Annotated in this window: 53 protein-coding genes, 1 other RNA gene, 1 pseudogene and 1 other annotated feature (1 of these 56 only partly in view); of the genes and pseudogenes, 7 read left to right on the top strand and 48 right to left on the bottom strand. The window is 37.6% G+C overall.

The genetic code is table 11. The features are described from left to right. Nucleotides 1–160 precede the first annotated feature (160 nt). Genes MPH60_RS04195 through MPH60_RS04180 form a run of 4 tightly spaced genes read right to left on the bottom strand, consistent with a single transcriptional unit; the run spans nucleotide 161 to nucleotide 6,213 of the window. Nucleotides 161–874 carry a hypothetical protein gene (locus MPH60_RS04195; RefSeq protein ID WP_241593245.1) on the bottom strand — a complete coding sequence of 238 codons (714 nt, stop codon included), beginning with the start codon at nucleotides 872–874 and terminating at the stop codon, nucleotides 161–163. Continuing rightward, entirely contained in the window at nucleotides 874–2,547 is a 1,674-nt protein-coding gene (locus tag MPH60_RS04190; protein WP_101222702.1) for a hypothetical protein, read from the bottom strand. Before MPH60_RS04190 ends, MPH60_RS04195 begins: the two co-directional genes overlap by 1 nt. After that, the gene (locus MPH60_RS04185) at nucleotides 2,547–4,919 is read right to left on the bottom strand and encodes a hypothetical protein (protein WP_241593250.1); all 2,373 of its coding nucleotides are present in this window, start codon (nucleotides 4,917–4,919) and stop codon (nucleotides 2,547–2,549) included. The genes MPH60_RS04190 and MPH60_RS04185 overlap by 1 nt, the downstream gene beginning before the upstream one ends. A 13-nt stretch (nucleotides 4,920–4,932) precedes the next feature. Beyond that, on the bottom strand, nucleotides 4,933–6,213 hold the full coding sequence (locus MPH60_RS04180) for a hypothetical protein (protein WP_101222704.1): 1,281 nt from the start codon (nucleotides 6,211–6,213) through the stop codon (nucleotides 4,933–4,935). A gap of 919 nt (nucleotides 6,214–7,132) precedes the next feature. Between MPH60_RS04180 and MPH60_RS04175 the strand changes: the two are divergent. Further along, nucleotides 7,133–7,672, top strand: a pseudogene (locus tag MPH60_RS04175) (recombinase RarA); the annotation flags it as partial. Between the two features lie 29 nt (nucleotides 7,673–7,701). On the opposite strand, the gene MPH60_RS04170 reads toward MPH60_RS04175, so the two are convergent. The 5 genes from MPH60_RS04170 to MPH60_RS04150 all read right to left on the bottom strand — a co-directional run bounded on the left by MPH60_RS04170 (nucleotide 7,702) and on the right by MPH60_RS04150 (nucleotide 11,764). After that, on the bottom strand, nucleotides 7,702–8,349 hold the full coding sequence (locus tag MPH60_RS04170; RefSeq protein WP_241593252.1) for a DUF2642 domain-containing protein: 648 nt from the start codon (nucleotides 8,347–8,349) through the stop codon (nucleotides 7,702–7,704). A gap of 212 nt (nucleotides 8,350–8,561) precedes the next feature. Beyond that, nucleotides 8,562–9,524 (bottom strand): hypothetical protein, encoded by a 963-nt coding sequence (locus MPH60_RS04165; RefSeq protein WP_241593254.1) that lies wholly within the window; start codon nucleotides 9,522–9,524, stop codon nucleotides 8,562–8,564. Between the two features lie 384 nt (nucleotides 9,525–9,908). Then, the gene (locus MPH60_RS04160; RefSeq protein WP_241593256.1) at nucleotides 9,909–10,601 is read right to left on the bottom strand and encodes an ABC transporter ATP-binding protein; all 693 of its coding nucleotides are present in this window, start codon (nucleotides 10,599–10,601) and stop codon (nucleotides 9,909–9,911) included. Further along, on the bottom strand, nucleotides 10,598–10,975 hold the full coding sequence (locus MPH60_RS04155) for a GntR family transcriptional regulator (RefSeq protein WP_241593258.1): 378 nt from the start codon (nucleotides 10,973–10,975) through the stop codon (nucleotides 10,598–10,600). The genes MPH60_RS04160 and MPH60_RS04155 overlap by 4 nt, the downstream gene beginning before the upstream one ends. A gap of 3 nt (nucleotides 10,976–10,978) precedes the next feature. Continuing rightward, nucleotides 10,979–11,764: a hypothetical protein gene (locus MPH60_RS04150; RefSeq protein WP_241593259.1), complete on the bottom strand. Its 786-nt coding sequence runs from the start codon at nucleotides 11,762–11,764 to the stop codon at nucleotides 10,979–10,981. A gap of 155 nt (nucleotides 11,765–11,919) precedes the next feature. On the opposite strand from MPH60_RS04150, the gene tagU reads away from it, so the two are divergent. Continuing rightward, nucleotides 11,920–12,849, top strand: coding sequence for a polyisoprenyl-teichoic acid--peptidoglycan teichoic acid transferase TagU (tagU, locus tag MPH60_RS04145; RefSeq protein ID WP_241593261.1), 930 nt, complete (start codon nucleotides 11,920–11,922; stop codon nucleotides 12,847–12,849). On the opposite strand, the gene MPH60_RS04140 is transcribed toward tagU, so the two are convergent. The 21 genes from MPH60_RS04140 to MPH60_RS04040 form a co-directional block, all read right to left on the bottom strand. Further along, nucleotides 12,835–13,017, bottom strand: a complete 183-nt coding sequence (locus MPH60_RS04140; protein ID WP_241593263.1) for a hypothetical protein — start codon at nucleotides 13,015–13,017, stop codon at nucleotides 12,835–12,837. The two genes, tagU and MPH60_RS04140, sit on opposite strands and share 15 nt — an antisense overlap. A gap of 652 nt (nucleotides 13,018–13,669) precedes the next feature. Next, the gene (locus tag MPH60_RS04135; protein ID WP_241593264.1) at nucleotides 13,670–14,158 is read right to left on the bottom strand and encodes a VanZ family protein; all 489 of its coding nucleotides are present in this window, start codon (nucleotides 14,156–14,158) and stop codon (nucleotides 13,670–13,672) included. Continuing rightward, complete coding sequence (locus tag MPH60_RS04130) at nucleotides 14,155–14,304, bottom strand: hypothetical protein (protein ID WP_241593266.1); 150 nt, start codon at nucleotides 14,302–14,304, stop codon at nucleotides 14,155–14,157. The genes MPH60_RS04135 and MPH60_RS04130 overlap by 4 nt, the downstream gene beginning before the upstream one ends. Nucleotides 14,305–14,876: 572 nt before the next feature. Continuing rightward, the gene (locus tag MPH60_RS04125; RefSeq protein WP_241593268.1) at nucleotides 14,877–16,169 is read right to left on the bottom strand and encodes a cellulase family glycosylhydrolase; all 1,293 of its coding nucleotides are present in this window, start codon (nucleotides 16,167–16,169) and stop codon (nucleotides 14,877–14,879) included. 539 nt (nucleotides 16,170–16,708) lie between these two features. Next, nucleotides 16,709–17,560, bottom strand: a complete 852-nt coding sequence (locus MPH60_RS04120) for a glycosyltransferase (protein WP_241593272.1) — start codon at nucleotides 17,558–17,560, stop codon at nucleotides 16,709–16,711. Between the two features lie 98 nt (nucleotides 17,561–17,658). Continuing rightward, nucleotides 17,659–18,687 (bottom strand): dTDP-glucose 4,6-dehydratase, encoded by a 1,029-nt coding sequence (rfbB, locus tag MPH60_RS04115; protein WP_241593273.1) that lies wholly within the window; start codon nucleotides 18,685–18,687, stop codon nucleotides 17,659–17,661. Further along, on the bottom strand, nucleotides 18,688–19,542 hold the full coding sequence (gene rfbD / locus MPH60_RS04110) for a dTDP-4-dehydrorhamnose reductase (protein ID WP_241593275.1): 855 nt from the start codon (nucleotides 19,540–19,542) through the stop codon (nucleotides 18,688–18,690). A 1-nt stretch (nucleotide 19,543) separates the two neighbouring features. After that, on the bottom strand, nucleotides 19,544–20,107 hold the full coding sequence (rfbC, locus tag MPH60_RS04105) for a dTDP-4-dehydrorhamnose 3,5-epimerase (protein WP_241593276.1): 564 nt from the start codon (nucleotides 20,105–20,107) through the stop codon (nucleotides 19,544–19,546). A 15-nt stretch (nucleotides 20,108–20,122) separates the two neighbouring features. Beyond that, nucleotides 20,123–21,001 carry a glucose-1-phosphate thymidylyltransferase RfbA gene (gene rfbA, locus MPH60_RS04100; protein WP_241593278.1) on the bottom strand — a complete coding sequence of 293 codons (879 nt, stop codon included), beginning with the start codon at nucleotides 20,999–21,001 and terminating at the stop codon, nucleotides 20,123–20,125. A 165-nt stretch (nucleotides 21,002–21,166) separates the two neighbouring features. Beyond that, nucleotides 21,167–22,312, bottom strand: coding sequence for a glycosyltransferase (locus tag MPH60_RS04095; protein WP_241593280.1), 1,146 nt, complete (start codon nucleotides 22,310–22,312; stop codon nucleotides 21,167–21,169). Nucleotides 22,313–22,422: 110 nt separating this feature from the next. Beyond that, the gene (locus MPH60_RS04090) at nucleotides 22,423–23,856 is read right to left on the bottom strand and encodes a lipopolysaccharide biosynthesis protein (RefSeq protein WP_241593282.1); all 1,434 of its coding nucleotides are present in this window, start codon (nucleotides 23,854–23,856) and stop codon (nucleotides 22,423–22,425) included. Then, nucleotides 23,849–24,391, bottom strand: a complete 543-nt coding sequence (locus tag MPH60_RS04085; protein WP_241593284.1) for a serine O-acetyltransferase — start codon at nucleotides 24,389–24,391, stop codon at nucleotides 23,849–23,851. The genes MPH60_RS04090 and MPH60_RS04085 overlap by 8 nt, the downstream gene beginning before the upstream one ends. 95 nt (nucleotides 24,392–24,486) lie before the next feature. Next, nucleotides 24,487–25,446, bottom strand: coding sequence for a GDP-mannose 4,6-dehydratase (locus MPH60_RS04080; RefSeq protein ID WP_241593290.1), 960 nt, complete (start codon nucleotides 25,444–25,446; stop codon nucleotides 24,487–24,489). Nucleotides 25,447–25,461: 15 nt separating this feature from the next. Beyond that, complete coding sequence (locus MPH60_RS04075) at nucleotides 25,462–26,403, bottom strand: glycosyltransferase (RefSeq protein ID WP_241593292.1); 942 nt, start codon at nucleotides 26,401–26,403, stop codon at nucleotides 25,462–25,464. Continuing rightward, nucleotides 26,396–27,634, bottom strand: coding sequence for an O-antigen polymerase (locus tag MPH60_RS04070; protein WP_241593294.1), 1,239 nt, complete (start codon nucleotides 27,632–27,634; stop codon nucleotides 26,396–26,398). The genes MPH60_RS04075 and MPH60_RS04070 overlap by 8 nt, the downstream gene beginning before the upstream one ends. 223 nt (nucleotides 27,635–27,857) lie before the next feature. Beyond that, nucleotides 27,858–29,189, bottom strand: a complete 1,332-nt coding sequence (locus MPH60_RS04065; RefSeq protein ID WP_241593296.1) for a UDP-glucose dehydrogenase family protein — start codon at nucleotides 29,187–29,189, stop codon at nucleotides 27,858–27,860. 242 nt (nucleotides 29,190–29,431) lie between these two features. After that, nucleotides 29,432–30,118, bottom strand: a complete 687-nt coding sequence (locus MPH60_RS04060; protein WP_245406397.1) for a sugar transferase — start codon at nucleotides 30,116–30,118, stop codon at nucleotides 29,432–29,434. Then, nucleotides 30,111–30,998: a UTP--glucose-1-phosphate uridylyltransferase GalU gene (gene galU / locus MPH60_RS04055; RefSeq protein ID WP_241593298.1), complete on the bottom strand. Its 888-nt coding sequence runs from the start codon at nucleotides 30,996–30,998 to the stop codon at nucleotides 30,111–30,113. The genes MPH60_RS04060 and galU overlap by 8 nt, the downstream gene beginning before the upstream one ends. Before the next feature lie 214 nt (nucleotides 30,999–31,212). Continuing rightward, nucleotides 31,213–31,980 carry a tyrosine-protein phosphatase gene (locus MPH60_RS04050; RefSeq protein WP_241593300.1) on the bottom strand — a complete coding sequence of 256 codons (768 nt, stop codon included), beginning with the start codon at nucleotides 31,978–31,980 and terminating at the stop codon, nucleotides 31,213–31,215. Between the two features lie 92 nt (nucleotides 31,981–32,072). Next, on the bottom strand, nucleotides 32,073–32,765 hold the full coding sequence (locus MPH60_RS04045) for a CpsD/CapB family tyrosine-protein kinase (protein WP_241593302.1): 693 nt from the start codon (nucleotides 32,763–32,765) through the stop codon (nucleotides 32,073–32,075). Continuing rightward, a complete protein-coding gene (locus tag MPH60_RS04040) occupies nucleotides 32,758–33,498 on the bottom strand; it encodes a YveK family protein (RefSeq protein WP_241593303.1) in 741 nt (246 codons plus the stop codon). The genes MPH60_RS04045 and MPH60_RS04040 overlap by 8 nt, the downstream gene beginning before the upstream one ends. Nucleotides 33,499–33,696: 198 nt before the next feature. Here MPH60_RS04040 and MPH60_RS04035 point away from each other — a divergent pair, with 198 nt between their 5' ends. After that, nucleotides 33,697–34,479: an SGNH/GDSL hydrolase family protein gene (locus MPH60_RS04035; protein WP_241593306.1), complete on the top strand. Its 783-nt coding sequence runs from the start codon at nucleotides 33,697–33,699 to the stop codon at nucleotides 34,477–34,479. 49 nt (nucleotides 34,480–34,528) lie between these two features. Here MPH60_RS04035 and MPH60_RS04030 read toward each other — a convergent pair whose 3' ends face one another. Continuing rightward, a complete protein-coding gene (locus MPH60_RS04030) occupies nucleotides 34,529–35,296 on the bottom strand; it encodes a tyrosine-protein phosphatase (protein ID WP_241593307.1) in 768 nt (255 codons plus the stop codon). 915 nt (nucleotides 35,297–36,211) lie between these two features. On the opposite strand from MPH60_RS04030, the gene MPH60_RS04025 reads away from it, so the two are divergent. The 3 genes from MPH60_RS04025 (at nucleotide 36,212) to MPH60_RS04015 (ending at nucleotide 37,006) form a co-directional block, all read left to right on the top strand. Continuing rightward, nucleotides 36,212–36,403 (top strand): hypothetical protein, encoded by a 192-nt coding sequence (locus tag MPH60_RS04025; RefSeq protein ID WP_048681418.1) that lies wholly within the window; start codon nucleotides 36,212–36,214, stop codon nucleotides 36,401–36,403. 129 nt (nucleotides 36,404–36,532) lie between these two features. Beyond that, complete coding sequence (locus tag MPH60_RS04020) at nucleotides 36,533–36,799, top strand: VOC family protein (RefSeq protein ID WP_241593309.1); 267 nt, start codon at nucleotides 36,533–36,535, stop codon at nucleotides 36,797–36,799. A gap of 42 nt (nucleotides 36,800–36,841) precedes the next feature. Beyond that, nucleotides 36,842–37,006 carry a hypothetical protein gene (locus MPH60_RS04015; protein ID WP_241593311.1) on the top strand — a complete coding sequence of 55 codons (165 nt, stop codon included), beginning with the start codon at nucleotides 36,842–36,844 and terminating at the stop codon, nucleotides 37,004–37,006. Nucleotides 37,007–37,045: 39 nt separating this feature from the next. On the opposite strand, the gene MPH60_RS04010 is transcribed toward MPH60_RS04015, so the two are convergent. The 17 genes from MPH60_RS04010 to MPH60_RS03930 all read right to left on the bottom strand — a co-directional run bounded on the left by MPH60_RS04010 (nucleotide 37,046) and on the right by MPH60_RS03930 (nucleotide 56,028). Next, a complete protein-coding gene (locus tag MPH60_RS04010) occupies nucleotides 37,046–38,929 on the bottom strand; it encodes a S8 family serine peptidase (protein ID WP_241593313.1) in 1,884 nt (627 codons plus the stop codon). A 711-nt stretch (nucleotides 38,930–39,640) separates the two neighbouring features. Then, the gene (locus MPH60_RS04005) at nucleotides 39,641–40,348 is read right to left on the bottom strand and encodes an ABC transporter ATP-binding protein (protein WP_241593315.1); all 708 of its coding nucleotides are present in this window, start codon (nucleotides 40,346–40,348) and stop codon (nucleotides 39,641–39,643) included. Beyond that, nucleotides 40,348–41,130, bottom strand: coding sequence for an ABC transporter ATP-binding protein (locus tag MPH60_RS04000; RefSeq protein ID WP_101222747.1), 783 nt, complete (start codon nucleotides 41,128–41,130; stop codon nucleotides 40,348–40,350). Before MPH60_RS04000 ends, MPH60_RS04005 begins: the two co-directional genes overlap by 1 nt. Then, nucleotides 41,102–42,067 carry a branched-chain amino acid ABC transporter permease gene (locus MPH60_RS03995; RefSeq protein ID WP_101222748.1) on the bottom strand — a complete coding sequence of 322 codons (966 nt, stop codon included), beginning with the start codon at nucleotides 42,065–42,067 and terminating at the stop codon, nucleotides 41,102–41,104. Before MPH60_RS03995 ends, MPH60_RS04000 begins: the two co-directional genes overlap by 29 nt. A gap of 13 nt (nucleotides 42,068–42,080) precedes the next feature. Continuing rightward, nucleotides 42,081–42,959 carry a branched-chain amino acid ABC transporter permease gene (locus MPH60_RS03990; RefSeq protein WP_101222749.1) on the bottom strand — a complete coding sequence of 293 codons (879 nt, stop codon included), beginning with the start codon at nucleotides 42,957–42,959 and terminating at the stop codon, nucleotides 42,081–42,083. Nucleotides 42,960–43,122: 163 nt separating this feature from the next. After that, nucleotides 43,123–44,301 carry an ABC transporter substrate-binding protein gene (locus MPH60_RS03985; protein ID WP_137020394.1) on the bottom strand — a complete coding sequence of 393 codons (1,179 nt, stop codon included), beginning with the start codon at nucleotides 44,299–44,301 and terminating at the stop codon, nucleotides 43,123–43,125. A gap of 660 nt (nucleotides 44,302–44,961) precedes the next feature. After that, complete coding sequence (locus MPH60_RS03980; RefSeq protein WP_241593317.1) at nucleotides 44,962–45,669, bottom strand: ABC transporter ATP-binding protein; 708 nt, start codon at nucleotides 45,667–45,669, stop codon at nucleotides 44,962–44,964. Then, entirely contained in the window at nucleotides 45,669–46,448 is a 780-nt protein-coding gene (locus MPH60_RS03975) for an ABC transporter ATP-binding protein (protein WP_137020396.1), read from the bottom strand. Before MPH60_RS03975 ends, MPH60_RS03980 begins: the two co-directional genes overlap by 1 nt. Next, nucleotides 46,423–47,394, bottom strand: coding sequence for a branched-chain amino acid ABC transporter permease (locus tag MPH60_RS03970; RefSeq protein ID WP_241593319.1), 972 nt, complete (start codon nucleotides 47,392–47,394; stop codon nucleotides 46,423–46,425). Before MPH60_RS03970 ends, MPH60_RS03975 begins: the two co-directional genes overlap by 26 nt. 13 nt (nucleotides 47,395–47,407) lie before the next feature. Continuing rightward, entirely contained in the window at nucleotides 47,408–48,286 is an 879-nt protein-coding gene (locus MPH60_RS03965) for a branched-chain amino acid ABC transporter permease (protein WP_101222754.1), read from the bottom strand. Nucleotides 48,287–48,361: 75 nt separating this feature from the next. Then, nucleotides 48,362–49,552, bottom strand: coding sequence for an ABC transporter substrate-binding protein (locus MPH60_RS03960; protein WP_137020398.1), 1,191 nt, complete (start codon nucleotides 49,550–49,552; stop codon nucleotides 48,362–48,364). 189 nt (nucleotides 49,553–49,741) lie between these two features. Next, entirely contained in the window at nucleotides 49,742–50,503 is a 762-nt protein-coding gene (locus tag MPH60_RS03955) for a tRNA threonylcarbamoyladenosine dehydratase (protein WP_241593321.1), read from the bottom strand. A gap of 111 nt (nucleotides 50,504–50,614) precedes the next feature. Beyond that, a complete protein-coding gene (locus MPH60_RS03950; protein ID WP_241593323.1) occupies nucleotides 50,615–51,721 on the bottom strand; it encodes a M20 family metallopeptidase in 1,107 nt (368 codons plus the stop codon). A 393-nt stretch (nucleotides 51,722–52,114) separates the two neighbouring features. Continuing rightward, nucleotides 52,115–52,300, bottom strand: a non-coding RNA gene (ssrS, locus tag MPH60_RS03945) — 6S RNA. Between the two features lie 86 nt (nucleotides 52,301–52,386). Further along, a complete protein-coding gene (aspS, locus tag MPH60_RS03940) occupies nucleotides 52,387–54,156 on the bottom strand; it encodes an aspartate--tRNA ligase (protein ID WP_241593325.1) in 1,770 nt (589 codons plus the stop codon). A 12-nt stretch (nucleotides 54,157–54,168) separates the two neighbouring features. After that, entirely contained in the window at nucleotides 54,169–55,440 is a 1,272-nt protein-coding gene (gene hisS / locus MPH60_RS03935) for a histidine--tRNA ligase (protein WP_241593327.1), read from the bottom strand. Between the two features lie 99 nt (nucleotides 55,441–55,539). After that, nucleotides 55,540–55,776: a binding site (T-box leader), on the bottom strand. A 78-nt stretch (nucleotides 55,777–55,854) separates the two neighbouring features. Continuing rightward, on the bottom strand, nucleotides 55,855–56,028 hold the full coding sequence (locus MPH60_RS03930; RefSeq protein WP_034308777.1) for a hypothetical protein: 174 nt from the start codon (nucleotides 56,026–56,028) through the stop codon (nucleotides 55,855–55,857). 129 nt (nucleotides 56,029–56,157) lie between these two features. Between MPH60_RS03930 and MPH60_RS03925 the strand changes: the two genes are divergently transcribed. Continuing rightward, nucleotides 56,158–57,671: the 5' portion of an SH3 domain-containing protein gene (locus tag MPH60_RS03925; RefSeq protein ID WP_241593329.1), read on the top strand. The gene runs 256 nt beyond the window's last position; only the first 1,514 of its 1,770 coding nucleotides appear in the window; the start codon lies at nucleotides 56,158–56,160; the stop codon falls past the right edge of the window.

Below are 57,671 nucleotides of genomic sequence, written 5' to 3'. Positions count from 1 at the left end.
AAAAAGCTGCCTTAAAGGCAGCTCCGATCTTCAGCTAACGCACCCGTTAGTTTAAGTACAACCTTTCACAATCTTCCTAACCTGCCCCTTAGTTCAGCTTTTTTTTAAAAGCGTTTTTACTGGGTCTATAATCCCTAGTAAATAAGAATTTTCGGGTTGGTTATTGCTTGGGTTTCTTTTTCTTTAACCCCTTCCAGTGATCTAAAGGTGAATTATTAGGAGAGAATTCTTCTTTCGTGGTCTCACCTTTTTTCAATATTTCTTTTTCAGAATTTAAAAAACCTCTTAAATTATCTAGTTGTTCCATCGATTGTTGATTTACTTTATTAGCATTAGGAGAAATAATATTTTTCAGACCATATTTTTCTTGTAAGGATTCAGATTTACTTAGATGTGCAATTTCTGTAATTAGGTCTTGAAATCCCTTTAAATCTCTTTCAAGCTGTTTTACTTTGTCTTTTAATTTTAGGCGTTCCGTTTCACTCTCAATAAATTTTTCAAGGATATTGTGATGCGATACTTCACATACTGATAACTTCTTAATTAGCATTTCCTTCTGATGATAAAACTTTTCAACAAGACCGGTATAATTAGGTATTTGAATAAATTCATAATCTTTTATATCTGTTTTATAAGTTTTAATATCCCAATTAGCATTAGCTCTGTCTATAAAGACCCTACCATAATCCCCCCAAGTAAACCGATCATAAGTATGTGGGAATTTTTCAGGATTAATTTTATTCATTTTAACAGTAAATTCAACCATATCCTTAATTCTGATTTCTTTATGTGGCGTATCTTGTCTATACAGGTAAACTAATTCTTGCAACCTTTGTTCCGTCTCGGGATTATTCCACTTTCCAGGTCTGCCCATTAAGTCCTCCCCGGTTGAATTTTTAAATTTAATTTACTCAGATCTTCAATAAGGCTATTTATCGTTAATGCTTCCCTTTTAAATTCTTCATTGATTTCAGGGGAATAATTGCCATTACGAGTGAACTCCATTTCGTTAAATAACCGTTCTAAAACAAAAGTACGTTGCTTTATTTTTGATAACATTTCATTACCAATAGATTCGAGATAATCGATATTCTCATCAATTTCTTTTTCTGGAATCCAGTTTTTTGTGCAATACACACAATTATCCGACTCACATTCCATATTTTCATCCGTACAATATCCTAACTCTACTTTTTTACAGAAATCAAAATCATCTGGGTTTCGAAGGGATCTATTCCTAATATCTATCAACAATTGATAGGTGTTATCTCCAAACGTTACATCTTCATTAAAGCTATTTAAAACTGTGAGTTCGTAAACTTTTGATTGAGCATAAGAGTCCAAGTGCTTTTGATAATGGAATTGTGCTTCAACTGTTTTATGACCTGCCAACCTAGCAATTGTTAACCTGTTGAACCCTTGCAACATTAGAGTACATATGGAGTGGTGTCTTGTATCATTTGGATTCATCATTACCATCTCATTAGGATTTAGGGTAAAAACATTGTCTTCTTTTAATTTTTCTTTATATCGTTCCTTTTCTATAATTGTAAGCTTTTCCCTGATACTAAGCTCTTGATAAAACTCTTTTAATAAAGTATTAAATGAATCTTTATTGAATCTTTTAGGATTTATAGTTTTTGCAAATACATCCTTATGGTTTTTAGATTTCCGATAGGCAGGGTAAGAGAGAAGTGTGTGTGATTCCCCGTAGTCATTAGTCAGTTCAATATAGCTTGAAATTAAAGAATAGAGTTCTTCGTTTATTTCAATTTCATCTATTACTTGAAGTGCCTCGTGACCTTCATTCTTACTTCTAGGGAGCTTAATCTTAAATTTACCGTGTACTAAACAATTTCTACTTAGTGATAAGAATTCCCCAATTCTTAGAGGAATGACACTCGTTATCTTCCACCAGAGTAATATAGGAAAGAATTTGAATTGCTCCTCAGCACTCCATATTTTCCAATAATAGTTAAGGTAATGTGAAAATAGCAAGATGTCTTTGTATGGTGGTAGGGTTCTTATTTTAGTAAATCTGCCGAACTTTTTCGAAATACTTTCCAGTTCATTATAAAATAATTCACTATTCTCCGCAGAAGAGTAATCTAAAAAATTCATTGTTGCGTTTATCGCTTTGTATTTAAGTGATTCCGCAAATCCATTAATAATATCCTCAAGATTATCTAAATATTTCTCGTTAAGTGTCTCTGTTTTTTCTAAAAAAGACTGAACCAAAAATATTTTGTCCTTAACCGTATTGTTTTCCAACTTCGGGGCTAAACCTAATATCCAGCATTTAACCATTAATAAGACATTTCTATCAATAACATCTAAAAATCTAAGGTTTATATAACCTGTGCTAAAAGACTTTTCCATCTTCCAAACATTTTCTTCAAAGTCTCCTGATACTATACGATTTTGTTCTACGAACATTTGATAAGTAAATATTGCATTATCTAATGTATCTTGAAGATTGTATGTGTCTTCAGATTCTATATCAAGTATGTCTTCTTCCAAAAAAGCAAAAGACTGGCTAATTTTCATCACCCACTTATGGCTATTAATTTTTGTTCGAAAGCTTCTTCCCCACCAGGATAAAAGGACCAAACATATTCTTCTCCGTATGAGTTTATAGCTTCTGATAATACATCAAGCAATCGTGTAATAAATTTCAATTCCCTTTTCTTTGGTATTTCCAATGTTAAACCATTATATTTATCAAGACGCTTCAATAAGTCAGTGAATATCTCTGTAATTGCATAGATATTAGGGATAGAAAAACCGCATCCATTACACGGATAATTTTGAGAATTTTTATTCTTTGGACAATTATTATACATACCACATTGTATATGTTCAGCCCGGGATGGCATTTCTCTCAGATACAACTTTTTAGCAAACTCCATTGCCTCTTCTTGAGATAATTGAAGCATATGCCATGCAAGTGAATGTTGTTCAGTTATTCTTTCATTTAAAAAACCAATAGTTGCTTCAATTTCGACTGGTGGCAGTAATCTTTGAAGTTTCGCTATACTACTTGTTCTTTCTTCAAGCGTTTGTTTATTAGAAGATAATACATCATGCAATTGGTCATATAAAAAACCAAAATCCCCCCTATCAAATAGCTGCCTTGTAATTCCCCTATCTTCAACAGCAATGTATTCTTTAGTTATTTCAGATAGATGATCTCTAATGGCTTGTGCTACTTCAAATGCTGAATTTCCTTTGCCTTCTCGACTCTGTATTGAATAAAATAAGTGTGTCATTAATGTTGAGTTAGCCTTTCTATTTTTAAACTCTAATTTGACTAAATCATCATTACTTCTAAAAAATTTTTTCAGAAGGTATATACTGACATCATTATCTTTTGTACCAAAAAATATAAGACTTGCTCGATTAGTTTTTCTTCTATGGAACTCGCAAATACATAACGCTGAAGCCATTGTTGGAACTAAGCTAGGATTACACACAAAAGTTCGATCTGCTCTTGATTTATTATGAATCATATTTTTATAAAGAGTTATTTGATTTATTATTAATTGACCTTGAGGTAATGTAAGGTGATATGAATAAAACCAATTTATATCAAATACACCAATGGCTTCTGGAGATATTGCAGGAACATTTGAAACATCACTTGCCCTCCAGCTGTTTGTTAAATGTATTAAAATATACAGCCAGATGGAAGCATATTTTTCATCCCTGATAGCTAAAAGTTGGTGTTTTTCAAAGTCCTTAGCGTGTAAGTAAATTGTTTTCCAGTCCTCAAAGTTATAATTTTCTTTTTTGGTTTTTGGAGTTAAGTACTCGTTTCTTGGATTTGGGATATCTTTTATTCTATATTTAGTTACCCTTACAGATTTAACAAACTTTAGAAATCGGTATAGAAACTGTTTCGCATTAAGCAACTCACAAGATGCCAATAACTTAAAGGCCTCTCCGTTGTGATAATAAAAAACTTCCTTATGAACTTCAAAATATACTATATGTCTTAAAGTATTAATTAAAGCAGGAACTGAACCTTTACTTATGGATTTAAAAGAGGCATTACTTCTTGATAGAAGATCTTGTGCGTAACGTTTGAATAATATATAAGTCTGTGTTAAATGAGAAGGTATGTTAATATCCTCTTTTTCTAAAATAAATATAAAATATTCATGGGGGTCAGATGGTGCAGAGGTGATAGTATTTGTGCTTCTTAGATTATTCTCTTTGTACCTTTGTACTTCTTCTCTTTGATAAAAATATTTGATAATTCGTTTACCGTTCCCTAATATATCCAAGAAGTAATAACACCAACGAGGGACATCTATTTTTGTTAGAGTGATAGGAGGTGCAGCAAGGTCAAGATACGTACATACTTCTTCCCTGGTTATATACTTCTCACTATATTCTTTAGCGAGAAGTATATAATATTTAACCTCTCTCTTGTTAAACAACCATACAGGACCAGAAGGGTTATTATTTGGTTCTACATAATCATCAAAAAGTTGAGTAAACGTTCCGCGTTTACACCCATCCCGTATATGTGCAGCATTTGCCGGAATTATTTTAGTCAATTGAGGAATGGTGTAGTAATTCGTATAAGTATGTATCAATTTTTCGATGTGTTTTCTGTTGATGTAAGTTTTCCTTTTATACCTAAACTGAAACGGTGGAGTAGTCAGGGAATTTATTTTATTTCTAATTGACTGTCTATCACTGAGGCCTGTGATATTTTTAAGTTCATCGTGTGTTATGTAGTTTTCATTCAAATTTTGAAAGAAATTATCGACGGAATACTTTGAGTAGCGTTCTTCTCCAATTTTCCAAATAAGTTTAATTTCAACCAAAAGATCAAAGGTATAAACGTTTTCAGGGGAAAGCCCAATTTTATTACACACTTGTTCTTTTGAGTAACTTGTTGTTTCTGACATTCTATCACGCCCTCTAATCATTAAATTCAAAGGTATATAATGCTTCTAATCCTTCTTCTTTCTCTTGAAGAATTTTAAATTTACTTAAATATCTTAATGCAACACCAGTACTTTTATCCCTTCTCCATAGCGCAAGTTGTTCCGGACTTTTTGCTTTCCTTGCCATCAGATTCGTATAAATTCCTCGTCCAATGTGTGTGTCCCATTCATGTAAGTTTAAAAAAGTGTAATGGGGATTCTTCTCATCTTCTAATCTCTTTAAAAAAAGGTTTTTAAGTCGCATAAACCGTTTTTCAAATACATCGCCTGACATAGGATTATTATTTTGGTCTAAAAATAAGGCATTAAATTTGTTTTTATCACCAACTTCATTTAGGAGTGAAAAATGATTCTTTACTAGTAAAGGAAACAATGATGTGAGTTGTATTTCTTGCGTGGGATATTCTGATGTATCACCTTTTGGATATGTTTTTTCAGTATTTCTTAATCTAAGCCAAAAGTGCTGTTTACGACTCAATGAAAGGCTACATCCTCTTGCTCCATACTCCCCTTTTAGTATTAAATCGGACCTTGAGACATTGGTAACCTCTCCAGCTCTGAGGCCTCCAAAAAATTCAAAATAAACTGCTAAAGCAATCATTTGGATCTCTTTATTACTACTTTCTAATGCAGTTTTAAGAAACAACATTATTAACTTGTCATTAGGAAATGCCGTTATTTTTATTGGTTTATTTTTAGAATTATCATCGCCAGGTAGTGAAAAGCCATTTTCGGAGAAAATTGAAATATTGGCTAAATCACTTTTTTGATACCCGAGAAATTCGTTTGCTACAAAGGAGGGTAATATTTTTCTTTTGGCAAGATAAATATAAAAGCTAAATATATAATCTGCATCTTTTTTGAGGGTCTGAGATGAACGATAACGACCAGCATTTTCAATTTCTGATTCTTTCCGTTTCCGTCTTTCATATTTTGTTGTTTTCTTATAGTTAAGATAATCTACTACATGATTGATTCTGAACTGTTTAAACTCTGATAATCTATACGTTTCATAGTTATCAATTAATAACCAGTTTAAAAATCTCTTAATAGATTCTGCTGCTGCCTTTTGAGTATTATAATTATTATCTCTTTTTGCATATATAGTGCGGATAAAATCAGTAACTGGGTGTGGCTTAAAGAAGTGACTGCTTTTTTCCTTCACAACAATTGTTGCATATTCAACAATATACCCATTTCCTATATCTGTATTTGCTTTTACAACTGCAAATGTTAATCCCGCATTAGGATTCATTCTTCACTTCCTCTCACCCCTAGGGTAGTAAATGTTAAAGATTGTTAAATTAAAAAAATGCTAAAAGGTCTGGAGTTAGTTGGGGTATATATTCTTGTGTTCCTCGATAAATTCGGAGAACTGGTCATAAAAGCTTCATGCTATAGCCCTCTCCATAGACTTTCTACCCATAGGAATTACGCTTGGATCGACAGCATGATTTTCGCACTCGGAGATCTACGCCTGTAGATGTGACACCGCAAAACGTTACTGAGCCGTTATTGATCTTTGTCTGTAGATTACTTTAATCGCTGCTTATCTACAGTGTTTTGCCACGTCTGGCGGGCTTCTAAAGCTTCGAAAGCAGCTAGTATGAGTATCTTTGCTTTCTTTCTTCGTTTTACCCGCTCACTCCCCCCTTAGAGGATTTAAATCTTCATTAAGATCTTAGCTCACAATATATAAGACAGTGACACATACCCAAAGTCATCATATTAAACAATCATTTTTAGCCAGAAAGGTTGCCCTTATGTCAATGCTTGTATTGAAAAGCTAAATTAGCTATTTCAATTTATTGAAGGTTGGTATAACCGAAAAATAATTCATAGCAGCTTAGGACATAAAATTCCACGCCATTTAAGATCAAATTAGAAATACAGCTTAGAGATTTATATTTTCGTATCCAAAATATTGACTCAAATCCAGTCCTCGAACTTCGTTCTGCGGAGTGCTGCTCGCACCGAGACTTTGTCCTCTTAAAACACAAAAAATAATATTAGATTAACCTCCAGAATGTGTTTCTTATTTTTATATGTACTAACTATTTTATTTAATAAATCTCATAATTTAAAAATATGTGATAAATCAATTATAGTATTTAACCGTTTATTTATCAATATTTAAATTCTGAATATTAAAATTAATCGAATAAATCTCATAGGTGTCTATATATCAAAAATCAATTCGCGGCAGTGATGTGGATGCAGCCCTTCATTATTTGGGGCGCTTGGTCGAAGCCGGCGATCTTGTCAGCATTGCCCGCCGCATGGTGGTCATTGCCTACGAAGACATAGGTCTTGCCAATCCGCAGGCTGGTCCCAGGGCCCTCGCTGCTGTTGAAGCCGCTGAACGGCTCGGTTTTCCTGAAGCCCGGATCCCACTTGCCAACTCCGTGATCGAGTTATGCCTATCACCTAAATCGAATACGGCCATTACCGCAATTGATGCGGCTCTTTCCGACATTCGCAGCGGCCATAGTGGAGATGTACCGGATCATCTTAAGGATGCCCATTACAAAGGGGCCGCTGAACTCGGACGCGGCATCGGCTACCTTTATCCGCATGACTACGAGAATGGCTGGGTGAAGCAGCAATACTTACCGGACAAACTGCGCAGAAAAAAATACTACAAACCGAAAAAGAGCGGGAAATTTGAACAAGCCCTTGCCTCGGTCTATGAAAATATCGAGAGAAAGAAATAACTCCGGGTCACTTTAGACCCGGAGTTTCTTTATTGTGGGAAATGAAAACTTTTTACATGCCTCATGTTGACAAAAATCGCCTCCCCTTGAGCATTCACCATCTCAATGATGCCATCTTTCACCGCACTGATCATCCCGATATTCTGCGGATGCATTCCCAAGTCGAGCACCACCAGTTTATTGGTTAACTTTTTCACTTGTTCCTCCAATGTCCTGGCCCAGCTTAAAGATGAAACCTGTGCCAGCTGGTCCCCTTTATTCAAACCAAAAGGACCCTTTTCATCATCACAAACCGAAAGCCACTTCAAATGATCCATCGAGATGAACATCGTTTTGAATACTGGCGAATAAAAGACGAAATAGTTATTCATGATGCCCACGATATAACCATGAACCGAGTTTTTTTTCGTGAGCAGGATTTCAACAAACATCCCCTTCGCATTCATCAGTAATTTTCGGAACGATGTCTCATCGATCTCCGGCTCTCCTCCCGAACCAATCTCCTCATCGATCATAGGAAAAGAAAAATTCTTAATGTGCCGGAATGGAACGTAACGGTACACTTTACCAGTATATAAAACGATGATGTCCGAGTTTGCTTCAATTAAAGTCCCCGTTTCATGTATATTCCCTAAGAGCTCCAGTTCCATATACTGGCCTATATGTTTTGCTAACAAGCTTCGCTTCCCCCTTTCTATTAAAATCAACCAAACAGAATGGTTGCTTGGCCATTTTAAAAGCATTTGAACAAAAACTTTTGAAAATGAAAAAACAAATTAAAATGGTGTAACGGATCCCAATGGATACATCTTGGGCAATAACGGCATGTCCACCTTCCATAAGAAGGCACAACAACTCGATTTTGGTTGCTGTACCTGTTTGGTTTTCTTTACCGGATATTTTGATTTGAAGCTTTGATTAAGTTCTCAATCCAAATTTGCTTGAATGCATTTGCACGAGGACTTCTCCGCCTTCCAGATTTTTCATCTGAGCTTGAGCTTGAAGAGCTTTCATATGAAGAACTGCTTTCGTCTGATGAAGAGCTTTCGTCTGATGAAGAGCTTTCTTCTGATGAACTGCTTTCATCTTTTTTACTTCCGTTTGCTGAATTTGCGTTTGATTCACCTCCGTCTGACGAACCACCATCTTCGGATTTTTCACCTGATTCCTCTTCAGCTTCTTCCTCTACCTGCACAGTTAAGGCCACGAATTGGACATGATCAGTTGTCACATAAAATAATTCTTGATTATGCACAACGATAAGGTACGTATCAGCCACTTCCATCAGGATACCCTCAACCCTCTCAGGTCCACCAGCAAAAACGGATACCCAATTGTGGACTAAGCGATTTAGTATGCCATTGAGCGTAGCAGTTCCGTTATAGACAAATTCAGGAAATAACTGATCGTCTGAGAGTTCAATCACTGTTACACTTTTAATATGGGAAATCGGGTATAAAACAAGCCCATCTTTCTCCGTGGATAAAACTAAAAATTCATCTTTCACATCTACAACCCGGCCAACTTTAGATGCCGGACCGCCGCCATTCACTTGAATGCAGCTAGTTTGAAGAGATTCCAGCATTCCTAAAAAACTGGTCGGAAATACTATTTCTTCTTCCTCAGCCAATAAATCAACTTGTGAATTTTTCGCATTCGCAACAACTATTTTCAAATGATCCCTTGCGTAATAAACAAGTTGAGTTTGTTCATCTTTCCCTGTTTGTAAAACGATATAATCGCTTAATACTCCTATAAGCCTGCCTTCTCTAGAATCAGGCCCGCCTTTAAACACCCTCACCGATTTTCCTGTTAAAGCATCAAGGTACGGTAAACCAACAGTCTCTGCCATTTTTCCTTTAGCCTCCAATAGTTATTTATACTTTAATGATATCCGTACTGCATATATATGCGCCTGCTTTCCAATACGGACTCTGCTTATCACCCATTTTGTAGGAAATCGTCGTACGCCTAGAAATCCCCTTTTGAAAAATCACTTTTTCCATTCTATTCAACTTTTAAAAAAGGGCCTTACTTTTCAATAAAAAAACTCCGGAATTTTTTCCGGAGTTACATCAACAAATCTCTATATAGAATGAAATAGCCACACAGGAGCTTTGCCTGGAATTTGTCACGGTCATATACTGCTTGCCTGCGTTTAGTCAAGTTAGGATGGACAATTCCTTCATTCCCCCTTAACTGAAAAAAACTCCAAATGAAATTTTTAGCATGACATTTACCTATGTTTTTCCTTTAGCCACCCGATTACCGATTTCCCCCCGTTTTCGCGGAGATCTTCGGCTTCTTCCTTTCCAATGGCCTTTCCATCCTTGATTACGATCACCTCATCGAGGATGTTTTCGACTTCCTCAATTTCATGAGTCGCCATGATAACCATTTGCTTTTCAAAATCGATAGCAGATAGCAAGCTCCGTACAATCGAATCCCTGACCATAACGTCTAACCCTGAGAATGGTTCATCCAATAATACGACCGGTGCCTCCCGAGAAAGGGCTAGCACTAATTTAAGCCTTCCCCGATTACCTTTCGACATCGTACGGACCTTCTTCCGGACATCCAATTTCATGGTTGCCAGCATTTCAATTGCCTTATCCCGATTAAAATCACGAAACTGCGAAGCATGAAAATCAATATACTGACCTGCCGTAAAATTGGGATAGAAAAAATCAAGCTCTGTCAGATAAGAAACAACAGAAGCTGTCCTCCTGCATACCGGCATCCCAGCGACCGTCACCTCACCATGATCCGGTTTCGCGAGACCCACAATCAGTTTGAGCAATGTTGACTTACCGCTTCCATTGGCTCCTAACACCCCATAAATCTTCCCCACTTCAAATGTGAGTGATACACCATCAAGGGCAGCAATGCTTCCATACTTTTTCGATACATCATGCAGCTCAACCTTCATTCCGCATCCCCCTGCTTCTTCAAAAACTGCTGTACCGCTGTCAGCATTTCTTCTCTCGACAAGCCAATTTCTTTCATGTTCTCAACGAATGTCTCAATAACTTCCGTCCGGATCCGGGTACGCAGTGAAGCAATCAGCGCCGGATCATTTTTCACGAATGTACCTTGCCCCCTTCTCGTCTCCACAATTCCATCCCTCTCCATTTCGGTATAAGTACGCTGTATCGTATTCGGATTGACACCCATTTCGACAGCCATATCGCGGACCGATGGCAACTTATCCCCACTCTTTATCTCACCCCGTACAATTGAATAACAAATTCGATCGGCAACCTGTAAATAAATCGGTTTTGAAGCATGAAAATCCTCTGGCATCCTTTACACCTCAATCTTTCGATCCAGCAGCCAACATGAAGCAAGGAACAATATCACTAATCCAATAACATCCAACCCGCTTGTCAAAAGCGAAATATTTCCCCCGCTTTCTAAATAAAACTCCAACTTGGATTGAGACAAGCGAAACGACGAACCGCTAAAAGCTGGTACAGCCCATATATCATCCAGTTTCGAATATAGCATTGTATGGCCAACCCAATTTTTCAATATAACCGTTCCTATAAACAGAAGAAAAACTAACAGCCAACGAATATTTTTAATAAGTTGAATCCTTGCGAGTGCATGATACACTACCCATAAAAACATCATAAGCACAGCTATGACAATACTAACCGCCGTCATAACCCCACCAACCTGTAACAGGCCTAGCAACTCCATATGTTCCAGCTGAAAGTCTTGCTGGAAATAACTAGTTGGTACCCTAAAAGCCACAAAAACTAAACAGCACGCAAATAAGATGGAAATACCCTGAAACAGAACACTTGACAATAATTTACTTCCAAGCAACATCGCTGCAGACTGGGGATTGTAAATCCACAATTGTGTCTTCCCTTCATAATTCAAACATCCAAGAATCAAAGAGAACATTATAAATGGTTGCAAGATCATGATTACCCATGTAGACATATAAAAAACACCAGCAACTTCCCAATACCTGGATATTAAAAAAGAAATAAACACAAATCCAACTTGCGAAACCAACAACCACAAAAGTGTGAATTTCCCAATCAACCACTCCTTTAGCACTAAACCTTTAAATGAATTCAATTTTTCCAACCCCTTAAGAATTGTTCTAGTTACATAGTACACAGTTACACCAAAATATGTCAAAGGTATTATAAAATAGCAAAATATACTATTATTTTATGATGAAATTAAATATAATAGATTAAGTGGTTACAAAAAGAGGAAGGAAGTAAACTATGAGACATGAAAAGAAGAAGAAAAAGAAACGGACATGGCTGAAGGTAGTCGGGATAATTGTCCTACTTTTTATATTAGCAGGGGGAGCTTTTGCCTACTCGGTATGGAATTCACTGACAAAAACCGTTGATACGATGCATACACCAATAGACCGTACCACCGATAAACGAACGAAGGACCTTGCACTATCAGATCAGGAGCCATTCTCGATGCTCATGCTCGGTGTCGATGAACGTGATGGCGACAAAGGCCGTTCAGATACTATGATCGTCTTGACAGTCAATCCACAAAATAAATCAGTCAAAATGCTAAGCATTCCGCGTGATACACGGACCGAGATCGTCGGTCATGGGACACAGGATAAAATCAACCATGCATTTGCCTTCGGCGGCGCGAAAATGTCCATGGATACCGTTGAAAACTTCCTAGATATCCCTATCGACTATTATATGAAAATCAATATGGAAGGCTTTAAGGATATCGTTGACGCAGTCGGCGGTGTGACCGTACAAAATGATCTGGATTTCACTTATGAAGGCGTCCATTTCGCAAAGGGAAGCATTAATCTTAATGGAGAAGATGCGCTTAAATATTCGCGAATGAGGTATGATGATCCGAATGGTGATTATGGCCGTCAATCCAGACAACGTTCCATCATCGAGGCTGTCATCAAGGAAGGCGCTAGCCTTTCATCTCTAACGAAATACGATGATGTCTTCGATGCTTTAAGTAAAAATATCCAGACGAATTTGACGTTTGATGACATGATGGACATCCAAAAGAACTACAGGGATGCAAGCAAAAGCATAACACAAGCAACCATTCCAGGAAATGGAACGAAAATCGACGGAGTCTACTATAATATCGTGTCGGATGAAGAAAAAGAAAAGGTTCAATCCGAATTAAAAGAACAATTATCCATCAAATAAGAAAAAATGGAAGAGCTGTCCGGACCCGCATCCCGACAGCTTTTTCATTTTCCCCGTCCAATAATCTGACAAAAAACGAACACCAATTGTAGAGATTTGTTGGAATTTTTGTTGTTTATTAGGCACTAAAAGACGGTATAATCTAATATGAGCTGACAGTTCCATCATCCCCTTGCCCCTATAATCACTTGACACTATCATTCACTGGACCCGGAATTCCATCAACCGTCTTTCATCAACTATAATAAATAATCCTAAACCAAAGGAGTGGATTTGTATGAAAATCAAAGCAGGCAGCTGGGCTATGCTAAGCAAACAGGACAAAATGTTTATTCTGAAAGCCATCAGTGATCGATCAAGAATGAAATATGTTTCATGAGAAGTGGGTCTTTTCGGCAATACATGAGAGCATCGCCTCTCCCTTTTCAATAAAACGAACTCGAGCCCGAAAAAGGAGAGGAATCTATTTAAAACGATAATCCCATAACAAACTGCATTCGCCTTTTTCCTTTACGACATAGCAATTTTGTTCCAAAATAAACACCCTATAGCGAGATTTGAAGACCTGTGTAGCTCTGGTATTTCATAGGCCGATTTATGCTGCCCTCCAACCCTATCCAGAATCCAGTTCTTCACTTTCTTAAGTATCGGCCTGCAAATCTTACTGAATGGTCTCTACTTAACGATATTGCACATATTCTGCTGGATTAATCGCAGGTTCCAAACGTTTCAACCACTCGGACAATGAAAAATCATACAAACAACAAAAAAAGCATGTTGTAAACATGCTCCTTAATTAAATGTATTGAAAATGAGTGCTTCAGATCCGATGACGCCTTCTCCTTCGATAAATGAAAAGAAAACAGAAGATTCCAAGCAAACCGCCAAACGTGTCCAGCATGACATCCTGCCATAAAGGGGTACGGCCACCGGTTAGTTTTTGATGCAGTTCATCTGCACTCGCATAAAAAAGGACACATATAAGAGCCACCGAAAACGAAAGAATAGGATTTCTTACATAACTTTGCCAAACCCCCAACGTCAATAAACCAAACACAAAAAAGATAAAAAGATGGGCACCCTTCCGAATGAAAAACTCCACAAAACCACTCACTCCAGCTGTATGGGCACTAACCTCAACCCCTCCATACATGAATGAAATGCCACTTAGCTTATCATACCAATACGGCGTATTGAACTGCTCCAAAAAAGGGGTAACGCTTTGCTCCTCATATGTCTGCGAGGAAAAAAAGAAGATCAGCATCGCCCATAAAATGAGCAGAATGGGGAATATGTATTTACGGATCATACTCTATCAGGCTCCTCCATGATCCCGCTTATTTTCTCCTTAAGCTCCTCCACAAGCTCATTTACAGTAACATCCTGCCCAGACTCTCCTTTTACAAAAGAGTCTTTTAAAATATCAAAAAAATCCATTTGAAATTTCCACTCCAATATAATAGAGCCACCACATCAGACTTTTATCATATTCCTTCTTTTCAAAAATAAGGAATTTAGCTCTTTTATTTGATAATTACATATAGAGTGGGGATTGGCAAGTGGGAAACACCTGATGAGTTACAATATCCAACACTATTTTTGTTAAAGAGATGGAACGATTAATAAACAGTTTTTGTATATAGATAAACACTACAAAGAAATCAAAAATGGACTGATTCCTCAGCCTCTACGATAATATGTTAAAATTGGCACGATAAATAAGTCATTAATAAAAGCCAATCTAAAATATAATCTGAGTATCATAATTTTTTTCTTTAGACCTTACATTAAATATAAGAATGAAGTCAAGAAAGCTATTTTAGATCTTTATCACTCGGGAATTCATTAAGATTTTAGTCACTAAAATGACATTTCAGAAGGAACGTTTTTTTATGGGTTAATAATTTGCCCTTAATGATTTAAAGCCAGAGTCTATGACTCTGGTAATAATCTTAATCGATGATATCCTGCGAAGTGAATCTCATGTTTTCATTAATTTTAAATTTATTTATTAGATTCTTTTCGGTTTATTCAATAATAAGGTAACACGGACTACCCGAAAGCTTCAAACTTAGCTGATCTTGATTCCATTCTATTTCCTGCTTTTCTCCTAATATTGATATTAATTTTCCTTTCCCCGAAGGATAATTAAGAGATAAATAGTGATTAGGACCAGTAGTCCAAAAAACAATTACTTGTTTACCTTCACTATTGCTAAATTTTAATATATAATCGTCTCGCTGTCCGACTTCTATTTTTTCTTTAAAACTATATCCACTCAATATACTAGAAAAAGCTTTCAGAGCATAATAACTACTCTTTGGTTTATTTTCATCCCACATTAACCCATAATTATCATGCATATTATTTGAATCATCTCCGCTATTTTTCCATTCATACAAGATGCTAATTGGTATCCCCTTTGAGTGATTCACAAGCAACATACGAATGATATCCTTTGCTTGATTTAATTCTCCATTTTCAAGATTGTTAGAATTTTTAACATGATAACCCCATTCTCCAGATAAAATTGGAACGGGTTTATTTGTATACTTCGATATTATATTTTTTAAATTGTTATAATCCACAACTACTGTCTCTGGATTAGTAACTCTATAAGGATGAACAGATACTGCATCAATATCCTCTAATATTCCTTGACTAAATACTTCCTTAAACCATTCAAGAGACTTCCCACTTATTCCTGAAACAGCAGGAGCAACAATAATACCAGTATGATCACTTTCTTTTATAACTGATGCTACACGTTTAACTAAAAGGACATAATCACTATAACTAGGTTGATCCTGCCAATAATAAGGAAGATTTGGTTCGTTCCATATTTCCCAAATAGCTCCCTGATCTTTATATCTCTTTGTTGCAGCCATAACGAAATTTGAATAAGCTGTTCTTCCTTCATCAGTTACTATTGATCTTTTTTTTTCATATAAACTATTTGAATAAGCAAGTATAAAGTAAGGTTTAATTCCATATTTCTTTAGCTTTGCCACTATATTATCAAAGCCAGGACTACTAAAATCGTAAATTCCTTTTTCATTTTCAATAAGTGTCCATGCAAGATCAAATCTAGCCCACTTAACTCCCGCATCTTTCATTAATTGAAACTCATGGTCTGTTGGTTGTCCATAGATATGGACTCCGATACCTTCTGGAATAGTTTTCGAATCCTCAAAAACTCCTTCTTCTTTAATGTCTTCTTTAGGATTTTCCTTGGCAAAAAAGATATAGAAGACCATAGATAAAAAGAATAAAACTACAATTATTAATGCTAACTTTCTACTTGAATCTATATTTTTCAAATTCCTTCCCCTTCCCTCTCATATTTTCACTATAATAGTAAAAGCTATTCTGGTTCCGCTCAAATAATCTTTACAAACCCATATTAAAAAAGTTTATATAGCTGTTTACTCAAAGCTTTCTATAAAAGAGGTAACTTGAATTACTAAAATATGTCTGTTTCAACTGTATCTTTTGAAAATAATTCACTACTTAAAATAATAAATAATTGAAACTGTATCAGAATAACCCGAATAATGGTCTCTTTTAAAAAAAGTCCAAATATTCGGGTTATAATTTAATAATCTTACATAAAATAATTCCTGACTCTTAATGCAAGCTTGAAGAATTCGTTTTCCATTTCTTTAATATGAAAGATAAAGATATTTGTTAAATACACCACTCATTTATCATGTCTATTTAGGTTGCTAAGTAGTAAGTACCACTTGGATAAGTCCGTACTTATTTTTCTATTTATTTACTGTAAAATAAAAAGCTCATATTATCATATTTCTCATAATATAATTATAAGGGATAATTGATTGGTTCTTCTAGAGGCTATTTATTTGTTATAGCCCTTTTTATAAGCAACAAACCTTGTAGTTAAATCTATAAATAATAGAGTTAAATCTTTAATTTTAAATTGTTTAAGTAACTTTGAAACTAGATATTTTAATAGCTTTCTCCCTTCATTCAAAGAAGAGTATTCCTTTAATCTCCCTTGGTACCTTTTTTCAAAGGATCCAATTAATTTATATCTATTAAAAGCACTTCTTATTTCAAAATCATGACTATGGTATACAATACTTTTAGAGTTGTAAAGAATACTTTTTCCACTTTCTATTACATTTAGGGCATAAATAACATCTTCATTTGTGCCTACTTCAAAATCATATCCACCCAATTCGATAAATATTTCTCTTAAGGTTGCAGATGAAGAATCAGAATAAAAAATTGTTTTTCTTCCCCACTCTTCTTTAGTATCTTTATTACAAATTCTATCATAATCTGGATAGTTAAATTCTCTAATCAATCTTTCTGTTTCCGAAGCGGTCGTATATGCAACTTGACGAGAGTAAGTTGCAACTATTTCATTTTTCTCCAGTAATGGCATAACTAGATTTGAAAGCCAAAATTCATTATAAGGAATAATATCCTGAGTAATAAAAACTAAAACATTTCCCGTACCTCTTAAAGCAGCCTCATGCCTAGTCTTTGCATGATTAAAATTTTCAACTAAAAAAGCAACATCACATAGACTTAAAGCTTTTTCCAAACTTTTATCATTAGATTTACTAACAGCACCAATGATTTCCACATCATAGTTTATTTCTTGTTTTCTAATTTCTCCAATAAGTTTGTCTAAATATTTTTCTCCATTATAAATTGGTAAAATGATAGATACTTTATTCATAATATCTCCTCTGTAACCACCGTAATAACTCATTGCCATTCATCTAACAAAAATCAAGCTTAATAGCAAAATTGTCTTAAAGGATTGGATTCATATATTTATTTCTTATTTAATGTATATTGCTTTTCAAAATAGCTTTGGTATTCACCACTAATAATCTGTTCCCACCACTCTTTATTATCAATATACCATTGAATGGTTTGAGCTATACCTGTTTCAAAGGTGTAAGTCGGTTTCCAACCAAGTTTCTCTAGTTTAGTAGGATCAATTGCATACCGTTTATCATGTCCTAGTCGATCTTTAACAAACTTAATCAGATCCTCTGATTTACCTAATGTATTTATAATTGTTTTAACTACTTGTAGATTAGTTCTTTCATTATGCCCACCTACATTATAGACTTCTCCATTAACTCCTTTGTGTAATACTAGATCAATCGCCGAACAGTGATCTAATACATGCAACCAATCACGAATATTATTTCCATCACCATATACTGGTACTTTTAAATCATTTAAAACTCGAGAAATTGTCAAAGGTATAAGTTTTTCTGGGAAATGAAATGGACCATAGTTGTTTGAACAGCGAGTTATAATTACAGACAAACCAAATGTCTCATGATATGATCGAACCAATAGGTCAGATGAGGCTTTACTTGCACTATATGGACTATTAGGTTGTAAAGGTGTTTCTTCTGTAAAGAATGTTGTTGGATTAAAATCTAATTCACCATACACCTCATCTGTTGAAACATGAACAAATTTTTTAATATTATTAAGTCTAGCAGCATCTAATAGCACTTGTGTTCCGAGGACATTCGTTTGAACAAATATTTCTGGTTCAGTTATGGAACGATCAACATGGCTTTCCGCTGCAAAATGAACGACAAAATGAAACTTTTCTTTTTCAAATAGAGCTAGAACCGCTTCTCGGTTAGTAATATCTTCTTTTATAAAATGGTAATTGTTTTCTGTTAGTATATCTTTGTGTTTTGAAAGATCACCTGCATAAGTTAATAAATCTAAATTATATATTTCATATTGTGGATATTTAGTTACCATATACTGAACAAAGTTCCCACCAATAAACCCTGCTCCACCTGTTACGAGTATCTTTTTTCTAGTCATTTATTTCACCTCTTGTACTAGTTCATTTAAGTAGTGACGCAAAGCATCCTGCCATTTACGTAATTGTTTAAAATCATTCTCAACTAGCTTTTGCTTTGACATACGCGAATTCTTTGGCCGTTTAGCACGTGTCAAAAATTGTTCTGTTGTAATCGAATTGACTTTAACATTTATGTTTACTTGTTTAAAGATCTCAGTAGCAAAATCAGCCCAACTACAAAACCCTTCATTAGTAGCATGATATGTTCCATACTTATTTCCTTGAATCATATTGATTAACAAGCTAGCTAAATCAAAGGTGTAAGTAGGAGAGCCAAATTGATCACCGACAACATTTATTTCGTTACGATTTTCTGATAAACGAAGCATAGTTTTAATAAAGTTACTTCCATTAACACCAAACACCCATGAAACTCTAATAATAAACACTTCATTTAATATGTCTTGTACAACATATTCTCCTTCTAGTTTGGTTAAACCATAATATCCAATTGGATTAGGTCTATCGGTCTCTGAAAAAGGTATTTCTCCTTCTCCATCAAATACATAGTCTGTACTAATATACATAAATTTAGCGCCAATCTCATTAGCAGCAGTTGCTAAATATCTTGTTCCTTCCACATTAACATTCCAACAATTTTCTTTATCATCTTCAGCATTATCTACTCCAGTATATGCTCCACAATGTATGATGGCATCAGGGTTTAATCCTTTAATATAACGGTATACTTCTTGTTCGTTAGTAATATCTAAATCTTTAGATCCTACTCCTATCATATCTAATTTATGATTTAATCCTTCAAGAACAACATCATATCCAAGTTGTCCAGTATAACCTGTTACTAAAATTTTCATCTTATGTCTCTCCATAGAAAAAATTATTTTCCGCTTCTTTAAATAGAGGTGCATTTTTATCCTTTTTTGATAATATCGGGGTAATACCCATAGGCCACTTAATTCCTATAGCTTTATCATCCCAGATAATACCGCGGTCACATTGTGGGTGATAAAGCTCATCCACTTTATATTGGACTTCAACTTCATCAGTTAAGGTCATAAAGCCATGTGCAAACCCCTTAGGAATTAATAGCTGTTTTTTATTCTCAGAGGTTAATTCTATACCCAACCACTTGCCATAGGTAGGGCTTTCTTTACGAATATCAACAGCAACATCATAAATAGCCCCTCTTGTACAACGAACTAACTTTGTTTGTGCTTTGGGATTTAATTGATAATGTAAACCTCGTAATGTACCTTTTTGGGATGAAAATGATTGATTATCTTGTACAAAATCTATATTAATCCCAGCTTCTAAAAATTTAGCAGAGCTAAATGTCTCCATAAACCACCCACGATGGTCTCCATACACATCTGGTTCGATCACCTTTACACCCTGTAAATAAGTTTCAATGACTTTCATAATCCACCTCTTTAATTAATATTTAATATCACCATTTGCAACTTTTAATAGATATTGTCCATATCCTGTTTTTGATGATTTTTCTCCTGACTCTATTAATTGTTCTTTTTCAATCCATTGATTGATATATGCAATTTCTTCAGGTGCAGCAATTTTTATTCCTTGATGTTCTTCTACAGTTCGAACAAAATTCGTAGCATCTACCAAGCTTTGATGGGTACCTGTATCTAACCAGGTAAACCCACGCCCAAGAAGCCCTACTTCTAGGTTTCCTGTTTTTAGATACTCTTCATTAACTGATGTTATTTCTATTTCACCACGCGTAGAAGGGATTACATTTTTTGCAATTTCAATTACACTATTATCATAAAAATACAATCCTGTGATAGCATAATTGGATTTTGGTATTTCTGGTTTTTCTTCAACGCTTATCACTTTGTTATTTTCGTCAAATTCCACAACACCAAATCGTTCAGGGTCTGACACGTGATACCCGAATACTGTTGCACCAATTTCCTTTTTTGCAGCACGTTGTAATATATTTCTCATGCCACTACCGTAAAAAATATTGTCCCCTAAGATCATTGCAACTGAATCATCGCCAATAAACTCCTCACCAATAATAAACGCTTGTGCTAATCCTTCAGGTTTTGGTTGAATTTTATAACTTAGGTTTATACCAAATTGTGCTCCATCTCCTAATAAAGCTTCAAATCGTGGGGTATCCTCTGGTGTTGATATTATTAGAATCTCTCGAATTCCTGCTAACATCAAAGTAGACAAAGGGTAATAAATCATAGGTTTGTCATAAATTGGTAATAGTTGTTTACTTGTAACCATGGTTAATGGGTATAACCTCGTCCCACTGCCGCCTGCTAAGATAATACCTTTCATTTATAAATTTCCTCCAAATAAATAATTTTAATAATAGTTATAAGATATTGACCTTGATTACTAAAAAATATGATTAACTAATGAATTAATATAAATCTCTTAGAACTTATATAATTCTAAAATAATTATGTATTATCCACGGACTCTAAGATACAAAAGTTTTAATCACATTTCTTCGTTTTTACTTTTTAAAACTTCTTTATAGCCAATATAAGAATTGTCAATTACATTTTCCCATTTATAACTTTTCATTTTATTAAACAATTCTATATCATTTTTTTGGTTCTTAAAGGCTAGAGCGACATTTTCTTTAATGGATTCGGAGTTTGATGGATCACAATAAAAGGCATTATCTCCCAGATACTCTTTAATATAGCTGTTTTTAGATGTAACAATTTCACAGCCAGAAAGCGCAGCCTCAATATCAACAAGTGGAACTACTTCAAACCAAGACGGTAACACGTGTACCCTTGCGTTTTTATAAAGATTCATTATTTTATCATGATCTACTTTGCCTAAATAAAAATAATTTTTATTGTCTATTAACTTTATAAATTCTTGAAAATATTTTTTCTGTTTTGGATTCTTTGCTCCCACAAATATTATTTTATAATTAGTATTTTTCAATGCATTTATTAGACCTATTTGATTTTTCCGATTTTCAATACGTGCAACACATAATATATAGTTGGTAATTTGTTGACCATGAACGTCAATTTCTTTTTTATTCAAATCATTATTTTCAATATAATCAACACCATTTGGTACAACTAAATAACGATCGTGAGAAATATTTAATTCTTCTTTAAAACAGTTATATTCTTCTTTAGCTATTGGAAAAAGAATATCAGCTTCTTCTAGAACTAACCTTTGTTGTTCAACGTACCCAATTTCTAGTTGCTTTAAAGTTGGTTGAAATTGCTTAGGATCTTTAATTGTCCTAATTAAATTTTTTAATCCCTCTACAAAGGTTTTATTAGGAATTAGGGTATTTAAAAGTTTTAATAAACCTACGCGTCCATTTTTCTCATAATTTCCGAGCGCTACCAAACTATGATAAATAGGTGTAACAACTACTGGCTTATTTTGTCTTTTTGCATTTTGTAATTGTGTATATGTTTCATGAACCCGTGTTACGTTAAACAAATGAACTAAATCATAACTATCTAAATTTGGCTTTAACTCTGTTGATATGTCTATAGAAACATCTTCATATTTTTTTTCTAGAGCTTCTTTTGTTTTCATCATTTGAATTGTATCCCCACCAGGTACTGAAAACACATCTCTTCTATTTTGCATTAATATTTTCAAAAATTGCCACCCCTACTTCACTAAATTATGACATCTTGTGTCTGAATATATATTCTTAATTATCTTTAATAAAAAATATTGAAAAAGTTTCTAGCTCATTTTATAAAAGATTATCTTGCAGTCCTTTTGTTACTAATTGAAATCTTAATCGACAATAAAATTTCTTTAATGATATTCCGATCATAAATTATAAGTAAAAAAAGGAAAATGATGTTAATAATATAGATTATATTGCTTGTTATTAATAAATTTAGTGTAGAAGCTATTATTAAAATAATTGTGTGGATTGCATAAAATTTTAATTTAAACTTGTACCACACTCTCCTGGATACAAGAGTCCTGATCCAAAAGTACAATATATAAGTAATTCCTATCGCAATTGATGCACCAACTGCATCGTATTGTTTAACTAGTACAATATTTATAATAAAATTTACTATTGCTAAAATAATAGAAATCCAAATATTATAATGAGTCTTTCTAGCAAATGCTATTCCAAGTCCTGTTGTTTCTCCCATAGTAAACATAATTGGGAAGAAAATCAAAAAAGGGACAATATAAATGACATCACTGTATTGTGTTGATAATATGAGAACAAATACTTTTTTCACAAATAAAATCAGTAAAAATATTATACTCATTGAACAGGTAAGATAGTGACTTATTTTAGTGAATTCTTTTGTATCTACTTTCTCATTTTCCCATTTATATGCTATTGGGATCCAAAAAGTAGAAAAGATAGTTTGGAATATTGTAAAAACCCCAACTACCTTTAACGCTGCAAAATATACGCCTAATTCACTAGGTGAAGAATACCTCTGTAAAATTATTCTATCTGTTGAGTTAATAAACCACATCAAAAAGGCCGTTGGAATAAAAGGGGTGCCGAACCTAAACATTTTATTAATTAGTTTTTTATTTAAATATTTATAACTAATACTAATGCTTTTTCTACAGTAAAATATTAGTATAAGATCAGTGATTATCTGTCCTGCAACATTTGCTGCGATGACAACAGTATAGTTTTTTGCCCAAAATAGAAGTAATAATAAAGTAAATAAAAATATTAACAATTTGCTTAGAATATTAAAGTACGAATAAATTAGACCCTTTTCTTGCATTCTTATATTAAGAAGGAGAAACCTCTCCAGAGTGATAAAGGGTATCCACAGAGCAAAAAGCTGTATTACAACTACATTGTTTTCATTAAATAATAATCCTGCTAATTCTTCATCAAAGAATAATATAAATATCGCTGTAACAAATGAAAATAATAAAGGGATTAAAAAACTAATAAATAATAATTCACGTTTATTTTCTCTTTCATTGTATTCACGAACAAATGATTGATCCATCCCTAAAAATATTAATGCTGTTGTTAAGGTTTGCATTAAAATAAAAATAGCTGTCTTTCCATATTCTTCTGGAGTAACCATCCATGTTATAACTGGAATAGTTAAGAAGTTTATTAAAGCTGCGCCAATGGGACCAATTGCAAAACTCATAAATAATTTAATTAGCCCTTGTTTACCTTTTTTACTCATATATAACACTTCTTTTGTGCTCTATAACCTTAGCGGGTATGCCTGCAACTACAGCTCCAGTTGCAATATCTTTGTTAACTACTGAATTAGTTCCAATTATCACGTTGTTTCCAACCTTTATATCACCGATTACTTTTACACCAGGATATATTTTCACATTATCCCCTATAATAGGGTACTTTATATCTTTTTTACCTATAGTTACTTGCTGAAATATATTAAAGTTTTCTCCTATACAGACTTCTTCTCCTATTACTATCCCATTTATGTGGTGTATATTAAATCCACCTTTAATTTTTGTATTAATTCCTATTTCTACACCGTATTTACTCATATTTCCATTTCTCAACAAGACGGCAAGTATGAAACATAGCTTGTTTTTAGTTGAGAGGTACGTCTGAATCCTATACCTAGTAACAACTCTAAAATTCAAATCTAATAGATATGCTTTTGTAAAATTTACTATAGAGAAGTCTTTCTTATATCTACTATAATAATCCTCTATAATTAACTTTTTTAAGGAACCTAAATTCATATTCTCTTCCCTCTCCCTGGAGGTAATTGCACCCTGATAGTTTACTTGATTTAATCTTTTTAATATTTATTGGATTTAAACTTACTTTCAATTTATTAATAGTTATTATTAAACCATTTGATAAATTTATTTATTCCTTGCTCAAAATCAGTTTTTGGATCATAGCCTATCATGGTTTGAGCTTTATAGATATTAGCAAAAGTACTATTAACATCTCCTGGTTGCATCGGAAGACTATTTAATTTCGCTCTAATACTTAATTCATTTTCCAATACATTTACCATTTCCTTTAAAGATATAGTTCTAGATTCACCTAAGTTTAATATCTCATATACATTAGTATTACTAACTAGATACTCTAATGACTTAACTATTCCATCTATAATATCATCAATATATGTATAATCCCTTTTTGTTGAGCCGTCACCATAAAACGGAATTTCTTTCCCCTCTTTAATCAGCTTGGTAAACTTGTGAATAGCTAAATCTGGCCTTTGTCTTGGTCCATATACAGTAAAAAAGCGTAGCGAAATTATATCTAAATTATACAAATCATGATAAACATGACAAAGGACCTCACCTGATTTTTTAGTTGCAGCATATGGTGATATTGAAAAGTCTACTACATCAGTTTCTGTAAAAGGAACTGTTTTATTATTACCATAAACTGATGATGAGGATGCAAAGATAAACTTTTTCACTCCATAATTTTTGCACATTTCAAGAAGGTGCATTGTTCCTCTAATATTTACATCCTGATATAACAATGGATCCTCGATCGATGGTCTAACTCCAGCCATCGCTGCTAAATGTATAACAGCATTAATCTTTTCCGTACTAAACAGTTTATCTAATAAAGTTAGATCTCTTATATCACCTTTAACCAATTTATAATTTTCATTTTCCATATTATTTTTTGTGTTTTCAAACTTTAATTTCGGATCATAATAATCATTAAAGTTATCTAAATTTATAACTTTTTCACCTTTTGCTAATAATAAATCACATAAATTTGAGCCTATAAAACCTGCTCCTCCTGTAACTAATATGGCCATTTGAATTAACCCCTTTTATAATTTTGATGAAAGTTTGAAAAATAATACATTTAATAATAGTTTTCTACTATAACTTGAATAAAATAAACACGATAACATCTTTGAAAATTTAACAAATATTTTTTTACTTCTTTTCAATTCTTCTATTTTCAATTGAGAATTCAAAAATTCTTCAGACTTTTTGGGACTATTATTCTCATTTAAATAACTTTCCAGTTTTTTAATACTAAAGCTATCCTGCTTATTTTTTTTTCTTTCTAAATATAACATTTTAATATATTCTGCGATTAAATGTTGTTTGAATGCCTTTGATATAGTTATACTATTTGCTCTAACTCTATACTGTATTAATTTTTCATCTATTAATAATATTTTATAGTCACTGGTTATCATTCGTAATAGAAAATCGTAATCCTGACTACATTCAAAGTTCCTGTATCCCTTAAGCTTTTCAAAAACTGATCTTCTCATTAGCCAAGATGGATGAACTAAAAAATTTATATATTTTAAACCTTTTTTTATTTGTCTATCTGTTTTATAACCTACTTTTTGAACATCAATTTCTTGTCCACTTTCATTAATTTTCACACAAGTGGATGCGACTAATCCAACTTCAGGATTCGCCATAAGTACCTCTACTTGTTTTTCTATTCTTTTGATATTTGAGATATCGTCAGCATCCATTCTAGCAATAAATATTCCTTTCGAATATGTGTATGCTTTATTTAAACTTAAAGCAAGTCCAATATTATCATCATTAATAATTACCTTCATATTTTTAAATTTACGATTATATTCTTCTAGAAAGTTTATAACTTCATAATTATTAGGATTATCAACAACTATAATAAGTTCAATCTTTTTATAAGACTGGAGTAGAATTGAATCAATTGATTCTTTTATCCAAGAAATATCTTCATTATATGTTGTCATTAAAACAGATACCAAACTATTCATAATTCGCCCCTCTCCTTTTATGCTTAAACATTTTAAATAAATATACAAAACCTAAAATTGGATAAAGACAAATAGCAAAAAAACTACTATAAAAAACGAAATTTAAAACTTGTAAAAGTAACAAACAATAACAAAGCCTACTAAAATCATTATCACTTGATTTCCTATATACCATGAATAGTAATGTGTAAAATAAAAAGTCGAAAATTAAAACGCCTGGTACTCCAAAATCTATTAAATAATAATAGTATGTTGTTGGAACAACTGCTGCACCGTTTATACTAATAATTCTAGAATTAAACTCTTGTAATGTGGGGTAATTTTCAAAAAAGTAGGTTAACATTCCGTTCAGATTCGCAAGCCCTAAAAAGTAAACATCATCATTAAGCCAATTTACTAATGATGTATTAAAATTATAAAAAGAAAGTGCATAGTATCCATAATACCAAGAAAAAATTTCTCCAAAAAACGTATGGTTAAGCAATTCACTTGTTATTCCTATTTCATATCCGTAACTTTGAGTCGTATAGCTTTCTATCCTAGTATTACCTATAGAAACAGCAGAATATATAAAAATTAATAATATGATACCTATTAAAAATGTTTTTTTAATATTAATTTTTCTATAATTAAATGCTAATATCATTAATAATGAGTTTAGGATAGCACTCCTAGAGCCTCTAGAAAGAGGAATAAATAAAACTATTAAGCACATCACTAAATATCTTTTTTGGGATGTTTTTTTGAACATATAAAAATTTAATAAAGGTAATAAAAACCGCGATACCGTATTTATCTCACGTAAGATTGGAACGTTTTCTAAGTGTACGTCCCCAGTTTCCGCAATACCAGTTATAGGAATTAAAAGACCTGTAATGATTATATTTTCATATAAATAACTTGTTGCATAGATTATATTTAATAATAATATAAATATTAAATTATTCTTTTTTAACTCTAAATTAAAAATTTGTTTTTTTGGAGTTAATACAAAAGAATAATACAGTATTAAAGTGGAAGAGAATAACATTATTAAATATACATAAGGATGATAATCAACTGTTTGATAAACTGAGAGCTTTATATTTGATAAGCAAAAGGGAATAAAAATAAATATACTTGTGAATAATACTGGATTAAAGTAGTCTTTATATTTTTTCAATAATAAACTATATGAGATGCCTTGTTGAAATAAAATTAACAATATTATCAGTACTTTTATTAAATACATTTAATACCTCTTTTGTATAGGTTATACCTCATTGATAATAAACTTATAGGTTTGACACACTTTGTGATCCTTAACGCCTTGCAAATTGAAAGACAAAGCAATTAATATCCAACCCAAAATTTATTGTAGGGTTGGATATATTGGGGATATACTAAAAAACTCACTGTTTAAATAATGAGGCTATATCCAGTGAAAACTATGCTTTCAAAGTTTTTTAACCATCCTAGTTATTAATACTAAGTAACTTAATATTTCTCACTGAGGGCCTTCCCATAGAATGATATTCTACGTTATAACTTTCTATTTTTTTAAGATCAAAACAATTTCGACCATCAAATATAACCGGAAACTTCATATGTTCTACAAATAAACCTAAATCTATATCTTTAAATTCATTCCATTCGGTTAAAATTAACACAGCATCCGCGCCCTTCAAAGCCTCTATTGTATTCGATACATAATTTACTTTTAAATCGAGTATCCTTTTAGCATTCTCCATAGAAACTGGATCATATGCAACAACATTTGCCCCATTATCAATCAAATGTTTCGTTATAATTATTGATGCTGATTCTCTCATATCATCTGTATTGGGTTTAAAAGACAAACCTAATATAGCAACTTTTAAACCTTCTAAATTTCCAAATCGTTCTTCCAATTTACTAAGTATTATTTCTTGTTGTTTTTGATTAACTCGAATAACACCTTTTAACAATTCAAAATCATATTCTACGTTACCTGCGATATTTACAAGTGCTTTAGTATCTTTTGGGAAACACGAACCACCATAACCTATCCCTGCATTTAAGAATTGTGAGCCAATTCTATTATCCTGACCCATACCATTTGCAACATCTTCTACATTTGCTCCAATTTTTTCACATAAGTTTGAAATCTCATTAATAAAACTAATCTTTGTTGCCAGGAACGCATTAGCTGCATATTTAATCATTTCAGCACTCCGAATATCTGTTTTAAAAACTGGGATACCAAAAGGTTTATTTATTTCTTCTATTATTTTAGCAGCATTTCCATTATCTGATCCAACTACTATTCTATCCCCGTTAAAAGAATCAAAGATTGCAGCACCTTCACGTAAAAACTCAGGATTGGATACAATTTCAAAGTTAACGTTATTAACTAGATTGTTTTGTATTACTTCTTTAACCCAGTCATTTGTTCCTACAGGTACTGTACTTTTAGTAACAACTATTACATCACTTTTAATATGAGTTGCAATATCCCGTGCAACCTGCTCAATATAAGATAGGTTAGCGGAACCATCTTCTTTTTCTGGGGTACCAACAGCAATGTAGATTACATCTGCACCTTCAAACCCTTCTTCATGATTAGTTGTGAAGAATAGTCGGTTTTCACCAAGATTTTTTATCATTAGCTCATCCAACCCTGGTTCAAAAATCGGAGATATACCCGCACGCATTTTATTCACTTTATTTTGATCAATATCTATGCATGTTACTGTATGTCCAATCTCAGATAAACAAGTACCAGTTACAAGTCCAACATAACCAGTACCAACAACTGTAATTTTCATGATACCACCTCTTCTAATCTATATAAGTCAAAATAAAATAACTAATGAAAAAATTCACTAGTAAATACTCTTCCTTAAAAAATTTTATAATTTTTTCACTTTATACATTTACAGATTTCCATTACAAAGACCTAGCCTTAATATTGATATTTAAAAGGTAGACCCTATAATTTAAATGATCTTTCTGAACTTAGTAATGCATTCACTAAAAAACTTATAATTAGCTTGGTTATAATGTGAATTTAATATGCACCCTTTTTAATAAATACAACAATAATAGTTTTAAATAAAATTTTGATATCAAATATAAATGATTTATTATAAACATAAAATAATTCTAAATCTACTCGCTCAGGATAGCCAACATTACTTCTTCCACTAACCTGCCAATACCCAGTAACACCTGGTTTAACAGATAAAAAAACTGATCGCTTAGAATCGTATTCTTCCAGTTCCTTTTCTACTACTGGCCTCGGTCCAACTAAACTCATCTCACCTTTTAGGACATTGATTAATTGTGGAATCTCATCTAGACTTGTTGCTCTAAGAAAACGACCAAACCTAGTTATTCTTGGATCCTCGTATGGTTCTAATTTATAGCTGTTAGCTATATATTTTTTATAAAGTTTCTTGTCTGCTTTTAGTTTTTCTTCTGCATTAACTAACATAGATCTAAATTTATAAATATAAAACTTTTGACCATTTTCACCTATACGTATTTGTTTAAAAAATACAGGTCCTTTTGACTCTCCAAACATATAAAAAATACTTATTAGTAGAAAGAGAGGGATGTTTAGAATTAGTCCAATTATTGCTCCAGTTAAATCCATTAACCTTTTAGTGAAATAATATAGCTTTGAGTTTTCAGCATTATTGTTAATTGTTGGCTCTGTCACTACTGTTCGTATTGAAGCATTAGATTTACCCAATTTTATCACTTCCCACTACCTCTAAGAGATTATCTAGATATTTAAATAAGTCATCTTTTATTTCTTCATTTTGAAGAGCAAACTCAATAGTAGTCTGAATGAATCCTAATTTCTCTCCAACGTCGAATCGTTTTCCTTCGAAGTCATAAGCAAAAACTCGTTGGATTTCGTTTAATTTTTGGATCGCATCTGTCAGCTGAATCTCTCCGCCTGCTCCCAGTTCTTGTTTTTCTAAGAACATAAATATTTCAGGCGTGAAAATGTACCGGCCCATGATTGCCAAATCGGATGGTGCTGTTCCTTGTGCAGGCTTTTCAACAAAGTTATTTACTTCGTAGCGTCGACCGTTTTGGTTACTTGGATCGACAATTCCATAACGATGGGTTTCTTCTTTAGGTACTGTTTGTACACCAATGACTGAAGATAAGGTTTTATCATATTCATTCATTAACTGTTTTAAGCAAGGAGTTTCCGCTTGGACGATATCATCACCTAGTAAAACAGCGAATGGTTCATTTCCAATGAATTTTCTGGCACACCAAACTGCGTGACCTAAACCCTTTGGTTCTTTTTGTCTAATGTAATGTATATCAACCTTGGAAGGAGCTTGGACCTTTTCCAGTAATTCGAATTTGTTTTTTTCCATTAAATTATTTTCCAGTTCGAATGCATTATCGAAATGATCCTCAATTGCACGCTTACCTTTTCCGGTTACAATAATGATATCTTCAATACCTGAAGCCACCGCTTCTTCGATGATATATTGAATGGTTGGTTTATCCACGATAGGAAGCATTTCCTTTGGCATAGCCTTAGTTGCTGGCAGGAACCTTGTCCCCAACCCTGCTGCTGGTATTATTGCTTTTTTTACTTTTTTCATTTTTTTTCCCCCTCTTGTTATTCGTGAGCATTTATTAAATAGTAATCTCGGATGCTGATAAATTATATGTATTTTCCTAATTATCGAAAAAAAGATTAAAAACTTGAAGATTTATTCCGATATATACTATGCCATACTGTTTGTTCTTCATTGAAAATTAGCAACATTCACAAAAAACAAAACAAATCTACCCATTAAAATGGGGCTTCGGAGATTAAAAAATCCCCAATATTTTTTTCTTTTTAATCTTTTCTGGAACCTCTTTATAAATCGTTTTACCTTCTACTAGCAATTCCGCATTATCTAGAAAAAGGTCAATATATTCTACACTGAATTTCTTTTCAATCACATCAAATGCTTCGTTCATTTTGAAGCTTCTACTTGTGATATTATGAGCATCTGATGCAATGAAATGTGTAAGATTAGATTCAATTAATTGCAGCGAAAACTTTTGAACGTTCTTTCCGAAGGCACCTGAAACACTGGCAGCAGTTACCTGGGTAAGTGTTCCGTTGTTCACAAACTTGTATAAAAGATCCGGATTTTCGATTAATTCCTGGTTTCGTTCTGGGTGGACGATAATCGGAGTCAAACGCTCGAATTGTATATCTGTAAGCAATTGTTCCGTATAACGCGGGACATGTGCAGATGGCAGTTCAATGAAAAGATACTTTTTTCCATCATTCAGTGTGATGATCTCTTCCAGTTCATAGTCTTTCAAAATCTCTCCATATATCCTTGTTTCTTGACCTGGCAATAATTCCAACGGTATAGCTTCCGCTGTTAAAACAGCATTAAGTTCTGCTACTCTGTGGATGATATCTTGTTTCCGATTTTCGTATTTCCCATTCATATGATGCGGCGTTGCAATGATCTTATGTATACCTTCTAAAACCGCCATTCTCGCCATCTCTAAACTGTCCTCAATCGATTTAGCTCCATCATCTATCCCGGGTAATATGTGGGAATGGATGTCTATCATATCTCCACCTCTTCCCTAATTCTTTTAACCTATTTAACTTACATTCATTACCTTATCAATATGATACAAAAACCAGGAAATAAGTAGTGATCTTACTTATTTCCGTAATAATAGTAGTATTGGCTGTTTTTTTGCATTTTTTTATTATTTAACACAACACCCAATAGGTTACATGAAGCTGCATTCAATAGTTCTTTTGCTTTCAACGCTTGTTCAGTTCCTGTTTTCCCGCTCGAGATTACAAGAATCGTTCCGTCACATTTGTTCGATAGAATTTGTGCATCCGTAACTGCCAAGACTGGTGGTGTATCCATGATAATGACGTCAAATTCTTCGTAGAAACGTTCGAATAATTCATTCATCGAGTTAGAGCCTAGTAATTCAGCCGGATTAGGCGGAATTGGACCGCTGGATAACACAAATAGATTTTTTTCATCCGTTTCAACGACAGCATCCTTCAAATCCATGCGTTTCGTTAAAACATTCGTCATTCCGAAGGTATTAGGTAAATTGAAGGTATAATGAACTGTTGGTTTTCTTAAGTCCGCATCCACAAGCAGAACCGTTTTTCCTTGCTGTGCAAATACGACAGCAAGATTGGCTGCTGTGGTGGATTTCCCTTCACCTGGTCCTGTAGAAGTGACCATGATCGAACGCACCTCTTCATCAACAGCAGAAAATTGAATGTTCGTCCGAATGGTACGGAATTGTTCCGATATCGGGGATTTCGGATTGAATTTCGCAATTAATTTTCTTTTAGTATCCAACTTTTTCTTTTTAGCCAATTTTTTCACCTCTTCCACGTGTTGCTGGCCTTTCCGAACGTAAGCTATTATCTCCTTGGCCATCAATTGTCCCAATTACTCCAAGGATAGGCAACCCTAGTTGCTTCTCAATATCTTGCTCTGTTTTTATTGAGTTATCCAAATATTCTAAAAGGAAAGCTAGTCCTACTCCTGCCATTAATCCGACAACCAAAGCAATAGCAATGTTAAGTAGTGGCTGAGGCTTGATTGGTGATGGATTTTCTTTATACTCTGCCTTTGCCAATAAAGTCACATTATCTACATTCATGATCTCGACGATTTGCTTTTGGAACACTTCTGCCGTTTTATTCGCAATATCCACTGCTGTTTTTGGATTTTCATCCTCGACAACGATATTGACAACCTGTGAATTTTGTTCACTCGCTACCGAAATTTTTTCGTTTAGCTCTGCTGCTGTCATGTCAAGATTAAGATCTTCTTTAACTAATTCCAATATCGCCGAACTTTTAATGATGACATTATATGTATTAATTAATTGAAGATTCGTTTGAACTTCGTTGTAATTATAAAGTGCTTCTTCATTCTTGGATTGATTGACTAGTAATTGTGTGGACGCCTGATAGATTGGCGTTAATAGAAAATAGCTGACAATACCGCTTACTAAAACAGCAAGTGCCGTAATGACGATGATTAGACTTAAACGTTTTCGCAAAGTTAAAACTAGGTCTTTTATACTTATTGTTTCTTCCATGATTCCCTCCAACTTTTAAATAACAGCATTGGTATTATAACACAAAACCTTGCCATTCATTGTTTTTTTTGTCATAATTTTAGGTAATTTGATATTTATATTAAATCTCATTTCCCTATATATTGGTATGGTTATTTGAAAATTGGTATAAATTACAAAAAAATAGTGTCTAAATGCGGCATATTATGGAGGAATCACATGAAGGCCTTTTTACCTACTTTTATTATTTTAGCATGCGTCGTATCTCTTGTTATGGGTAATATTCATTGGAACAATAAAATCTCTGATGCTAGTATCGGCCAGCCTAGTACAAAACAGTTGAAGGAGGAATCTAGTAAGATAAGTCCCAATAATGAAGAATCAGTAAAATTCATAGGAAATTGGCCGAAAGAAAGCAAAGAATTATATAAAAAAAGATTGGCAGAAGGGAAACCTTTTAAGATTTTGATGGTTGGTTCGAATTCCCTTGGCAATGAGGCGTATAACTTGCCTGATGATTTAGCTGACCAACTTAAAGATGTTTATGGAGACACCGTTCAAGTGGACGGTTTACTTTACGATTTAATGTCTTCACAATTTGTTAGCCAAAACAAACAAAAAGATTTAATAGAGGCCGAGGCCGATCTCATTTTATTCGAACCTTTCACACTAAAGGATAATGGGAATGTCGCCATTGAAGATTCTCTCGGAAATATCACGACGATTATTAATGATGTCACAGCAGCAAACAAAGAAACACAATTCATTCTGCAGCCCCCGAACCCTTTATATAATGCAACCTACTATCCTAACCAGGTGAAGGAATTGGAAAAGTATGCAAAAGACAAGGACATTCCTTATCTCAATCATTGGAGTAATTGGCCTGATCAAACATCAGATAAAATGATAGATGTCTTGAACGAAGAGCGGGAATTACCTAATGATAAGGGCTATAAAATATGGAGTTTTTATCTGGAAGAATTCTTTATTAAACAGTTTTAAAACAAAAAAAGCCACATCTACCATCACGGAGATGTGGCTTTTTTTGCATTTAAAATATACCTAAGAACTTTCTTGATTCTATTTTTTGGGGCATTTCCTTATAAACCAATTTCCCTTGAACAAGAAGCTCGGCATTGTCCATGAATAAATACCTCATATCCACACCAAACTTAGTTTCTATTTCAGAATAAGCCTCGGCCATATGGAAAGCACGGCTTTTCGTATTATGGGCATCAGATGCTAGATAGTGAGTCAAGTTTTTCTCAATGAGTTGAAAGGCAAACTTCTTAGTTTTCTTGCCAAAACCACCAACGATACTTTTTGCTGTTATCTGAGTCAAAGCTCCATGTTTAACCAACTTGTAAAGCTGATTTGGAGACTCCATAAACTCCAGATTCCTTTCTGGATGAACAATGATAGGCACTAGCCCTTTCATTTGCAATTCATATAATAAGGGCTCTGTATATGCAGGAACATGGTCTGACGGCAATTCGATGAACACATATCTTCCGCCATCGTTCAGTGTTAAGATTCTTTCGGCCTGATAATCTGCTAAAAGTTCTCCATAAATTCGGGTTTCCTGGCCTGCCAACACTTCCAAATCAATTGATTCAGCTTTCAATGCTTCGTTTAGTTCAGCCACTTTTTCTATAATATCAAATTTCTCATTTTCAAAAGAACCATTTTTATGATGAGGAGTGGCAAGGATGGTCCGTATACCCTCCGATACAGCAAGCTTAGCCATGGCTATACTCTCTGTAATGTGCTTAGCTCCGTCATCAACACCTGGTAATATATGGGAGTGTATATCAATCATCTATAAAACCTCTTTCCGCTCTATCGGACAAACTTCGTATTTATTTACACATAAATCTAACATTTTAATGAATTTTATACAAATAAATTTAATTGGTAATTTACTATTAAAGTTAGAGAGTAATAAAACGCATTATTCTAGTCATGATTATCATTGAACTACTGAATTATCTTTATTTAATTGATTAGATAGAGATTACTTTACATCTTACAGATGTTCTTTATAATGAACAATAGGAAAGAAGGCATGACTTTTATTTAATACCCAACCTAGAGACCTAGTTCACTAGATTTATCCTATCGTCTTTATGTTTTCATCTGAAATAAATTTCATGAACTTTTAAAGATATAAACGCAAGGACATGATTTCCCATCTTGTGTATTACAAAAGGGCAATTACTTATATTGTTTTAGCTGCTTATTAGCTCGTTACGGATCCAGGCTTTGTCTCAAACAACAAAATAAAAAGAGCCCTAGGGCTCTAAAATAAACTATTAATGATCAATTTTATCCATCCAATAAAAGAAATCCATAACGGTATGCTCAAAGATGTACCAAACAAAAGTCCTTTTAAGAAATTCCCTTCATTTTTACCTACCATATTGAACACACCTCTCGGCTTGGTTTTCTTGTGATAATTATAATTGAAAGCGCTTTCTATGTATATGAGGCATTTGAAGTAATTAGTTTGCAATTTTGAACCTAAGAATGATCAGGCGGATAACTGAGGAATTAAAACAATTCTCTAGGATTCATCATGAAACTCTACCCCTTACTACATATGATTCCCTATGTGCACATTTTTTAACCCCATGTAAACTATGTTATGGTTTTATTTGTTTTAAGTAATGTTATTGTATTTCCAGTTTCCTTCTCTCTTTTTCGTTGTATGATAGAAAAAAAAGGAGTTTTGGGAATGATTATTCTGCAGTATATTGGAAAAGTTTTTTCATTCATGCATAAGGATATACCGGAAACTCATGTTAAATGCCATGTTTGTGCAGGTACAGGTGCCTACGATATTTATACAGATTGTCTTACCTGTAATGCAAAAGGGTTAATAAGTAAAGTTGAGTATAATAGGAGGCTTGAAGAGGGTGAGATTTAATGAATTTCATGAGTCGATATATGTAATCAAAGAAGCAGTATTGGCTATTGCTTCTTTTTTTATGTTCAAAAATAGTACCGTTTGTCCCTCACCTTAAAAGGGTATTTTAATGATCAGGGGGGGATACATATGACAGCAATTACTCATGTTGGATTGGCTGTACCTGATTTGGATGCGGCGATTAAGTGGTATGAGCAGGTGTTGGGATTTAAATTATTGGCGGGTCCCTATTCGTTTGATGCAAGTGAGGAGAATGAACATAATATGACGAATGATCTTCTTGGTGATGAAGTTAAAAGGATGCGTAATGCTCATATGATGGCGGATAATGGAGTGGGGATTGAGCTTTTTGAGTTTGGGGAGCCGAGGATGCCTAAAGGTGAAGGTCGCGGTTAAGAGGGCTTTTTTCATATTTGTTTAATAGCGGATGATATCGAAATGCTGGCTGCTGATATTGCTGCTTCTGGCGGTAAAAGGCGAAGTGATATATGGAATACTTGGGAGAACAAGCCCTATTATTTAATCTATTGTGAGGATCCTTTCGGCAATATCATTGAGCTTTACAGCCGAAGCACGGAATGGATGTATGGAAATAGAGATTAAGAAAAGCCCCCAATTAAATTATTGGGGGCTTTTCTTGTATCACTTTTTAACCGTTACTTTTCTTGACTCGCTTACGTTTTTCGCTTTATCTTTGGCATGAATATATAGGTTCCTTCCCTCTTTTTGCTTGGGAATTCTAACCGAGAAGGTACCTTTGGTCGTTGCTGTGGCAGAGCCGATCACTTTTTTTGATGCTTTGATGTACACTGTGGAGTTAGCCTCTGCTTTACCCGTTACTATTGTTGTTTTTGTCGTTACCGTGTTGACCGTAGGTTTACTTGGTGCAGTTTTGTCTGCGACGGTCACGGTTTTGATCGAGCTTATATTTCCTGCTTTATCGGTTGCTGTCACGGATAGGACTTTTCCGGCTTTTTGTTTTTTTGCCATCGTTACGGTGAAATTCCCTGCACTGTTCGAATTTGCTTTGCCTAAAACCGTACTGCCAGTTTTGACAGTGACGGAAGAACTCGCTTCCGCTTTGCCGGTTACTTTGACGGTATTGTCACCTACCGTATTTACCGAAGGTCTTGCAGGAGCCGTTTTATCTGCCACTTTAAATGAAACGGGTATACTTTTATTTCCCGATTTATCGATGACCCTAGTAGAGATGGTCGTTCCGGCTGTTTGTTTTGCGATAGTTGCTGTAAACGTTTTTTCGCCGTTGATCTTCACTGTGGCGAGTTGTTTATTACCGGTATAAATGGAGACGGTCCCCGTTTTGAAGTCAGTCGGGATTTTCCCATTGATCTTGGTGTCCTTATCGGATATTGCGGTCACGGCCGGTTTGGTCAGCGTCTTCATTTCCAGTGCTTTTTTGGCATTGACCCGCCCGTTTCCATAGTAGATGTCTTTCCCTTTTGCACCTAGGTCCACGGCTGAATCATAGAGGCGGTATTCGACCTCCGTTTTGTTAAGCTTCGGCTCATAGGACCAAATCAATGCCGCTACACCGGCCACCATCGGCGTGGCCATCGATGTTCCGCTCATCCAGCCGTATTTACCATAAGGCAGGGTCGAAAGGATATCATCACCAGGGGCCGCAATATCGACTGTTGAATGGTAGTTGGAATAACTGGGACGCTTGTCACTTGAGTCAGTGGCAGCAACGGAAATGACGTGGCTGAAGGCCGCTGGGTACACACGCTGGACATTTTCCCCCATATCCCCTTCATTCCCGGCAGCCGCGACGATCAATACACCTTTTTTATAGGCTTCCTGGACGGCCTTGTTCAAGGCCTCCGAATAACTAGTGTCTCCTAAACTCATATTGATGATGTTTGCCTTTTGCTGAACGGCATAATGTATCGCCTCAATGATATCAGCCGTATTGGCATACTCTCCATCAAAAACGTTGATCGGCATTAGTTTAACGTTCGGGGCAACACCCGTTCCGCCTATGCCGTTGTTCGCAGAACCGGCAATGATGCCTGCGATATGCGTTCCATGCGCCCCTTTTGGGACGATATGCTTCCGATTGCGTATCGTATCATAGGCATTGACGATCCTCCCTTTTAAATCTTCGTGGTTACGATCGATGCCGTCGTCAATGATGGCCACGATCAATTCCTTCGAGCCCATTGTTTTTGTCCACGCTGCATTCGTACCAAGCTTTTTATGGTGCCACTGGTCTATGTAGGCTGGATCGTTCGGACTTTCCATCTTCTTGAAAAGATAGTTTGGTTCTGCATATTCCACATTCTTCTGTCCTTCAAGTTCCTCGATCACGTTGTCGGTCGTTTCCCCTTTAGGAACCTCCACCTTTTCTATCAACTCGTTGATCGGCTCATCGTTTTCCTCTTTATACTTGACGATGACGCCATCAGATTGCGGCGTTTCTTCTGCAGAAGCAGAATGTGGCTGGTAGATTGGCAAAATCATAAACAGTAATAATACCGGCAAAATGGCTTGAATAAGTCTGTGCATACAATCACTCCAAAAAATATGATTAAGAATAGCTATCTATGAGGTTTAATCATGAACCAATTCTACTATTATTCCTAACTAGATTGTATACCGTCTGATTTGGATTTACTAACCTTTTTATCTAGTTAAAATAACTTATTTTCACAACAAAAAAACCGCTATAAAAAGGTCTTCAGTTTGTCGACAAAATGGGGTCTACCTAAATTTAAAAACAAAGTGGGTGATTGTATGTATTTCACCGTAAAATTTGCACTTTGATTTCCACTCCAGGCACTCGCTTTCCGCGGGCGGTCCGGGTGCCTCCTCGGCGCTTTCTGTGCCTGTGGGGTCTCCCCTGGACTCGCTTTTCCCGCAGGAGTCTCGTACCTTCCGTTCCAATCAACTTCGTTTGAAAAATTTAGACAGAAGCCCTTTTGTCTAATAAAGGAAGTTCCGATTGGTCTAATCCTAAACTATGATTTTAAAACAAGACTAAATTATTCTTCATGTTTTTTTACTGTAATCCTTATTGGATTGAAGAAATTTGCGACACTCCAGCCGAATTACTGGCTAGCCAAGACACCGCAGCCGCTAGGCGAGGAGGCTTGGCAGGCAGTCGGCGGAAAGGGAGCGGGTTTCTGAAATCAACTGGAACTTTTTTCAATAAAAAAACTGTAGGGAAACCCGATTTTTCATCGAGCTTCCCTACAGTCTGAAACCGCTATAAAGGGTTTAATGTCCGCCTAGATAGGCATTCTTGATTTCTTCACTTGCGGTCAGTTCCTCAGATTTGCCTGATAGGACAATTCGGCCGGTTTCGACAACATAGGCTCTGTCCGCGATGGATAGTGCTAAGTTGGCATTTTGTTCGACCAGCAGAATCGTTGTACCTGTTTTGTTGATTTCTTCAATGATATGAAAGATTTGCTTCACCAATAATGGCGCAAGTCCCATGGATGGCTCGTCCAATAACAGAAGCCGGGGTTTGGCCATGAGTGCCCTGCCCATTGCAAGCATTTGCTGTTCCCCGCCGGAAAGTGTTCCGGATTGCTGTTTCAGGCGCTCTAGCAACCGCGGGAATAATTCATAGACTTTCTCCATATCCTGCTTGATGCCTGCCTTATCCTTACGTAAATAAGCACCAAGCTGAAGGTTTTCTTCGACGGTCATGTTAGCAAAGACCCGCCGGCCTTCGGGGACATGCGAGATGCCCATTTTCACGATGGATTGTGCTGCCTTTCCGCCGATGGATTGCCCTTCGAATACGATCTTCCCTTGTTTTGGTTTTAATAGGCCGGAAATGCTTTTCAGCAGCGTGCTTTTTCCGGCTCCGTTCGCCCCGATCAGGGTTACGATTTCGCCTTCGTTAATAGAAAGCGAGATTCCTTTCAAGGCTTGAATGTTTCCGTAATAGACGTTGATGTCCTCGATTTTTAACATTATGAAACCTCCTCGCCCAGATAGGCCTCGATGACTTTTGGATTGTTACGGATTTCCTCTGGCTTTCCTTGAGCGATCAGTTGTCCGTGATCGAGTACATATATGCGTTCGCAAACACCCATGACGAGCGGCATATCATGTTCTATCAATAATACGGTCAAATCGAATTTCTCACGGATGAGGGCAATCAGGTTCATGAGCTCATGGGTTTCCTGAGGATTCATCCCCGCAGCCGGTTCATCCAGCAAAAGCAGTTTCGGGTTGGCTGCAAGTGCACGGGCGATTTCCAAACGTCTTTGTTTACCATATGGCAGGTTCTTCGCCTTTTCATCCTTATATTGATCAAGGTTAAAAATCTTCAGGAACTCAATCGCTTTTTCATCCATTTCCTTTTCGCCTTTAAAATGGATCGGCATGCGGAAGATTGAACTTAAGATGTTATGTTTCGAAAGCGAATGATAGGCTACTTTTACATTATCGATCACGGATAGTTCACTGAATAAGCGAATGTTCTGGAATGTCCGGCTGATCCCTTTTTGCGTGATTTTATATGGAGGCAGTTTTCTTAAGTTCTCACCTTCCAAAGAAATCGTGCCCTCGGTCGGGACGTAAACTCCTGTCAGCAAGTTAAAGAAAGTCGTTTTTCCAGCGCCGTTCGGCCCGATCAGGCCAATCAGTTCTCCTGGATATAACTCGACGTTAACATCAGAAACGGCTTTAAGCCCCCCGAACTGGATGCCGACTGAATCGACTTTAAGCAGCGGTGTTTTTATTTTTTTCATGGCTGCTTCCTCCTTTACGTTTGAACATGGATGTTATTTCTTTTGTCCCCATTAAGCCTTGTGGGCGATAGAGCATCATCACGATCAGCACAAGGCTGTAGATGATCATTCGTGTTTCCGGATAATCCTGCAGGAAAGTCGTGACAACCGTCAATAATATCGCGGCCAATACGGCACCGGAAAGACTTCCAAGACCGCCAAGTACGACTAGGATTAAAATATCGAATGATTTCAGGAATCCGAAGTTCGATGGCTGGATGATATAGAAGTTATGAGCGTAAAGCCCTCCGGCAATACCGGCAAAAAAAGCACCGATCGCAAACGCGACAACTTTATAATACGTCGTGTTGATTCCCATCGAATCGGCTGCCGTTTCGTCCTCGCGGATCGATATGCAGGCTCTTCCGTGGGTCGAGCTAGTAAAGTTTCGGATGACGATGATTGTTACGATAACGGAAGCGAATACCCACGGCCAAGTGGTTAAATGGGAAACCTGCATGCCGCTCGCCCCGCCGACATAATCGATATTCAACAGCATGATCCGGACGATTTCACCAAAACCGAGGGTCGCAATCGCCAGGTAGTCACCTTTTAAGCGTAAGCTTGGAATTCCGATGATCAAGCCTGCCAGCGCTGACGCCAAACCGCCGACTATTAATGCCGCATAAAATGGCATTTCCAGCTTCATCGTCATAACGGCTGAAGCATAGGCACCGACTGCCAGGAATCCGGCATGCCCGATGGAGAACTGCCCGGTTATCCCGATGATCAAGTGCAGGCTCGCTGCCAGAATGATATTGATCCCGATGAACATGAGCGTATTTTGATAAAAAGGATTTAGCGATCCGCCGCCGATTAACACTTGAACTGCGGCGAAAAAGATCAATGATAGTGAAATCGAGAGCCAAAAACCTTTTGCTCGCTTAATTGTAGTCATTGCTTTGTCTCCCCTATACTTTTTCTTTTTTGTTTTTACCGAATAAGCCTTGTGGCATGAAAATCAAGATAAGAATCAGTACGACGAAGGCTACAGCATCACGCCATAATGAGTAACCGGCGGCACTTACCAAAGCTTCGATGACACCTAGCAATAGGCCACCGACCATCGCGCCCGGAATAATCCCGATCCCTCCGAGAACGGCGGCAACGAATGCCTTCAATCCCGGAAGCACGCCCATTAGCGGCTCGATCTTGATATAGTAAATACCGAAAATGACGCCCGCTGCCCCAGCCAATGCGGAACCGATTGCAAAGGTGGCAGAAATCGTGTTATCGACATTTATCCCCATCAGTTTGGCTGCATCCGCGTCAAATGAAACGGCACGCATCGCTTTTCCTATTTTTGATTTATGAACGATGATTTGAAGGATGATCATTAGAACTACGGCCACTCCAAAAATCAATACCGATTGGCTATTGATGGAAACTCCAAAAATATTGAACTTGTCCGCCGGCAATACATCATTCGGATAAGCTTCCGGCTGTGCACCGCGGACGTAGATGAATCCGTATTCGATCAAAAGGGAAACACCGATGGCAGTGATAAGTGCCGCAATACGTGTTGCGTTACGCAATGGCTTGTACGCAATACGCTCGATCAATACACCAAACAGCGCACAGACCGTCATCGAGATTAATAGGGCGGGCACGAATGACAGATCCAGGACCGTTATCGAGTAAAACCCAACGAATGAGCCGACCATGAATACATCGCCATGTGCGAAGTTTATCAATTTAACAATCCCGTAAACCATCGTATATCCGAGAGCGATAAGGGCATAAATACTTCCTAGTGAAACCCCGTTTATTAACTGTTGTATCAATTCCATGTTCGACTCTCCTTGAAAATCTAATTTTATGAGTGATTAGTCCAGACTCTTTTCATTCCGCTAAGGGGAAGTTCAGCGACCTGGCATGCTTGAAAAATGAGAATTCGCCAGCACCTTCATATTGACGAAGGGCCGGCGAAAGGATTGGAGTTGTTCTCCGAAATTAAGGATTGATTTTTGTGTTGAATACTTGCTCTCCCTCTTTAAACTCAAGGATGGTAGCAGATTTGATTGGATTATGCTTTTCATCCAATGTGAATGTACCCGTTACAAGCTCAAGATCAGCCGTTTTTTCCAGCGCTTCTTTGATTTTTTCCGAATCCGCTGATCCAGCACGTTTAATCGCGTCTGCAAGGAAGTATCCTGTGTCATATCCTAGAGCGTTAAATGCATCCGGGGATTTATCTTTATACTTCGCTTTAAATGCAGACACAAAATTCTGAATTTTCTCATCAGGGTCACCTGAAGAATAATGGTTCGTGATGAACGTATTATTTAGAGCTTTTGCACCGGCAATTTCAACTAGCTTAGGAGAATCCCAGCCGTCGCCGCCCATGAATGGAACGTCAAGTCCAGTTTCACGTGCCTGCTTCACGATCAGACCAGCTTCCTCATAGTAACCAGGAAGGAAAATGAAATCAGGTTTTGCCGATTTCAAACGAGTCAATGTGGAACGGAAATCAGTATCCTTCGCGATGTAAGCTTCCTCAGCAACGATTTTTCCGCCATTTTTTTCGAATTGTTCTTTAAAGGCCGCCGCTAATCCTTTTGAATAATCACTTGCGCTGTCAATATAGATCGCTGCACTTTTCGCTTTGATTTCTTTAGTGGCAAAGTTCGCAGCTACCGTTCCTTGGAACGGATCGATGAAGCTTGTCCTGAAAACGTAATCGTTCAATTTATCCTTGCTGAAAGTGATTTCAGGGCTTGTACCGGAAGGTGAGATGACCGGCACTTTATTATCTTGGGCAATCTGTACTTGTGCAATCGAGTTCGTGCTTGTCGCTGCACCTACGATCGCTGCAACCTGATCTTGTGATGTCAGCTTGATCGCTCCGCTTGTCGCTTCTGACGCTTCTGATTTATTATCGACTTTTATAAGTTTGATTTTTTTACCGTCAATGCCTTCTTTATTTATTTCTGCAGTCGCAAGCTCCAGACCTTCTGCAATCGATTGTCCATATGAAGCAACACCGCCTGATAATTCAAGGTTGACACCGATTTTTATCGTATCTCCATCTCCGCCTGATTTTTCTGATGAACCAGAGCTGGAACAACCGGCTAGCACTCCTGCAGCAAGTGTTAGAGAAAGGAATGCACCTGCTAGTTTTTTCTTTTTCATAAATAATCCCCCCGTTTTGTAATCATCGCTCTGATGCATGAATATTTATTCAAGATGCCTCAGAAAAATTTGATTAGATTAAATTTTTGAAATTAAATTAATATTTCGAAAAATAGTTTACCGCATAATTTTCATTCCGTCTATACAATAATTGTGAGAAGATTTCGCCAAATAGGATATTTTTCACAGGAAGTGCTATATCATTTTTATCTTTATATATTTTAAATATTGCGAAAATAGGCGATATAATCAGAAAAAACTGATAATTTAATTATATTAATATTATAAATTCCTTATTTACTGCTCAAAAAATTTTATTCATCCCCTTATTTTTTTCATCCTTTTAATTACATTTTTACCAAAATAGAAGTATATTGATAGGGAATTAAACCCAGTTTTTCGGTTCTTTTTTAGTCTTAATTCCTATATCAAAATTGAATAATACTATACTGGATGTATAAAATCATGCATGAAGCTCGTCTGCTTTTTTATCTTCCTGTATATTTTGCATAACCCGAACACCAAACAAAAAAACCGCCAAACGGCGGTTCATGACTGCAGAGAAACACGATAATAATTGATGTTTGTATAATTCGGCCGTTGATTACCACTGCAGGCACTCGCTTTTCCCGCAGGAATCTCGCACAGCCAAACGGAGGTTCAATGTCCTCCTAAATAGGCCATTTTTATTTCTTCACTTGAAGTGAGTTCCTCGGCATTGCCCGAGAGGACGATTCGGCCCGTTTCAACGACATAAGCCCGATCTGCAATCGATAGAGCAAGGTTGGCGTTTTGCTCGACCAAAAGGATCGTTGTTCCGGTCTCACTGATTTCCTGGATGATGTTGAATATTTGCTTCACCAAAAGCGGTGCAAGGCCCATCGAAGGTTCATCGAGAAGTAATAACCGTGGTTTGGCCATTAAGGCCCGGCCCATTGCAAGCATCTGCTGTTCACCGCCTGATAACGTGCCTGCCTGCTGTTTGATTCTCTCCAGCAGCCTCGGAAATAGTTCATACACCTTTTCGATATCTTTTTTGATGCCATCTTTGTCTTTCCGTAAATAAGCCCCAAGCTCCAGGTTTTCGGCAACCGTCATGTTGGCAAAGACACGCCGTCCTTCAGGAACATGGGATATGCCCATTTTCACGATGGACTGTGCAGCTTTTCCTCCAATCGGCTCGCCTTCGAACAAAACCTTTCCTTGCTTTGGTTTTAACAGTCCGGATATCGTTTTGAGCAACGTGCTTTTTCCCGCTCCGTTCGCCCCGATCAAGGTTACGATCTCGCCCTCGTTAATCTCCATGGAAACCCCTTTTAACGCTTGGATATTACCATAATAAACATTGATGTCCTCTATTTTCAGCATCAGGAAACCTCCTCCCCTAGATATGCCTCAATTACCTTTGGATCGTTGCGGATTTGTTCCGGCTTTCCGTGAGCGATAAGCTGTCCATGATCAAGAACGTAAATCCGTTCGCATACCCCCATGACAAGTGACATATCATGCTCGATTAGCAACACGGTAAGGTTGAATTCCTTCCGGATAAATGCAATGAGGTTCATTAATTCCTTCGTTTCATGCGGGTTCATTCCAGCTGCGGGTTCGTCCAGTAAAAGAAGTTTCGGGTTGGCGGCAAGAGCACGCGCGATTTCCAGCCGCCTTTGCTGTCCGTATGGAAGATTCTTTGCTTTTTCATCCTTAAAATGGTCAAGTTTAAAAATCCTCAAAAATTCCAGCGCCTTTTCATCCATTTCCTTTTCCCCGGAAAAATGTCCAGGCAGCCGGAATATCGAGCTTGGAATTCCATGCTTGGCAAGCGAGTGGTAAGCAACCTTCACGTTATCGATCACGGATAACTCACTGAAGAGGCGAATGTTTTGAAAGGTCCTCGAAATCCCTTTTCGGGTAATTTTATAAGGCGGCTGCTTATTCAGGTTTTCCCCGTTCAAGGCAATTGTTCCTTCTGTAGGGACATACACACCCGTCAATAAATTGAAGAAGGTCGTTTTCCCAGCTCCATTCGGGCCGATCAGGCCTACAAGTTCCCCCGGAAATAATTCCACATTCACATCGGACACAGCTTTCAAACCGCCAAAACGGATACCCACCGAATCTACTTTAAGCAACGGTATTGTGGCCTCCATCCTTTGGGCCCCCTTTCGTTTTTTTATGTGTGAACAATGAGGTGATTTCTCTTGTTCCCATTAAACCCTGCGGGCGGAAGATCATCATCAGGATCAGGACAAGGCTGTAGATGATCATCCTCGTTTCCGGATAATCCTGAAGGAATGTCGTCACGATCGTCAGTAAAATTGCGGCCAAAACCGAACCTGATAGACTTCCAAGACCGCCAAGTACGACGAAAATCAGAATGTCGAAGGATTTTAGGAAACCGAAGTTCGATGGCTGGATAATATAGAAATTATGGGCATAAAGCGATCCGGCGATCCCGGCAAAAAAAGCTCCGATGACGAAAGCCGCCACTTTATAATAGGTCGTATTGATTCCCATCGCATCAGCCGCCGTTTCATCTTCCCTTACGGATATGCATGCCCGTCCGTGAGTCGAATTGGTGAAATTCCGGATGACTAAGACGGTGATCATCACACAGGCAAAAACCCACGGCCAAGTAGTCAGGTGGGATACCTGCATCCCGCTTGCCCCGCCTACATAATCAATATTCAAAAGGACGATCCGGACAATTTCCCCAAATCCAAGCGTAGCTATCGCCAGGTAATCCCCCTTCAGACGCAAGCTCGGTACCCCGATTACCATGCCCGCAACAGCGGCTATTACGCCCCCAGCCAATACAGCTATGATGAAAGGAAGTTCCAGCTTCATTGTCATGACTGCCGAAGCATAGGCCCCTACCGCTAAAAAACCTGCATGACCAATCGAGAACTGCCCGGTTATTCCAATGATTAAATGCAGGCTCGTCGCCAGCATGATATTGATGCCGATGAACATGAGCGTGTTGATATAAAACGGGTTAAGCATACCGTTTGAAATGGTGTACTGCATGATTCCGAAAAAAATAAGTGCGAGCACGATCGAGAGCCAAAAACCCTTTGAATTATTTAAAGTAGTCATCGCCATGTCTCCCTTATACTTTTTCTCTTTTATTTTTACCGAACAGACCCTGCGGCAAGAAAATCAAAATCAAGATAAGTACGACGAAAGCCACACCATCGCGCCATAACGAATAACCGGCCGCACTGACCAAAGCCTCGATCACTCCAAGCAGCAGACCGCCGACCATCGCCCCCGGAATGATGCCGATGCCGCCCAAGACTGCTGCAACAAATGCTTTAAGGCCAGGAAGGACACCCATCAACGGCTCGATTTTAATATAGTAGATTCCAAAAATGACACCAGCCGCCCCTGCAAGCGCAGAACCTATGGCGAACGTAGCTGAAATCGTATTATTCACATTGATTCCCATCAGCTTAGCCGCTTCGGAATCGAATGAAACGGCACGCATCGCTTTGCCGATTTTGGTTTTATGGACAACGAATTGTAGGATGATCATTAATATGATGGAAACAGATAAGATCAATATCGATTGACTGCTGATGGAAACTCCCAATATATCGAGTTTATCCATCGGAAGGACGTTATTTGGATAGGCTTCCGGCTGGGCGCCCCGGATGTAAATCAGCCCGTTTTCTATCAGAAGGGAAACACCGATGGCCGTTATCAAGGCCGCAATCCGTGTTGCATTACGAAGGGGTTTATAAGCAATGCGTTCAATTAGAACGCCAAAGATGGCACATGAGACCATCGAAATCAATAAAGCTGGAATGAAGGATAAGTCCATTACGGTAATGGCGTAAAACCCTACAAATGAACCGACCATGAATACGTCGCCATGGGCGAAGTTTATGAGCTTGACGATTCCATATACCATCGTATAACCAAGCGCGATCAAAGCATAAATGCTTCCGAGTGAAATGCCATTTACCAATTGCTGAATCAGTTCCATATTGCACTCTCCCCGTAAAGGTGTTTTTTAAGTGAATATAGAATAGGGGGACTTGCCCCCTATCCACGTAAGCTATTATGGATTGATTTTTGTTTTGAATGTTTGTTTGCCATCCACATATTCCAAGATGGTCGCCGATTTGATCGGATCATGGTTTTCATCGAGGTTCAGCGTTCCGGAAACTAATTGAAGATCTTTGACATCTTCCAATGCTTGTCTGATTTTTTCTGGAGAAGCATCACCAGATCTCTTGATGGCATCAGCCAGGTAGTAGCCAGTATCATAACCAAGTGCGGCAAAGGCATCCGGTGTTTTATTGTATTCCTTTTTGAAGGCTGCAACGAAATCCTGGATTTTTGCATCTTCATCTTCCGGAGAATAGTGATTCGTGATATAGGTATTTTTCAAAGCCTCAGCTCCGGCAATTTCAACGACCTTCGGGGAATCCCAGCCGTCTCCGCCCATGAATGGAAGGTCTATGCCATCTTCACGAGCCTGTTTTAAGATCAATCCGACTTCCTCATAATAACCAGGAAGGAAAACGAACTCCGGTTTTGCGGATTTGATACGTGTTAATGTAGAGCGGAAATCAGTATCTTTCGTTACATATGCTTCTTCCGCCACGATTTTACCGCCCTTGGCAGTGAACGCTTCTTTAAAGGCTGCGGCCAGTCCTTTTGAATAATCACTTGCGCTATCCACATAGATCGCAGCGGTCTTTGCCCCAATTTCGTCAGTTGCGAAATTGGCTGCCACCGTCCCTTGGAATGGATCGATAAAGCAAGTTCTGAACACATAATCATTTAATTTTCCAGCTTTGTTGGTGATGTCGGGATTTGTTGCAGTTGGTGTGAGTAGAGGAACTTGATTATCCTGTGCGACCTGAACCTGTGCCAATGTATTAGTGCTTGTCGCAGATCCGACTACAGCCACAACCTTGTCCTGGCTGACCAGCTTGATCGAACCGCTTGTCGCTTCTGCCGCATCTGATTTATTATCAACCTTAACGATTTCCAATTTTTTACCGTCGATGCCCTCTTTATTAATCTCATCGATGGCCAGTTGCAAACCATCGGCAGCCGATTGGCCGAATGATGCCGTACCTCCGGACAATTCAAGGTTGGCCCCAATTTTGATTGTGTCACCCGAGTTTGATGAACCCCCGCCTGAACTGCTAGTTTTCGAGTCGCCGCCACTACAACCTGCCAGCGCCCCTGCAACTAATGAAAGTGATAGAAACACTCCTGCTAGCTTTTTCTTCTTCATTTGAAACCCCCTTATTTTGTATGTTCTTTTAATCAAATAGAATATCTGAATAAAAATAATATTCTGAAAATAGTTTATCTCATTCTTTCGACCCCGTCTATATGATATGGATAAAAAAGTTATTAAAAGGGAATATCTACTATTCGACACAAAAAAAACTGACCCTTTATAGAGTCAGTTAACTTCTTATCAATCGTTTACACGGCGAACTTCAATGTTTTTTAATATATCATTGATCACCCAGCTTGCTGCAATTAAGCCCGCTACGGATGGGACGAAAGCATTCGAAGATGGCGGCATTTGCGCTTTACGGATTTTTGCCTCATCATTGCCAACTTCTTTTCGGACATCCTCACGAATGACAATAGGGCTCTCATCGGAGAAAACAACCGGGATTCCCTTTGTTATGCCCTCTTTACGCAATCTAGTACGAATGACCTTGGCAAGCGGGTCGGTATGCGTTTTGGAGATATCGGCAATTTGAAAACGTGTCGGGTCCATCTTATTAGCGGCACCCATGCTTGAAATCACCTTGATATTCCGTTTCAGGCATTCCTTCATCACATGCATTTTATAGATGACCGTATCTGATGCATCAATGACATAGTCCAGGCCATAACTGAAGAATTCTTCAAACGTTTCTTCTGTATAGAACATTTTAAGAGCGATCACTTCGCAGTCGGGATTGATGTCTTGAATGCGATTTTTCATCAATTCCGCTTTCGGTTGACCGACTGTTGATAATAGAGCATGAATCTGCCTGTTTACATTTGTGATGTCGACATCGTCTTTATCCACAAGAATAATACGGCCTACCCCCGTACGTGCCAATGCTTCGGCTGAAAATGAACCAACGCCTCCTACACCCAGGACAGCAACCGTCGTGTTTTTCAGAATATCGATTCCTTCCTTGCCAATTGCCAATTCATTTCGTGAAAACTGATGCAGCATATATATTCAACTCCAATAAATTCTGTTCTTATTTAGCTTCCCAATTAACAATATATCATAAACATCATTTATGACAAGCGAAATATGAGCAGTCTAATCGGAATTGGTGCACTAGGTCATTTTTGATAATTTTTGAAGAACGGTAGCCAAAAGGAGCGTCCTTTCCGTCAGGCTCGGAATTTCCAAATACTCCTCTTCACTATGGGCATTTCCTCCAATGGGTCCGAGTCCATCCACTGTCGCGATTCCCAATTCAGAAGTGATGGAAGCATCCGATCCTCCACCCGTGGCCGTATCCGTGATTTCGACGCCGATTTCCTTCCCAGCCTGACGGATCGTCTCTAAAAGCAAGTTCGATTTCTCATTCTTTTCCATGGGTGACCGGTCCATTTTCCCGCTTAGTGTCGTTTTCGTTCCGGGAATATGGGTTTCGGCACAGATTTTTTTAAGCTGCTTGAGAACGATGCCCTCCTGCTTTTTTTCAGAAATCCGCACATCGACGAAGGCAGCCGCATGGGAAGCGATCATATTGACAGCGGAGCCTCCTTCAATTTTGCCGACATTAACGCTGATTCCTTTCTTTTGATCATTCAATCGGTGTAAGGCGATGATCTTATGGGCCAATTCTTCAATTGCACTTCGTCCCTTTTCCGGTTCGATCCCCGAATGGGCGGCCACCCCCATAATATCGACTTTAAACTGACCGCAGCCCCTTCTTGCCGTGACAAGCGAACCGTCCGTCCTTGCCGGCTCAAGAATTAACGCGAACTTCTTATTGGCCGCTTTTTCCGATATGAGTGAAGCGGACGACGGTGACCCGATCTCTTCATCACTATTAAGAATGATTTGAATATGCTTATAGCCTGTCTGCCCCGTCTGTTTCAAGCAAAGAATCGCATAAAATAGCTCAACCAAACTAGACTTCATATCCGCCACACCCGGACCGTATGCCCGACTTCCTTTCACCTTAAAAGGACGTTTTTGCGCTGTCCCCTCCGGAAACACCGTATCCATATGGGCAACGATCAAAATATGCGGTTGATTCGCCTCACGATGCTGGATGACCAGCTGATTGCCATAATTCTGCTGCTCAACGGTATTCACAATAAAATCCAGACTTTCAAATTTCGTTTTTAAAATCGAACCAATTTCATCAATACCCTTTTTCGTATGAGAACCACTATCTATATTCACTAGCCGCTCCACTAATTGAAGCATTTCCTTCCTCTTTGCATACAATAAATCTTTCAAAGCCCTCACTACTTTCTATCCTTGGCTGAACATTGCTCAACCTTACTATAATTTACGAATCTATATTGCCGAATGTTACATAAAAGGGAAGATTTGAAGTTTATTCGAGGGTTTTTTGGTTTTATTCGTTAGATTGGGGTGTTTACTCGTGAGTTTGGGTCATTTACTCATGAGTTAGAGCTCTTTACTCGTGAATTCGCGCCATTTACTCGTGAATTCGCACTATTTACTCGTGAGTTTCCTCCATTTACTCGTGAATTCGCACTATTTACTTGTAAATACACGCATTCTCTCGTAAGTTTACAATTTTAACGCACAAAAAAACCCATGTTATGTAACATGAGTTGCTTTGTAAGATGTAAGAGTCCCAATTGTGCCGTTTACGCCTTTGTTTTGAACCCGCTCTCCGCAGGTGGGTGCTCGGTTCCTCGCGTTTGTAAGTCCTCTTCGAGGGAGGCTTTTACGCGGCCAGGAAACTAGTGCTCCCGGTAACTATAAGTGTTCGGTCAAAACTTATAGGTTAAAGAACGAACACATCAGGACTCTTACTTATTGGAGATATCATATCATAATGCTTAACTCTGTTTCAAGAAAAAACATCTAGGTATTTTTTCATATTTTTCCCAAATGGATTATTTTTTAAGTGCTGCAAGTCTTAGGTTAAGTTCGGCCAATTGCTTGTCACTTACAGTACTTGGTGCGTCAACGAGCAGGTCGCTTGCGCTTGCTGTTTTCGGGAACGCGATGGTGTCGCGAAGGTTCGTGCGGCCTGCGAGCAGCATGACCATGCGATCCAATCCTAGGGCGATTCCGCCGTGTGGAGGCGTTCCGTATTCGAATGCATCCATTAGGAAGCCGAATTGTGCGTTTGCTTCTTCTTCGGAGAATCCAAGTACTTTGAACATTTTTTCCTGAACGCCACGTTCGAATATCCGCAGTGATCCACCGCCAAGTTCGTAGCCGTTCAGTACAAGGTCATATGCTTGGGCACGGACGCTTGCTGGGTCTGATTCCAATTTGTCCATGTCTTCACGGAATGGCATGGTGAATGGATGGTGTGCTGCATAGTAGCGTCCTTCTTCTTCGTCATATTCAAATAATGGCCAGTCGGTCACCCATAGGAAGTTGAATTTGCTTTGATCGATCAAGCCTCTTTCTTTACCTAGCTTAATGCGTAGTGCTCCAAGTGCATCAGCGACTATGCCTTTCTTATCCGCCACGAATAAGATTAAATCGCCCACTTCGGCTTCCAATGCAGATACTAATTGCTCTTGATCGTCAGCGAAGAATTTGGCGATTGGCCCTTTTACGCCGTCTTCTTCAACTTTCAGCCATGCAAGGCCTTTTGCACCGTAAATCGCTGCAAATTCAGCCAATCCATCTATGTCTTTACGGGAATAATCTGCATTTCCGTCCTTAACGACGATTGCCTTTACTTGTCCGCCGCTTGCAACAGCTCCGGTGAACACTTTGAAATCACTGTCTTTGACGATTTCGGAAACATCTTTAAGTTCCATTCCGAAGCGTGTATCCGGTTTGTCGGATCCGTAACGGCTCATCGCTTCATTGTAGGTCATTCTAGGGAATGGCAGTGTTACGTCCAGTCCTTTCACGTCTTTCATCACTTTAGCCATCATGTTTTCGGCTGTGTTAATGATATCTTCTTGGCTCATGAAGCTTGTTTCGATATCGATTTGCGTGAATTCAGGCTGTCTGTCAGCACGTAAGTCTTCATCACGGAAACAGCGGGCAATTTGATAATAACGTTCGAAACCTGATACCATCAATAACTGCTTGAAGATTTGCGGTGACTGCGGAAGTGCATAGAACTCCCCTTCGTGTACACGGCTAGGCACTAAATAATCACGTGCTCCTTCAGGTGTACTTTTTGTTAAGATCGGTGTTTCGATATCAAGGAAGCCTTCACCGTCCAAGTAATCACGGATCGCTTTAGTTGTTTGGTTACGCATTTTCAACGTTTCGAACATCGCCGGACGACGCAGGTCCAAATAACGATATTTCAAGCGGATGTCCTCTGATACATCCGTTCTTTCATCAATGATGAATGGAGGGGTCTTTGCTTCGTTTAAAATTGTAACGTTTTCGGCTTGTACTTCGACGGTCCCTGTTGTTACGTTCGGGTTGAAGTTGGCTTCATCACGTTTGATGACTGTCCCTTGGATATCAAGGACGTATTCATTACGGATTTTTTCGGCTGTAGCCAGCGCGTCTGCCGAAATATCCGGATTGAAAACGACTTGGACGACTCCGCTTCTGTCACGTAGGTCGATAAAGATGACACCGCCCAAATCCCGGCGTTTTTGTACCCATCCTTTTAATGTTACTTTTTCACCAATAGCTGCTTCTGTCACTTCACCATTGAAGTATGTTCTGCCAAACATGGTATTTCCCCCTTAAGCCTGTAGCTTTTTGAATTGTTCAACGAATGTAGCAAGATCCATCTGGACTTGTTCACCGGTTTCCATGAACTTCACATTGATTTTATTATTTGCCAATTCATCATCCCCGAGTGTCGCCACATATCTTGCTTCGAGGCGGTCGGCTGACTTGAATTGTGCTTTCACTTTACGGTCTTGATAGTCTTTTTCGACGGTAAAACCGGCATTCCGCAATTGATGGGCAAGTTTGACGGTATAATCCTTGGCTGTTTCACCTAATGAAACAAGATAGCAGTCAATTCCCTTTTTGATCGGAAGCTCGATGTTTTCTGCTTGGAGGGCTGCAATCAGGCGTTCAATGCTAAGTGCAAAGCCGATTCCGGGTGTTTCCGGTCCGCCAAGTTCTTCAGCAAGCCCGTTATAACGGCCGCCTCCGCAAAGTGTAGTGATGGCGCCAAAACCTTCTGCATCACTCATGATTTCAAAGGCGGTATGATTATAGTAATCCAAGCCGCGCACTAGAGTCGGGTCTTCGACGAAATCGATTTCCAAATCGGTTAAATGCTGTTTCACCTTTTCAAAGTAAATACGGGATTCATCATTTAAATATTCAATGATGGATGGAGCCGTGTTCATCAATTCGTGACCGTGATCCTTTTTGCAATCCAGGATACGCAAAGGATTCTTTTCGAGACGGTTTTGACAATCGCCGCAAAACTCGCCGATGCGTGGTTCGAAATGTTTGATTAACGCATTGCGATGCGCTGTCCGGCTTTCTTTATCACCAAGACTGTTGATTACAAGTTTCAGCTTTTTCAAACCAAGTTCCTTGTACAGGTTCATCGCAAGTGACAGAACCTCTGCATCGATTCCTGGATCCTTACTTCCTAAAGCTTCGATGCCGAATTGAACGAACTGGCGGAATCGGCCTGCTTGCGGACGTTCGTATCGGAACATTGGCCCGATATAATAAAGCTTGACCGGTTGATTGGCCCACCCGAACATTTTGTTCTCGATATATGACCGTACAACAGAAGCGGTGCCTTCCGGACGAAGGGTTAAGTTCCTTTCACCGCGATCTTGAAATGAATACATCTCTTTTTGAACGATATCGGTTGTATCCCCTACACCACGTAAAAATAATTCCGTGTGTTCAAAAATGGGAGTGCGGATTTCTTTATATTGATAACGGTGACAAATCTCACGCGCCGTTTTTTCGATATACTGCCAAATTTCCGTTTGGCCAGGCAATAAATCCTGGGTACCTCTAGGAATCTGAATAGACATTTGTGTTTCCTCCTTTAAAGCAAGGCGCCCTTTCTGATACGGCGCGCTATACTGATTTTTCCCAAACAAAAAACTCCCGCCCCTTGTAACGTATATGTTACAAGGGACGAGAGTTTGGATATCCCGTGGTGCCACCCTAGTTGAAGCACAAAAAAAGTGCCCCCGCTCAAAAACAGTTAACGCCTGTTTTACGTTCATCTCCTATTAAGTAAATCCGTTCGGAGTGAAGCCTACGGAGGGTTCTTTCATTAAGTCATCATGTGGAATGCTTTCAGCCTCGGCATTTCCTCTCTTTTCATGTGTTTCTTAATTACTCTTCTCCATCATTGGTTATTGCAGTAATAAGTCTGATATTTTATAATCATACGGACGTTAACATCAAATGTCAAGGCAGACTGAGGATTTTGTCGCATTTTATTGGTTCAAACGTTTTTTCAGATTTTTGATTGTCCGGACATTGACTCCGAATTCGGATGCCAATTCAACAAGGTTTGCGCTTTGTTCCTTTTGGATGAAATCGTGAAAATCGACACCCAATACTTGATTGCCTCCGCTTAAGCTCGTTTGATCTTTTTCGCTGAATTTCATATGGTTTCCCTCCTAGAGTTATATAAGCTCTATTCTTTCCTAAAAAAAATGTTTTTTGCACAGGGAAAGAGGGAAATTTTCATTGAACGCGAATACATACATATAGACATTTAAAGGGAGAGACAACTTATGAAGAAGAAATCGGGTTTATTCGGCCTGACACTTATGCTGATATTCTCAGCGATTTTCCCCGTCAATCACGCTTTTGGAAAAGATGAAGGGGAAAATATCGTGACGACCCAAGTGGTCAATGTCCGTGAAGGTGCAGGTCTCAGTTTCCCTATCGTAAAAAAACTGGCAAAAGGGGAATCATATCCCATCCTGAATGAAGATGGCGACTGGATCGAAATCCAGATTGGCGCCGGCAAAACGGGTTGGGTTGCCAATTGGCTAGTGGAGAAACAAACAGGGTCTGATACCAATCAGGTCAAAAAGGAATCCGGACAAGGTGTGATATCAGGCAGTTCGGTCCGCGTCCGTACAGGTCCAGGCACTACATTTCAAACGGTTGGGTCCTTGAGTAAAGGTACACCTGTTGACATCATTGAAAAAAATGAAAATTGGATAAAGATCAAAACGGCGGATATCGAAGGTTGGGTCTCTTCTGACTACCTTAATCTCCCCGCCGCATCTGGAAATGCAGCGAAGAAAGATTCAACTAAGAAAAAAGAAACGAAACAATCCGGAAAAACCGGAGTAACTTTGGTGGACCGGCTCAATGTCCGCTCTGAACCGTCGAAAAGCAGTGCCACGCTCGGGAAGCTGAACAAAAATACGGCAGTGACCGTTTACCGGGTTGAAAATGAATGGGCTGAAATTGATTTCCAAGGAGTCCGCGGTTGGGTAGCTGAACCTTACATACAAGTAAGCGAAGGTAAAGAAGACATGAAAAATGATCCGGCAGGCGCCACTGCAAGGGTGACCGCTACGGGTTTAAATGTCAGGAAAGAAGCCTCTCTCTCAAGCAAGGTCATCGGCTCGGTGAACAAGGATGAAACGTACGCCGTACTGCAAACAAAGGGAAATATGACACAGATCAAGCTCTCCGGTTCGAAAAAGGGCTGGGTCGTGAGTTGGTATCTGGAAAAAGAGAATGTTGAACAAACGGTGAAGGAAAAAAAGGTTGATGTAAAAGGAAACAAGATTACCATCATTCATGATGGTACGATCCTTAGAAGCGAGCCTGATGGTAACTCGAAGATAGTCGAGCAGGCCAATGCAGGTGAAACCTTCTCCGCATCAGGTATGGAAGGCGACTGGTATTCCATAAAACTGAAGAGCGGAAAAACGGCTTATGTGGCCGGATGGATCGTGACGATCGAAGGGAATTCCGAGCAGATCCAACGACCTGGAGTTGAAAAATACTTAAAGGATAAAATCATTGTGATCGATCCCGGCCATGGCGGCAGGGATAGCGGTACAATAGGCGTCGGTGGAACACTGGAGAAAAACTTGACGATTCGTACGGCAGAGCTGCTGCGGGACAAACTTCAGGCTGCAGGAGCTAATGTGATCCTGACCAGAAGCGGAAATACCTATGTTCCACTCCCTTCCCGGGTCAGCACTTCTCATATACATAACGCGGATGCTTTCATCAGCCTCCATTATGATAGCACCAAGGACCAGATCACCAGCGGGATCAC

Origin of the sequence: Peribacillus sp. Aquil_B1 (assembly GCF_022603275.1) — a bacterium.
Lineage (GTDB): Bacteria > Bacillota > Bacilli > Bacillales > DSM-1321 > Peribacillus.
This window is presented reverse-complemented; position numbering and strand designations above follow the sequence as displayed.

Bases quoted from the DNA above. Each gene is read 5' to 3' on its own strand.
- MPH60_RS04195 (WP_241593245.1), bottom strand. From the start codon at position 874: ATGGGCAGACCTGGAAAGTGGAATAATCCCGAGACGGAACAAAGGTTG.
- MPH60_RS04190 (WP_101222702.1), bottom strand. From the start codon at position 2,547: ATGAAAATTAGCCAGTCTTTTGCTTTTTTGGAAGAAGACATACTTGAT.
- MPH60_RS04185 (WP_241593250.1), bottom strand. From the start codon at position 4,919: ATGTCAGAAACAACAAGTTACTCAAAAGAACAAGTGTGTAATAAAATT.
- MPH60_RS04180 (WP_101222704.1), bottom strand. From the start codon at position 6,213: ATGAATCCTAATGCGGGATTAACATTTGCAGTTGTAAAAGCAAATACA.
- MPH60_RS04165 (WP_241593254.1), bottom strand. From the start codon at position 9,524: ATGGCAGAGACTGTTGGTTTACCGTACCTTGATGCTTTAACAGGAAAA.
- MPH60_RS04160 (WP_241593256.1), bottom strand. From the start codon at position 10,601: ATGAAGGTTGAGCTGCATGATGTATCGAAAAAGTATGGAAGCATTGCT.
- MPH60_RS04155 (WP_241593258.1), bottom strand. From the start codon at position 10,975: ATGCCAGAGGATTTTCATGCTTCAAAACCGATTTATTTACAGGTTGCC.
- tagU (WP_241593261.1), top strand. From the start codon at position 11,920: ATGAGACATGAAAAGAAGAAGAAAAAGAAACGGACATGGCTGAAGGTA.
- MPH60_RS04140 (WP_241593263.1), bottom strand. From the start codon at position 13,017: ATGATGGAACTGTCAGCTCATATTAGATTATACCGTCTTTTAGTGCCT.
- MPH60_RS04135 (WP_241593264.1), bottom strand. From the start codon at position 14,158: ATGATCCGTAAATACATATTCCCCATTCTGCTCATTTTATGGGCGATG.
- MPH60_RS04120 (WP_241593272.1), bottom strand. From the start codon at position 17,560: ATGAATAAAGTATCTATCATTTTACCAATTTATAATGGAGAAAAATAT.
- rfbB (WP_241593273.1), bottom strand. From the start codon at position 18,687: ATGACTAGAAAAAAGATACTCGTAACAGGTGGAGCAGGGTTTATTGGT.
- rfbD (WP_241593275.1), bottom strand. From the start codon at position 19,542: ATGAAAATTTTAGTAACAGGTTATACTGGACAACTTGGATATGATGTT.
- rfbC (WP_241593276.1), bottom strand. From the start codon at position 20,107: ATGAAAGTCATTGAAACTTATTTACAGGGTGTAAAGGTGATCGAACCA.
- rfbA (WP_241593278.1), bottom strand. From the start codon at position 21,001: ATGAAAGGTATTATCTTAGCAGGCGGCAGTGGGACGAGGTTATACCCA.
- MPH60_RS04090 (WP_241593282.1), bottom strand. From the start codon at position 23,856: ATGAGTAAAAAAGGTAAACAAGGGCTAATTAAATTATTTATGAGTTTT.
- MPH60_RS04085 (WP_241593284.1), bottom strand. From the start codon at position 24,391: ATGAATTTAGGTTCCTTAAAAAAGTTAATTATAGAGGATTATTATAGT.
- MPH60_RS04080 (WP_241593290.1), bottom strand. From the start codon at position 25,446: ATGGCCATATTAGTTACAGGAGGAGCAGGTTTTATAGGCTCAAATTTA.
- MPH60_RS04075 (WP_241593292.1), bottom strand. From the start codon at position 26,403: ATGAATAGTTTGGTATCTGTTTTAATGACAACATATAATGAAGATATT.
- MPH60_RS04070 (WP_241593294.1), bottom strand. From the start codon at position 27,634: ATGTATTTAATAAAAGTACTGATAATATTGTTAATTTTATTTCAACAA.
- MPH60_RS04065 (WP_241593296.1), bottom strand. From the start codon at position 29,189: ATGAAAATTACAGTTGTTGGTACTGGTTATGTTGGACTTGTAACTGGT.
- galU (WP_241593298.1), bottom strand. From the start codon at position 30,998: ATGAAAAAAGTAAAAAAAGCAATAATACCAGCAGCAGGGTTGGGGACA.
- MPH60_RS04050 (WP_241593300.1), bottom strand. From the start codon at position 31,980: ATGATAGACATCCATTCCCACATATTACCCGGGATAGATGATGGAGCT.
- MPH60_RS04040 (WP_241593303.1), bottom strand. From the start codon at position 33,498: ATGGAAGAAACAATAAGTATAAAAGACCTAGTTTTAACTTTGCGAAAA.
- MPH60_RS04035 (WP_241593306.1), top strand. From the start codon at position 33,697: ATGAAGGCCTTTTTACCTACTTTTATTATTTTAGCATGCGTCGTATCT.
- MPH60_RS04030 (WP_241593307.1), bottom strand. From the start codon at position 35,296: ATGATTGATATACACTCCCATATATTACCAGGTGTTGATGACGGAGCT.
- MPH60_RS04025 (WP_048681418.1), top strand. From the start codon at position 36,212: ATGATTATTCTGCAGTATATTGGAAAAGTTTTTTCATTCATGCATAAG.
- MPH60_RS04020 (WP_241593309.1), top strand. From the start codon at position 36,533: ATGACAGCAATTACTCATGTTGGATTGGCTGTACCTGATTTGGATGCG.
- MPH60_RS04015 (WP_241593311.1), top strand. From the start codon at position 36,842: ATGCTGGCTGCTGATATTGCTGCTTCTGGCGGTAAAAGGCGAAGTGAT.
- MPH60_RS04010 (WP_241593313.1), bottom strand. From the start codon at position 38,929: ATGCACAGACTTATTCAAGCCATTTTGCCGGTATTATTACTGTTTATG.
- MPH60_RS04005 (WP_241593315.1), bottom strand. From the start codon at position 40,348: ATGTTAAAAATCGAGGACATCAACGTCTATTACGGAAACATTCAAGCC.
- MPH60_RS04000 (WP_101222747.1), bottom strand. From the start codon at position 41,130: ATGAAAAAAATAAAAACACCGCTGCTTAAAGTCGATTCAGTCGGCATC.
- MPH60_RS03995 (WP_101222748.1), bottom strand. From the start codon at position 42,067: ATGACTACAATTAAGCGAGCAAAAGGTTTTTGGCTCTCGATTTCACTA.
- MPH60_RS03990 (WP_101222749.1), bottom strand. From the start codon at position 42,959: ATGGAATTGATACAACAGTTAATAAACGGGGTTTCACTAGGAAGTATT.
- MPH60_RS03985 (WP_137020394.1), bottom strand. From the start codon at position 44,301: ATGAAAAAGAAAAAACTAGCAGGTGCATTCCTTTCTCTAACACTTGCT.
- MPH60_RS03980 (WP_241593317.1), bottom strand. From the start codon at position 45,669: ATGCTGAAAATAGAGGACATCAATGTTTATTATGGTAATATCCAAGCG.
- MPH60_RS03975 (WP_137020396.1), bottom strand. From the start codon at position 46,448: ATGGAGGCCACAATACCGTTGCTTAAAGTAGATTCGGTGGGTATCCGT.
- MPH60_RS03970 (WP_241593319.1), bottom strand. From the start codon at position 47,394: ATGACTACTTTAAATAATTCAAAGGGTTTTTGGCTCTCGATCGTGCTC.
- MPH60_RS03965 (WP_101222754.1), bottom strand. From the start codon at position 48,286: ATGGAACTGATTCAGCAATTGGTAAATGGCATTTCACTCGGAAGCATT.
- MPH60_RS03960 (WP_137020398.1), bottom strand. From the start codon at position 49,552: ATGAAGAAGAAAAAGCTAGCAGGAGTGTTTCTATCACTTTCATTAGTT.
- MPH60_RS03955 (WP_241593321.1), bottom strand. From the start codon at position 50,503: ATGCTGCATCAGTTTTCACGAAATGAATTGGCAATTGGCAAGGAAGGA.
- MPH60_RS03950 (WP_241593323.1), bottom strand. From the start codon at position 51,721: ATGCTTCAATTAGTGGAGCGGCTAGTGAATATAGATAGTGGTTCTCAT.
- aspS (WP_241593325.1), bottom strand. From the start codon at position 54,156: ATGTTTGGCAGAACATACTTCAATGGTGAAGTGACAGAAGCAGCTATT.
- hisS (WP_241593327.1), bottom strand. From the start codon at position 55,440: ATGTCTATTCAGATTCCTAGAGGTACCCAGGATTTATTGCCTGGCCAA.
- MPH60_RS03930 (WP_034308777.1), bottom strand. From the start codon at position 56,028: ATGAAATTCAGCGAAAAAGATCAAACGAGCTTAAGCGGAGGCAATCAA.